This is a genomic window from Oceanobacillus alkalisoli (assembly GCF_022213125.1).
In the GTDB taxonomy this organism is placed as follows: domain Bacteria; phylum Bacillota; class Bacilli; order Bacillales; family Amphibacillaceae; genus Oceanobacillus; species Oceanobacillus alkalisoli.
In genome coordinates, this window is the sequence record NZ_JAKNRA010000006.1 from 115,344 (window position 1) to 161,682 (window position 46,339).

Consider the following 46,339-nt stretch of genomic DNA (forward strand, 5'->3'; position numbering starts at 1 on the left):
CGCAATTTGAAGCGCTTTTGGGATTGCTTTTACAGGGCCTACTCCCATAATTTCCGGCTCCACTCCAGCTACAGCATAGGAACGGAATTTTAATAAAGGAGTTAACCCTTCTGCTTGGGCTTTCTCACGCTCCATTAATAAAACGCTACCTGCCCCATCACTCATTTGCGAGGAGTTTCCAGCTGTTACAGATCCCTTTATATGAAATGCTGGTCTCAGTTTAGCAAGGACTTCTGGATTTGTGTCTGCGCGTACCCCCTCATCCATTGCAAATTGTTTTGTCTGTTCTACGACCTTATGATTCTGGCCGATAACCCGTTCAGTGATTTCCACCGAAACAATTTCGTCCGTGAATTTACCTTCCTGTATTGCCTTTGCTGCCCGCTCGTGGCTTTGTGCTGCAAAAGCATCTTGGTCCGCCCGGGATATATTGAAACGATTCGCCACTTCTTCTGCCGTATGTCCCATCCCCATATAATAGCCAACTGCATCTTCTACGAGTTTCGGGTTTGGTTTAATGACGTGTCCTCCCATCGGAATCAAGCTCATCGATTCTGCTCCTCCCGCAATAATCGTATCTACCGCGCCGATCATAATCCGTTCAGCACCATAGGCAATTGCTTGCAGTCCAGAGGAACAATAGCGATTAATCGTTATTCCCGGAACTTCTTTCGGAAGACCGGCAAGCCCTGCAATGTTTCTTGCCATATTCATTCCTTGCTCTGCTTCCGGCATTGCACAGCCGATGATGACGTCATCAATATTTCCAGTATAATCTCCGGCCCTTTTCAATGTTTCTTTGATTGTCAGTGCAGCTAAATCATCCGGCCTGGTATCTCTTAAACTACCTTTATTCGCTTTACCGACCGGAGTTCTTGCTCCGGCAACAATAACTGCTTCCTTCACATTTTCTCCCCCTAATCTTTAGTTGCGTAATGGTTTGCCTTTCATCAGCATGTGTTGCATACGAGCTTGTGTTTTCGGTTCACCGATTAGACTTAAGAATGCTTCTCGCTCGAAATCGAGCATTGTCTGCTCATCAATAAGCGAACCTTTTTTAATTCTTCCGCCGGATAAGACATAGGCTAGCTTTTCGGCAATCTTTACATCATGTTCAGATGCATAACCGCTCATCTGGAGATTTTTTGCGCCGAGCAGCATTGCCGCATAGCCTGCATTTCCAACGACCGGAATTTTTTCTTTTGCAGGTGCCCGGTAACCTGCATGAGTCAATGCCAGCACTTTTTGTTTGGCATCGTAAATTAAATGATCTGGATTCGCACTGATTGCATCTTTTTGGTCTAGAAATCCTAGCTCTTGTGCTTCTTTTGCAGAAGTCGATACTTTTGCTGTTGCTACTTTTTCAAAGACATCATTCGCGACTTTCGATAAGTCAAAATCGATCCCCTTTGGCATATTGCGAAGTTGTTTTAGATAAAGTTCTTTCGTGCCGCCCCCACCAGGTATAAGACCGACACCAACTTCGACAAGTCCCATATATGTTTCCGGTGACGCTTGAATTGCTGCTGCAGGTAGCGACACTTCTGCCCCACCTCCAAGCGCCATATTAAATGGAGCGACGACTACTGGTTTATTTGCATATTTAATGTTTGTCGTCATATTTTGAAACATACGGATGACCATATCAAGTTCATAGAAATTATCATCCTGTGCTTCCATTAACATTAATGCGAGATTAGCACCAACACAGAAGTTTTTACCCTGGTTTCCGATAACAAGCCCTTCATAGTTAGCTTCGGCTTCCTCAATTGCTGTGTTCACCATTTGCATAATATCAAGGCCAATCGCATTATTTGGTGAATGGAATTCAAGTAACAGGACACCGTCATCTAAATCTATTAAACTTGCACCAGTATTTTTTTTGATTACATTTGATTCATTTTTAAAGAGTCTTAGATTCACTTCTTTCGAATTTGTCTTAAGCTTCTCAAGTTCATTGCCATTATAATAAGTTATTTCTCCATCTGCTTGTTTATAAAAAGATTCATATCCTTTTTCAATTAACTCTAGCACCCAGCTTGGCACTGTTTCCCCTTCACGTTGCATCCGCTCGGTTGCTTGTTTTAAACCAATCGCATCCCATGTCTCAAATGGTCCGATGTCCCAACCGAATCCCCATTTCATCGCTTGGTCAATAGCCGTAATATCATCGGCAATTTCACCGACCAGTTCGGCGGAATAAATAAGGACCGGCTTTAATAAAGACCAAACGAGCTTAGCTGCCGGATCATCAGGCATTGATAGAAGCGCTTTCATTTTGGCACGAGAGCCTTTTGCCTGCTTTGCCATTTCGATTGCTGGTGTTTGTAATTTCTTTCGTTCACCAAATTCAAGTGTATCCGGATTAATTTCATAAATGACTCCAGCTTTTTTCTCGTAAAATCCCTTTCCTGCTTTAGAACCGAGCCAACCATTCTCAACCATTTTCTGCATAAATGCCGGTGGATCAAATACTTCCTTTTCTTTTCCTTCCACTTTGTCATAGACGTTTCGTGCGACATGCAAGAATGTATCAAGGCCGACTACATCCAATGTACGGAACGTGGCACTCTTCGGTCTTCCGATAAGTGGACCAGTAACCGAATCAACTTCCCCAATACTAAATCCTTGTTCAAGCATTTCCCTTAGTGTGATAAGAAGCCCATATGTTCCAATTCGGTTTGCTATAAAGTTGGGCGTGTCCTTTGCTTCCACAACCCCTTTACCAAGAACATTTTCACCGAATACTTTCATGAACTCAAGTACATCTGGATCGGTATGTGAGGTTGGAATTACTTCCAACAATTTTAAATAACGCGGTGGATTAAAGAAATGGGTTCCTAGGAAATGTTTCTTCATATCCTCACTACAATCTTCAATCATCGCTTCTACAGATATTCCTGATGTGTTGGAACTAACAATACTGCCCTTCTTCCGGTGTTTATTCACATTTGCAAATACTTGCTTCTTGATTTCGAGATTCTCCGTTACTACTTCAATAATCCAATCTGCTTCCTCTAAGCGTTCCATATCATCTTCAAAGTTCCCAATTTCAATCAAATCAAGACTTGCCCTGGATGTAATGGGTGATGGCTTTTGCTTTAATAATGCCTGTTTACTTTTCTCGGTTATCCGATTTCGTACTCTTTTGTCTTCTAGCGACAACCCTTGTTTTTCCTCTTGCACCGTTAATTCAGATGGTACAATGTCGAGCATTTGTACAGGAATGCCGTTATTTGCTAAGTGGGCGGCAATCCCAGACCCCATTACACCAGAGCCTAAAACCGCAGCTCGCTTAATTGACTGTTTCATGTTTTATCCCCCAATCTCCTCTTTTGAATGAACGCTCATTCATTATTCTTCAAAAAAATAAAAGAGCTATCTCTTAACCTATTTTTAGTATAAAATACTTTCTGATATTTCGCAACAAGGTTGTTGCATTTATTTTCCCAAATCGGAATGATTATTATTTACAAACCGGAATGGTTACGATATGATAGTAAATGAATTCAATAAAACAGTCGCTCTCAACCAGCGTAAGTGTGCCAAACTCGGAAACTTTCTACTGGACTGCTACCAGGAAAGGCCATCTTGGAATCACTGTTTAATGTACCGGAAAAGTATAATCCTTATGGTGGCGGAATAATTTATCTTTAAAATAATCATCTCTCCCAGTTCAGTTGCCCGGTGGACGGTGACTCCTGCGGGAACAGCACGAGTCTGGAGACCCCGCAGGGCGGCAGCTCGAGGAGGGTCCAGCCGTGCCCAAGGATGCGCATCCGTCCACCGGGCAACTGAACGGCGACTAGAGAGCATTTCAAGTGAACGAGCCGGATCACTTACGCTGGTTGAGAGCGTACGAGTTTAATTTTTCAAAGATTATTTGGTTGTTCAGGAAACGAATGGTGATTTTATAGATAAGAAGTATATATGAAGGAAGTCAATGGATAGGAGGATGTTGATTGAAAGTTTTAAAACGTATTTTTAGCTTTTTATTATTATTATTCATTTTAGCAAGTTGTGGCACAAAAAATGATACAGATCATTCTAACGGCACCATCTATACAACAATTTATCCTTTACAGTTTATCGTAGAAGAAATTGCTGGGGATGCGGTCGAAGTTCATTCTGTTTATCCGCCAGGTGTGGATGAGCATACGTACGAACCTACCGCTAAAGATCTGACAGAGATTGCGGAAGGAGATGCATTCTTTTATATCGGTGCTGGGCTGGAAGCATTAGCAAGTACTGCTGCCGGCGCCTTGGAAGATGAAAGGGTAAACTTATTTGAAATTGGCAAACATGAATCATTATTCTTAGCTGATGAAAAAGAAAATCATGACGACCATGAAGATCATGACCATCATCACGGAGATAAAGATCCACATATTTGGCTTGATCCGATACGAATGACTCAAATTGCTGAGATCATTTATGATGAATTAAGTGAACTATATCCAGATGAGCAAGAACGCTTTAATGAAAATTTAACAGATCTTAAAGCAGAACTAGAAAAAGTGGACAAGGAGTTCACCGAATTACTTGATACGAAGACAAATAAAAAGATACTCGTCACCCACGCTGCATTCGGTTATTGGGAAGAACGATACGGGATTGAACAAATTTCGATTCACGGCCTTTCCACTGAAAACGAACCTTCCCAGAAAGACTTAATTGCAATTGTAGATACAGCTAAAGAAAATAATATCAACCATATTATATTCGAACAAAATGTTACAACCCGCGTGTCTGAAGTGATACAAAATGAAGTTGGTGCAGAAGCATTGATGATTCATAATCTGGCGGTGCTAACAGATGAAGACATTACAGAAAATCGGAACTACTTCTCCATTATGAGGGATAATTTGGAAGTTCTCAATGAAGCAATGAACTAAAAAGGATGTGTTTCCATGAAAGAACCAATCATAACGATGCAGAATGTCAGTTTTGCCTATCAAAATAAACTAATCCTTGATGGAATTGATTTTGAATTACCAAAAGGCAAATTTATGGGGCTCGTTGGCCCGAATGGTGGCGGAAAAACAACACTTATTAAATTGATTCTCGGATTACTTAAACCCGATGAAGGCAATGTAACTTTATTTGGTGAATCGCTCGAGACTTTCCGGAAAAGAGATAAAATTGGTTTCGTCTCGCAGAAAGCGAATAGTTTCAATACAGGTTTTCCAGCCACCGTATTTGAAGTCGTTTCAACCGGTCTTACGGCAAAGCTTGGCTACTTTAAGTTTTTAAGCAAGAAAGATAAACAAACTATTTTACGGGCAATCGAGTTGGTCGATATGAGCGATTTCTCCTCTGAAAATATCGGCAACCTTTCCGGTGGTCAGCAGCAGCGAGTGTTTATCGCAAGAGCACTTGTTAGCGATCCTGAATTATTGATTCTGGATGAGCCAACAGTTGGAGTCGACCAAGAAAACGTAAAACGATTCTATGAATTACTGCACAAATTGAATAAGGAACAGCAAATAACGATTCTATTAGTTACCCACGATACCGGAATTATGACGGACTATGCGACAGATGTTGTCTGTTTAAATAAAACATTGCATTTCCACGGTAATCCAGAGGAATATTGCTCCCTTTCTGATAAAGATTTGTCATTATTTTACGGACATCCCGTCTCGACGATTGCCCATCATTCGTAATGGAGGAATATTATGCTAGCAGATTTTTTTAACTATGAATTTTTACGATATACATTTCTAACCGGACTATTAATCGGAATAATAGCCCCATTACTCGGAACCTTTATAGTCGTCCGCCGTCTTTCCTTAATTGCAGATGCTTTATCACATGTTACGCTTGCGGGGATTGCGTTTGGATTAATGATGGAAAAATTATTTCTTATCACCTTCTCTCCCCTATACAGTGGGATGTTCTTTTCTGTAGTCGGCTCCATCTTTATTGAAAAGCTGCGTACAGTCTATAAAACGTATCAAGAGTTGGCGATTCCGATTATCTTATCTGCAGGTGTCGGCTTAAGTGTGATTTTCATATCGATAGCAAATGGATTTAATACAGATTTATTCGGATATTTATTTGGTTCGGTTTCAGCTGTTAGTCAAAGTGACTTTTTACTGATTTTTATTATATTTATTATTGTTGTTGCGGTCGTCACCTTTTTCTATAAGGAACTGCTTACTCTTTCCTTTGATGAGGAACATGCAACAATATCAGGCATTCATACAAAACATATCCACTTGCTATTTATTGTATTAACTTCCCTTGTTATTGCGGCTTCCATGCGCATTGTCGGAGTATTGCTCGTATCTGCCCTCATGACGCTTCCAGTTGCTGCTGCAATGCGAATTGCGAAAGGGTTTAAACAAATGTTGTTTTTATCTATTTTGTTTGGCGAAATATCTGTTATTATTGGTATTATAAGCGGATATTATTTAAGTATCCCGCCAGGTGGAACAATTGTCATGATTGCCGTCACCATTTTATTGCTTGCAATCGGGTTTAAACGGAGTCGGAAATCACAACAAGAAATGAGGGAAGCCTAATGAATTTAAAAAAAGCAATGGAAATGCTAAGGAAAAGCGGATATAAATCAACTGGGCGCAGGAAAGATATTTTAACCTTTTTTGAAGAAGCGGATGGGTATCGGACTGCAAAAGAGCTGCATCAGTTTATGGAAGAGAAATATGGAGGTATCAGTTTTGACACTGTGTACCGGAATTTACATCTATACGACGAGATGAAAATTTTGGAAAGTACGGAGTTAAATGGAGAAAAACACTTTCGGATGAAATGTGCGACTCACCACCATCATCATTTCATCTGCAGTAATTGCGGTAGGACAAAAGAAATTAATATTTGCCCGATGGATGAAGTAGAAAATAAACTAAAAGATTACATGATTGAAGATCATAAATTCGAAATCTACGGTCTCTGCCCCGGGTGCCAAGTCGCTTAAATAACTAACTCAACAAAAGTTTTTTGCATGAACTGCTGATTACTTTCATTCAGCGTAAGTGTTTTGCTTGTTCACTAATTTAGAGCACTAATCGCCGTTCAGTTACCCGGAGGACGGGTGCGCATCCTTGGGCACGGCCTCAGCCTCGACGCAAAGGACGTGCTAATGCAGACGTTGCCATAGGACGTGGCGTTCTTAGTCTGCCTCGGAAGAAAACCGCTTCCTGCTCAGGTCTGGACACGTGGTTTTCCCGTAGGAGTCACCGTCCTCCGGGCAACTGAACTGGTATAGATGATTATTTTAAATAGAAATTATTTCGTCACGATAAAGATTATACCTCTGGAATATTAAACAGTAATCCAAATTTGGCCTTTCCGGGGAGCAGGCCAGACACCTCGAGACTCCTGCCGAGGATAGGCTTGGTGAGACCCCGCAGGACGTTAGCCCGAGGAGGCTCACCAGCCGCTCAGCAGGTGCGAGAGGTGTCTGGACTGCGGACCCTCATGAGAAAGTTGCACCTACGCTGAATGAAAGCAATCCGTCACTTCTCTCGATTACAAAAGTATATACAGCTGTTCATGCTGCGAGGAGTAAGTAATAAAAGACTTTTTCGTTTAATTCGTGTATACTACTACTAGATATTATAATTTAGGAGTTTATGAGATGAAAAGAACGAAAGCTTTTATTGCAGTTATTCTTACAATCGTTGCACTTGCCTTCATCGTTTTCGTCGGCATCATGCAACAGAAATTTACAAATCCTGACTTTGCTTCTATGCCAACTCCGCAAACAGATACTGAGAGCGTCACATCTGATGAAGAGAGCGAATCAGATGTTGAAACGGATGCAGTAGCTGGAGCTGTTGGTTCAGTTGTAACTGAAGACGAGTCCGATGAAGACAGCACAGAAGATGCCGAGGACGTGGAAGTATCGACCTCAACAAGAACCGTACAAGTCGAAACGTTAAACGCAAGAAGTGGACCTGGGATTGATTATGATTTGGTCGGTGTGCTTGTAATGGACCAACAAGTTGAAGTGGAAGACCGTGGTGATGAATGGGTCAAAGTAACGACTGATGAATTCACCGGTTATGTAAATGCAAAATACTTATCTGAAGAATAAGTTCTAAAAAATAAGAAGAGACGGGATAGATCCGCCTCTTCTTATTTTTATGCCAACACCTCATCCAGCACTTTTGTTTCTTCATGGTCAAGCATATTTTTTTGTAAAACAGCGTCGATTGGTCGATGCATGAGTTTCTCGAGATCTTTCGTACTATCCCCTTCTCCAACCATGTAAAGCCGTTCCCATTGGTTATCTTTCGCTATTTTATCTAATTTCGGAGCAATCTTTTTATACCAGCGATGCTGATTGGCTGAAAATCTTGACTCCAAACTATCTTTTTGAACATTAGGACCACCGGCCCCTGCAGTAGACGGACGTCTTGGCCCCTGCTTTATTCTCCAATCTTCTGTAGCTACATCAAGTTCGAAATGTGTCGTGTCCATAATTCGATTCGTCTCTGAATCAATCACTTTAATTTGATTCTGTTGTACAAGAATGATACCAAGCTTCGGATATCTTTCCTTCAATTTAATAAGCTGATTAATTTCCGGTGTTTCTTGCCAATAAAATTTATCCTCCAACCGCATTTGCACACACTTCGCAAACCAAATATCATCATCTGCTGTAGCATAAATAATAATACCACGCTGGAAATGTAGTTCATTTTCCTTTATAAAATCCATCGCTTTCTTTTTCACTTTTTTAAAGTTAGCTAGTTCTTCTTTATTGTCATCTTGTTGTAAGTATGTTTCAAAGTTCCTCATTCCGTTCTTCAAATGGATCTTCCATTCTCCACCTTGCTGATTCGGGTCTGATCTGTCCGTGTTCAAATACATCGTGAATACTTTATTCGATCCTTCTTTCCGCACATCCTTAAGCCAATTGATTGTTTCCGTAATCGTAAGACTCACTCAATCGCCTCCTAATAGAAAAGATAAATTCTTCTGCTAGTATTTATCCTTATCAGGAGGTAGTTAAACATATAACAGCTACAAAAGAGAACAAAAAAAGCGGGCAAAATGCCCACTTTCTATATGAACCCTTATGGTTTGATAATCTTTACTTTTTTAATCTGATAACCATCCATTTCCTCTATTACGAAACGATGGTCTTTATATTCAATAATAACACCTTCCTGTGCGTCAAGATTGGTTGTAAACATCCACCCACCGATCGTATCGACCTCATCATCATCCAGTTCGATGCCAAGAATTTGCTTCACATCTTCCAAATGAAGCTTTCCCGAAACGATGACGGTTTTATCATTTACTTCCTGCACGTCAGGTATCTCATCTTCATCAAATTCATCACGGATATCGCCGACAATCTCTTCTAAAATATCTTCAACCGTTATTAAACCTGCTGTTCCTCCATATTCATCATTCACGATAGCCATATGGATGCGTTCTTTCTGCATTTTGAGCAGGACTTGTTTGATTGGTGTTGCTTCCGATACGTGGAGAATCGGTCGGATAAACTGATTCGTTGTAACATTTTTATCCTGATGATACCCGCTAAGGATTTCTTTTAAGTTGACTAAGCCAATAATATTATCTTTGTCCTCATCTGCAACTGGGTATCTCGTATACTGTCCATCAAGGATGACATCTAAATTCGACTCTAAACTATCTTTTCTTAAGAAATATACCATTTCTGTCCGAGGTACCATGATTTCCCTTGCTACTCGCTCATCAAATTCAAAAATGTTGTTAACATACATCATTTCTGCTTGATTAATTTCACCACTTTTATAACTGTCAGCAAGAATTAAACGAAGCTCTTCTTCCGTATGTGTCTCCTCATGGCTGCTGATTGGCTTGAAGCCCATCGCGCGGATAATCAGGCGAGCTGTACCGTTTAAAAGCCAAATGAACGGGTAAAGTAAACGATAGAACCAAACGAGAGGCCTTGCAATAAATAAAGTAACCTGCTCCGCCTTTTGAATAGCAATCGTCTTTGGTGCAAGTTCTCCAATTACAACATGAAGAAAAGTTGCAATTAAAAAGGAAATCACAATTGCTATCGTTGTAACCATTCCAGTACTAATATTAAAATATGAAATGACTGGATGGAGCATTTTCTCAAATGTCGGTTCTGCCAGTCGTCCAATCCCTAATGCGGTGATTGTTATTCCAAGCTGACACGCTGATAAATATTCATCCAAGTGGGTAATTACTCTCTTCGCAGCAATTGCGGATTTTTTCCCCACTTCGATGTGTGGTTCAAGTTGTGTACTTCTTATTTTTACAATTGCAAATTCCGCCATTACAAAAAATGCGGTTAAAGCAATTAGTACAGCAACTGCAAGTAAGTTGATTATGGGCAATACGTCCAATTAGTGTTCCTATGCATAAGCAATAGGAACTTCACCTCCTAAGTACAAATAGATTTCATTTAATTTCGAGATTGTTAAGTATTATTGGCTCCATTTTATTATAATATATACAGCCATACCCGTCTATATGGATGATTTTATTTTTTAAAATTTAATAAAAACACGAAAAAATCCACCCTGTAACTAGGATGGATTTTATGAATTATTTATTATTATCTTACGCTGCGCACATGGCCGTTAAACTTGTCTGCCCAGTACCCGCTAGACATGTCTGCTACTGCAAGACCTGTAGAGTTCTGTGCACCGATAAACTTACCGCCACCAAGGTATATACCTACGTGACCGTTTGTTTTATAAGTGTTGAAGAACACGATGTCTCCTGGTTGCATGTTACTTGCAGAAACTTTCGTACCAACTCCTGCTAGTCCTCCAGTGCTTGACGGTACGGAAATCCCGCCTTGGCCGAATGCCCAAGATACGAATCCAGAACAGTCAAACCCGCCTGGTCCTTTACCTCCCCATACATATGGAGTGCCGAGGTGAGCGAATCCAGCGTTCATTGCAGTCTGAATACCACCGGATGCTGCTGGTCGAGAAGAAGATGAATTGTTTGACTTCGACTCTTCTTTTGAAACTGTTGATAAGTTATTGTTAGTTGATTTATTGCTGGTAGAATTATTATTGTTTGAGCTGCCTGCATTTGTGTCATTACTTGCAACGCGCACTTCAGGTGCAGGTTGTGTTAATTCATCAATGTTTTGTCTTACATCTCTTTCAAGAGAAGCTAGCTCACTGTCTTTTACTTCAAGATCTTCTACTTTTGCAACGAGTGCAGCTTCTTTATCTTTAATTTTTGCTTTTTTATCTTTATTTTGCGCTTGTTGAGACTTGATTGTTTTCTCCATTCCTTCAAGCTCTACACGCATTTCTTTTAATTCATCAAGCTTTGCAATTACCTCTTCTTGTTTCTCTTCGACTTGAACTTTATCCGCGTCGATTTGTTCCATTAATTCGGCATCAGAATCGGTAATTTTGTTAATTGCACTTACACGGCTGATGAAATCCATGAAGTTTTGCGAGCCGAATAACACTTCCAGATAAGAAATGTTACCACCATTCTTTTGGTAAGCTACTGCACGTTCTTTTAAAATGTCGAAGCGTTTTTCAATCGCTTCTTCAAGTTCTTTGATTTCTGCTTCGAGCTCGTCCACTCGTTCTTCTGTTTCCGTAATGGATTTTTCATTTTTCACCATTGTTGCTTTGTTTTCGTCAAGCGCTTTATTCACGCGGTCAATTTCATCGTTCAATTTATCTAGGTCTATTAATAAATCAGCAATCTCCGCTTCTGCGTCAGATAGGTTAGCTTTAATCGTTTCTCTTTCATCTTGAATTTGCGTTTGTTTGTCCTTCAAGTCATCAATTGATTCTGCTGATGCATGATCAGTAAAAAACACACTGCTTAAACCGACCACTGTTACAGTAGCCATCGTCACTAAGGTCTTCTTCAATTTCTCGCTCCCCACTTCCTCACTACTATTGCATCTTTTTATGTATGTTCGTGAAAGCCGCCTGCAAATTCGTGTCATAAATTTATATTATGTATTATTTTCAATTCCAATGGTATTGTAACACCGAAAAATTGCAGTCGTGTTATCGTTATATTACAATTATGTTTCAATTAATGACAAAATATTTCCTAAAAAGCAAAAAACACGCAATACTCCTTGGGAATACTACATGTTTAGACTTATTTTTACTAGAACAGAAATGAATGAATTTCATAATTACCAAAGTCGGCTTTTCCATCACCATATGTAGTTGGGAACGAACTAACTCAACTACATATGGTGATGGTGAAGCATTAAATACGTATTATGAAATTCATTAAAATAAGTATTATTTAAAAATTAAACAAGATTGTGCTGGAATGCATAAATCACTGCCTGAGTTCGATCTTGTACTTCCAATTTCGCCAAAATATTACTGACATGAACTTTCACGGTCTTCGTTGCAATAAATAATTCTTCAGCAATTTCTTGATTCGTTTTTCCGGCTGCAAGAAGAAGTAATACTTCTCTTTCTCGTTCTGTCAATTGCTCATGCAGTGCTTCTTCTTGTGGACTGCGCATCTTGTTCATTAATTTCCCTGTTACTTCTGGTTCCAGAATCGATTGGCCCGCGTGAGTCGAACGGATTGCGTCAGCTATTTTGTCCGCTTTTGAAGTTTTCAGCAAGTAGCTTTTTGCACCTGCTTCGAGAGCGGGGTATACTTTTTCATCATCGAGGAAGCTTGTAACGATGATAATCTTCGCTTCTGGCCACTCGGCAAGGATTTGCTTTGTTGCTTCAATTCCATCCATCCGCTTCATCACCAAGTCCATTAAAATGATATCAGGTTTCAGCTCCAGTGCTAGCTTGACAGCCGGTTCCCCGTCGTCCGCTTCTGCTACCACTTCAATATCCGGTTGCGCAGACAGGTAAGATGCTACACCAATTCGCACCATTTCGTGATCATCGGCAAATAATACTGTTATCATCGTTCTTCCTCACTTTCTTTCCTAACGGATACTCTTTCTTCTTGACTCGCCACTGCAGGCAGTGGAACTTTTACTTCAAGCTTCGTACCTTGATTTGGTAAACTGACAATTTTGAACGTACCACCAATTTCATATGCTCGTTCCCGCATATTATGGAGTCCATAAGAACCAGTATGCACCTGTTCCATATCGAAACCTATCCCATCATCTGAAATACGCAAAATTACCGTTTCATCTCGTTTAATCAGGAGTACATGAAAACTTGTAGCTCTCGCATGGCGCAGCGTATTCGACATTGCTTCTTGAATAATTCGAAAGAGCTGATCTTCAATTCCTTTATCAACGGCAAGTTCTTCTGCTGTCCATGTTATATCCATAGAAACTTTCTGCTGCATTTCGACAAGTAATTCTTCCACCCCTTGAACAAGGGTTTTCCCTTTTAATGCAACCGGGCGCAGATGTAGTAGAAGTGCCCGCATTTCAAGCTGAGATTGCTGCAGCATTTTCTCCACGAGTTGCAATTTCCTTTTCATTTCGTCGTTTTCAGGGAAGTTTTGCAAGTTTATTGCTGAGATCATCATTGACGCGGCAAAAAGCTGTTGACTGACAGAATCATGTAACTCCCGGGCAAGCCGGTTTCTTTCTTGGACAACGATCTCTTGTAAACTCTTTTCTCGTTCTTCTGCCCGCTCCGTTGCAATTTTTTGCGCATTTTCCGTCTGTTGGTCGATACGGGATTGAATGAGTTCTAAGCGTTTTTCAATTGCTTTCAATTCATGATATGGTTCTTTTTCCTCATCAAGTCGTTGGCCTTTACTTAACCGATCAAGCTTCCGTTCAATCCGATGCAGCCGTTGTCTCCAATACCAACCGGTCGATATCCCAAAAATCGTCCCTCCTACCAATACGAAACCGGCTAGCCAGATTAAAAATGAAACATTGCCAATCTCCGTTTCCCATAAAACTGTATAACTACCCAGCGAGAATACAGTGAATAAAAGCGTAATTATGGCCACTGTCAGTAAAATACTAAATAGGATTCCGGTAAGAATATGGCGGATAATCGTACTCATATGCGCTTCACCTCAATATCTCCAGAAAATAACGAGGTGACGACTTTAACTCTTGTTGTTGCGGTATCATAACCCGCTGTTTGATAAAAAATCGATTTATTAAACAGTTTTTCATGACTTTCGTGGAATATAAGAGCATTGCCGAAAACAGCACTATGATGGATGCTCACTTCCACTTCATAAGGTACATATATTTCAATATTTCCTAACCCGTGGCGAATCGAAATTATCGCCGTATCGTCAGGAATAACCGTGTTACTTAAATCGATCACCTTGTCACCAAACAGTCCGTGTATATTCACGTCCTTCCACTGATAAGCGGTTTCTTCTGTGAATTGATCATCAAATGCTGTGTGATTAAATAATGGTTCCACACGACTAAGCGGTTCCTTCAGTGCATCTGCATCCGGCAGTTTCGGATAGACCCGATCCGTTCTTTTCGTGGAATCATAGTATCTCATCGCAAAAATAACAATTGCTGCGATAATAAGGAATCTTACTGCCATCAGACTAAGTATCGAAAAGATTAAACCAATGAGACTAAGCCAAAAAACAATTTTTCCCCAGAGGGTGTCAAAGCTCTTCCAGCTGACGTAAACAAAAAAGCCGCAAATAATGGCAGGTATAATTGTCCCTCCAAAGGAAAATACAAATTCAGCCACAAGAAGGAGGATACCAATAATCAGAATCCAGTTATATGATTTTGTCGGTATTTGCTTGAACATGAAAGTCCCCCTCCTTTAATTTCAATAGTTTAAGGCGCAGAGGTCATCTACGCCTACTTAGTATATCATTTTCCTTGATCGTTATCGCATCTTATTGTGCATTTTCTTTTCCTTGTAATTCTTTTTCCAGTTTAGCAATCTTACTGTCGAATGTGCTCTTATAATAGGAACTATTCACCTTGTACTCCAAATTCTCGATGTATTGCTCGAGTTCAGCGAATTTCGCAAATGGTTTATCGGATACATCATCAATAACTTGGTTCATTTGTTGATTTGCTCTTGCAATATTTTCTCTTCCCATTAATTCCATCCGGCGCATATGCATATCTTTCAAGCGGTGTTTCATTTCTTCATATTTATTCTCAAGTGCAATAAGCTGTTCAATTGTTTCTTCCCTGCTTTGTTTTAAGCGGGCAGCTCGCTTTTCATATTCTTCATACTCTTTCACCGCAAATTCATATAAATCGGTTTCGCCGGCTTTCTCCGCAATTTCGGCTTGTTTCTTCCGTTTGTCTGCCAAGTCTTGAGCTTTTAAATATTCGCGGGAAAACTCATCCTTCAACTTATACTGACGTTCAATCATTTTTCGAACCTTTTCTTTTTCCTGCTCGCTTTGACGTAAATATTGATTTAAAGCAGCAACTGGGTTCTTTTCCTCTTTCTTATCCATTAAATGATGCAAGTCTGCAGAAATATTATCCATGATACGTGTAAAAATATTTGTTGTCATAACACATTCTCTCCTTTTATTAGATTTAGCGGTTTAAGTCTGCCCATTCACGTTCAAAATTCGTAAATGGATCGTCATCCTCCATGGTGTGGACAACCGGTTCTTCCTTCCAGCTTTTATAAATCAGATACAATACATAAACAGCTGCGACACCGATAATTGCGTAGATGTTCGACAAGCTGATGCTTAACACGAGCAATCCAACAACAATCCAGCCGATCTTAGCTGCTACCCTGTCACTTGTAACAAACTTTTTAAACACAATATACAACAACCAGAGACTCAACCCTAAAATAATCATTGGTCCAATATTGGCAAGCAACACGAAAAATGCAATTAAACCTCCAATAAAGAGTAAAAATTTCTTCATGTGACAGCCTCCTTTCTTGATCTTGATTCCATCTTACCGTGAAAACCAAAACCTGATAATCGGCCCCAGACATAAATTCAACTAAGCCCCCAGACGTATTTTGACTAAGACCAAGTGGAGCGTAGGGTCAGAGTGTTTGTCCCACTGCGTCCGAAACATGGGGTCAGTGTAAATGTCCCAGCTATACGAACCTAAAAAAGTGCATAAAAAAAGAACGGCATAGCGCCATTCCTTTTTATTTTCTTCTTTTCTTTATATATAAATATGCCACCAAGATGAGCCCAACTCCAAGAAGCAAATAAACAATTATCGAATACACGTCCATAAATACTAAAATGGATTCCCAGTTCTCACCTAGGAGGACACCAACTGATACAAGGATTGCATTCCAAATCAATGTTCCTAGCATCGTTAAGAGGAGAAATACAGAGAATTTCATATTTGACATCCCGGCCGGAATAGAGATAAGACTGCGAATGAGCGGTACCATCCGACAGAAAAACACCGTCCAATATCCAAATTTATCGAACCAAGCATCTGCTTTATGGATATCTGCTTTTTCAATCCGAAGAATATGGCCGTAGCGTTCGACAATCCTCTCCAAGCGTTCCACGTCAATCAGGAGGCCGATGCTATATAATATCATCGCACCGATAACCGAACCTAATGTCGCTGCTATCATGACCCCAATTACCGTCAAGCTCGTATATGTAGTCATGAACCCTCCAAATGGAAGAACAATCTCAGAAGGGATGGGCGGAAATAAATTTTCTAACGTCATCATGAGAAATATGCCTAGATAGCCGAATTTCTCCATTATATATGTGACCCAGCTTTGCATGCCTACCTCCTGGTTTTTAAATGGATTTAGAGTACCCCTGCTTGTCCAAGCATTCTATATACTATAGAAATATGCAAACTATCTTGAACTTAGAAGTTATAATCCAAATTCGCGTGCAATCAATTCATATGATTTTTTACGGGCGGCAAAATCATGGGTGATTGTAAGAATCATAAACTCGTCCGTCCCATATTCTTCACGTAGTGACTCAAGCGATTTCCGGATTGTATCCGGCGTTCCGATGATTTGACGGTAATCCGATTGACGTAAAGATTCGAGGTCTTCATCTGTAAATGTATATTCATTTACATCAAGGATGGAAGGTACTTTTCCATTCCCCTCTCCTTTAGCCTGCATCAATTTCCAAACTTGATTGCTTTTCGCAAGCCTTTCCGCCTCCTCTGTCGTCTCCGCACAAATAACATTCACCGTAACAATTGCTTGTGGCTCTCCTTCTTGAAAATTTTCAAAGTAACCCCGCACAATTGATGCGCCATCTGCTTCACTCATAAAATCACCAAACACATAGGGCAAACCTTTCTCGAGCGCCAACACGGCACTTTTCTTACTCGTGCCAAGTAGCCATGGAACTGGTTGCTCTTTCGGAACGGGTCGGGCGGAAACCTTGGAAAAAAGATGTTCTTCAGGAAAATCACGGTTCAAGAAATGGAGTAATTCATCCAGTTTTTCTGGATAGTTTTTCACCTGCTCAAGAAAATTATCTACAAGCGCGATTGATGCTTCCGCTGACCCACCCGGCGCACGTCCAAGTCCAAGGTCAACTCTTCCCGGATATAGCGTGGCGAGCAAATTATACCTCTCCGCAATCTGGTATGGTTTATAGTTTGGTAAAAGAACTGCGCCGGAACCGATGCGAATGCGCTGCGTTTTTGAACCGATAATACCAAGGATGATATCTGGTGCAGGGCTTGCTAATCCTGTGAAGTCATGGTGCTCGGCAATCCAATAGCGGTGAAACCCTAACTTGTCCGCCGCAACAGCGAGATCGATGGTCGCTTCCAGTGCTTCTTTTGCAGTTTTGCCATTCGGAATAGGGACTTGATCAAGAATACTTAATTTCATCTTTTATACCTACTTTCCTTATTCGAACATGAAATGGGACAATGCCTCCGTCCCCAATGTCCCACTGGGACAAATGCTCTGACCCTCGTGTCCCGGTTATATGTCCACTTGTTTGGTTTGGATATAGTGGTAGAGTAATTGTTCGGTATTTTTCAGGGAGTCTTCATGGGTGCGTTCGTATGCGTGGGAGGCGTCGATCCCCGGGCCGATGAGGCCATGGATGATATCGTGTCCGCTCCGGATTGCTGCCGATGCATCAGATCCATAATAGGGATAAATATCGAGCTTATAGCCGATATGATTTTCTTCAGCTAATGCAGTTAAATTCTTGCGCAGCCCATAATGGTACGGGCCGCTGGCATCTTTCACACAGATAGAAACCGTGTACTCATCCGTTGATTGACCGTCTCCCATTGCCCCCATATCAACTGCTAAATATTCGACCGTCTCCGGTGGAATATTGGAATTTCCTCCATAACCGATTTCTTCATTATTGGAAATCAGAAAATGAGTTGTATAAGGAAGACTAAGTTTTTCATCTTTGATTCGTTTCATTAACTGAATAAGCATCGCAACACTTGCTTTATCGTCCAAGTGACGTGACTTAATGAAACCATTCTCCGTTATTTCAACCCGAGGATCAAATGAAACAAAATCTCCTACCTCAATGCCAAGCGCCCGCACGTCTTCTGCGTTTTCTACCTTGGCATCAATCCGCACTTCCATATTTTCTTGATTACGTTTAGCGTCCCGCGCATTTTTATAGACGTGTACAGATGTCTCATGATGTAAAATCGTCCCAGTGAAGATTGTCCCAGCAGACGTTTCAATTTCACAATACTCTCCATCAATCGAGTGATACGTAAAACCGCCAATTAAATCTAAACGGAGCCGACCGTCACGCTTAATTTCTTTCACCATCGCACCTAACGTGTCAACATGGGCAGTAAGCATACGATGCTCCTTTTCATTTTCGCCCGGAATTGTCGCTATTAATCCACCTTTTTTATTTCGCTTATGTTCAATCTGTAAGTCATTCAAAACATCTTCAATAAAGGAAATTACGTTACCAGTATTCCCAGATGGACTTGGAATCGAAACAAGTTGCTTAATTAAGTTTTTCGTCTCAGAAATGTTTGGATAAGTAGCCAATGTCATTCTCCTCACTCTTTTTCCTTCATTTTATCATAAGCGATTAAGCTTAGTCCTTTTTCAATTCCTTACCTACAATCTCATCAACTAATGCTTCAGCGGATCGGCGATAATAATTGCTCATATTAACAAAGGATAGAATGAGCAACACCTTATTCAAATAGCTGTCACTAAGCTGCTCGGCATCCACGTCTTCCACTATTTCCCTGCTATCCTCATGAAAACGTTCGAGATTATTTCTCGAAAGCTTTAAAAAGGATTCATATAATGATTCGAGATTAAAAGTCTCTTCCATCATTTGTTCATTCAATGATTCAAGTGTTGTCTTAATATCCCGGATTGCAAGAATCGTCTTCATCTCATAAATCAAATCAATGAGCATAACATGTTCCGGGGAGTATTTTTTATTTTTTATCGGGAAAAATAATTTCCCCTTGGAATAATTATTAATCATTGTTTTCGTTAAAATCTTTTCATCTGTTGTCCGTTTCGTTTTTTCATACTTTTTTTCAAATAATTGGATGACCTGGTCCATATACAAATCCAGGTTAGGTATATCATGGCTGGATAGTCTTGTATCCAGCTGTAACTGTCGCAGCAAGTTTTCTAAATTGTTTTCCATATCTAAATTCCTCCACATTTTCAGCATCAGCGGTTGACTGAACACTATAAACTATGTTATAAAATTATTATAACACTAACACATAGTTTTAAAAACTACTTGTAATATCGAAAGGGGTTTTCCAGTTGAATCAGTACATTAGAGAACCGATTAACAGCCTGACACATTGGGCAGGTGCAGTTCTTGCTTTATTTGGACTAGTAGCAATGATTATAAAGGCCGTCACTGAAGGGTATTCTATAATCGGCTTGACAGCTGTCATTATCTTTGGAGTCAGCATGATTTTACTTTATTCGGCATCTGCAACGTATCACATGGTCATTGCAAAAGATAAGGTGATAGCTTGGCTGCAGCGGATTGATCATTCGATGATTTTCGTTTTAATTGCTGGAACCTACACCCCTTTATGTATCATTGCATTGAATAACACATTAGGCTGGACTCTATTTGCTGTCACCAATGGCCTGGCGATTCTTGGTGTCATCTTCAAACTGACATGGTTCACTTCACCAAGATGGCTTTCCACCATGATTTATCTTTTAATGGGCTGGCTCGTTATCTTTTTCACTGGAGAATTAGCACCGGCACTTGGTACAGGTGGAATGGTCTATCTCATCCTTGGCGGTATCGCCTATACAATCGGCGGAATCATTTATGGTTTCAAACCAGAATTTCTCCGCTTTAAAAATTGGGGCTTCCACGAGATTTTCCATATTTTCATCCTATTCGGCAGCTTGTTCCATTTCATTTGTATCTATTGGTATGTTATATAGTAAAAAATGCGTGAGGCGGGATAACTGCCTCACGCTTTATTTAATTCACTTCTTCTAAAGCATGGATAAATTTAGTAAGAGGAGCTTGTTCTGTTTGTTCCTTCCATTCCTCAAGCTTTGCTCCCTGCTCTTTAAAAAAGAATCTCAGACCTTCATGCAAAATATCGATAACCCGAGTATGCTCATTCACCGCTTTTTTTATATCAGAAATTAGAACACTCCAATCCACTACACCGACATTACCAGTCGTATATTCCATATAAGGATATTGCCTCGCTAAATCGTATACTTCATCTAAATCAGTACCAAGATAAATTTCCAGTGCCAAAAGATTTCCGATATTATGGTGGCCGCTTCCTTCCTGTAGTGCTTCCATGTGGAGATCCGCAGCTGCCTCGTATTCCCCTTGAAATAAAAGGGCATTAGCATGGATACTTTTTGTATGCGGGTCGATCGTTTCTTTTAAAGACCGCTTATACTTCTGATACCATTTCTCAAATTGCTCCCAATCGCTTTCCTCGTAATAGAAACGTAATATCTGGTCGATATAAATTGGATCTGCCGTAAGCCCTGCTAGTTGTTCATAATAAGGTTGCTGTAGTTTCTGCGTGGTACTGAAGCTCCCGTCCGCTTCAATCCCGATCAACCGCGCAACCATCCGAAGACTATGCAAGTCCTCTGGGTTGGATGTTAAAACGTTTCGGTAACCGTCAAGTGCCTGTTCCAATTCACCCGCAAGCAGCAATTCATCTTCCGCTGTTAGCTCACGTTGTTTTAAATACATGGTCGGCAGATTTCCGATTGTTTCTTCCGCTAACCGGTAGCCATTACTCTGTGTGATTAGATTTCCATTTTTATCAAAAGCTTTCACATTCCAGGAATAATGTCCCTCTGGATTTTCAAAGCCCAGCATCGTTGCCGGGTTGAAATAATCATTTTTCGTTTCCGCGATATCCAAAAGAACGTTTAAATAGATATTATAAAGACTCTCTACAGGTAATGAAAGTTGGTTTCCTTCCACTTTTCTATCCCAGCTCATTCCATAAGAAACTTCACTTTCTTCTATATGAAAATCAAGCATGTAATAAGCCGCCCCTTCAACCGCTTCCCAGCTAAAATCAATCGTTTCCTCTTCCAATATTGCTTCGTTTGCAGGAGCGTTCACTTCCAGCAGCGGGGCAAGCGTGATATCGTATTGGACATTTTCTGTACCATCAATTCGCACCCAGTCATTCATCTCAACCGGCCAAAAATAGCCATCAATCTGCTCCACTTGGAAACCGGCAAACACTTGATAATCTCCCGGTATGACTCCCGCGAATTCATAATTTCCAGCAGCATCTGTCGTTGTCTGATACCATTCATCGGGACGAATTGAGCTATTAACATCGGCTGCATCCCTAAGAAATACACCAGCTTCCTTAATCGGGGTCCCGTCCTGTCTGCTCATATTTCCTGAAACCTTCCGAACCTCTGCCACACCATGTGCAGGAATCCCACTTAGCAAGTGGTTTTCCAATTTCTTCATCTCTTCATAAACACCGGTCTGTTCTACCGGATCCTCCTGTCCTTCTCTTTCCCATGCAGCTATATATTCTTCCAAACCTTGTTGAACCGTTTCTAAAGCTTCTTCCAACTGCCCATTCCCCAATAAAAGGAGTGCTTCATATTGCTCCTTTTGCGCCTTGGCATACGCGTGATCCGGAACTTCAAAATGCTCTAATAGAGTTTTCGCTTCAGCTAGATTCCCAGCTTGCAGGTGGAGTTTTATAAACGAAAACTTTAGCTCGGGGATTATATAGGAGTGCTCCGACTTTTCCAAACGTTCGACTGCGCGATGATAGATTTCTTGAAGTCTAGCGTCATCTTCTTCCCGTACTGCTTCATAAGCAAGTTCGATCACTGCTGTTTCCAAATACCCGTTAAGAGGCCCATTTTCTAGATAGTCCTCAATATATGGTTGCTTTTCTTCCCAGCTGATGAGCGGCCAATCGCGATCCGCAGCCACGCTTGTCGTCATGGAGGGTCCGACATAGATTGCATAGTCATCCATCCATTCCCCAGTTAAGAAATGCTCTTCAATCAGATGATATTTTTGACTCGGCAGAATCTTGTCTTCCAATAGTTCGAGAATTTTATCTTTTCCAAGCCCACTTCCATTCGTATGTTTATACTTTACTAGTCCGAGTTCGAGTTGCGGCATCAGATAAATACTGGCGAGGGGAAGAAGGATAAAAACACCTGTAATAATCATAATCAAATGTTTTACTTTTAACGTTATGTTATTCCTCATTCGCAAGCCTTCTCTCTATTTCTGCCTTCCAATACGTACTACCGCCGATTTCAATCGTTTCATGCGGGTATTCTTCCTGGTTATTGAACTCGGAAATGGTGAAAAATCCATACCCGAACAAAAGGATGACGATGGCTGAACTCACCGGAAGAATTGGGATGCTGATCTCTTTATTCCATAGTAGAAGAAGCTTATCTTTCCACGTTGGCCGGTAAACTTTTTTCAACACATCTGCTTGTTTTGTAAACCGAATATTTTCAAGTTCCTCATCTAATCGATTCTTCATCTGATTTTTTTCCTCCATTATGTGCATCCTCCTCCTCTAGTAAATAGTTCCTTAACAATTTTTTTGCTCGCTTCAATCGTGACTTGATGGTATTTTCCTTTATATTGGTCAAGGCAGTAATTTCTGCAAGCTTCAATTCGTTAAAATAAAATAATGTGATAACTTCCCTATATTTATAATCCAATGAATGAATGGCAGCCGTCAGATTCTTGTTCTGCTCAATTGCCAATATATCCGTTTCCGGACTATCCGCCATATCCGCTTGTTTGATGTATTCGACTGTTTTTATATCTGGGAAAATATGCTTAAAACTCCATTTGCGCATTTGCTGGCGGCAACGATTAATCGTTATTGTTGTCAGCCAGCTCTTCAGATACTCTTCCTTTTCCAGCTGATTTATTTTTTCAAATGCAGAAATAAAGGCATCCTGCACTGCCTCCTCTGCACGCTGATAATCGTTGATTAATAGATAAGCCATTCGGAGCAAATAGTCCCCATATTGATTCATGATTTCGAGTAAAGCAGCTTCCTCTTTTCTTTTTAACCTGTCGACTAGGTTCAACTTGCTCCCTCCCCCTTATTACTAAGATGCAGGCAGATGATGAAAAGTTGCATGTATTAAAAATTCTTTCAGATTGATTGTATAAAACAAATCAAAAAAGTGCTATCCCTCGGTTGTTCGAGAAATAGCACTTCATTTAAATTGAATATGTTTAGTTAATCATCTTTTGCATTTCCTGCAAGTTGAATTCTCTTACCGAACGTGGTAAGAAACTACGGATTTCGTCCCCGTTATATCCGACCTGGAGACGTTTATCATCAAACATGATTGGGCGTTTTAAGATTCCTGGATTTTCTTCAATTAATGTCAATAAATCCTGTAATGTTAATTTTTCCAAATCAGGTTTTAATTGTTGGAAAGCTTTTGAACGGGTAGAAATAATTTCCTCCGTACCATTATCCGTCAAGCGTAAAATTTCTTTGATTTCATCCCTTGTTACCGGGTCAGACATAATATTTCTTTCAATAAAAGGAATATTATTCTCCTGAAACCATTTTCTTGCTTTTCTACAGGAAGTACAGCTAGGTGTGACGTAAAGTGTGACCATTCATTTACCCCCATATATTATTTAATTAATCATCTATTTCAACAAATTCAAATATGTTTAATTAAATATATTATAACCTAAAAACCCGGTTACGTCAAGCTGTAACAGGAAGGTAAATGAAGTCGGAACAGCAGGGTCAGAGGAAATGTCCCACTGGGACGGTTCCTCTGACCCTGCTGTCCCGCTCTCCAATCAACTTGTAAATTGTTCTGCTTCTGTTGATCCTGCAAGTGCGGTTGTTGAAGAATCTCCTCTTGAAATGACTTGTGCTACTTCATCAAAGTATCCTGTTCCGACTTCACGCTGGTGTCTTGTTGCGCTGTATCCATTTACCTCGCTTGCGAACTCCGCTTGCTGCAATTCAGAATAAGCCGCCATACCTTCATCTTTGTATTTTCTTGCCAGTTCAAACATGCTGTGATTCAATGCATGGAAACCTGCTAGTGTCACAAACTGGAACTTATAACCCATCTTCCCAAGTTCCCGCTGGAAATTGGCAATTTCCTCATCTGACAATTTCCGTTTCCAGTTAAATGACGGTGAACAATTATAAGCTAGCAGTTTATCCGGATATTGTTCATGGATTGCTTCAGCGAAACGACGTGCTTCTTCCATATCCGGCTCTGACGTTTCACACCAGATTAGGTCTGCATAAGGTGCGTAAGCCAAGCCCCGTGCAATTGCTTGATCCAGTCCCGCTTTTGTCCGGAAAAATCCTTCCGATGTCCTTTCACCTGTAATAAATGGTGCGTCTGTTGGATCAACATCACTCGTAATCATATCAGCGGCATTCGCATCGGTACGAGCAATAATGAGCGTTGGTGTTCCCATAACATCTGCAGCAAATCGGGCAGCAATCAAGTTTTTAACTGCCGTTTGTGTAGGAAGTAACACTTTCCCGCCCAAGTGTCCACACTTTTTCTCGGAAGATAATTGATCCTCAAAGTGCACTCCTGAAGCACCTGACTCAATCATTCCTTTCATCAACTCAAACACGTTTAACTGCCCGCCGAATCCGGCCTCAGCATCCGCCACAATCGGGGCAAACCAATCTATCTCAGAGTCCCCTTCCGAGTAATGGATTTGGTCGGCACGCTGTAATGCCTGGTTAATTCGCTTCACAACATGCGGCACACTATTTGCTGGGTACAAGCTCTGATCCGGATACATTTCACCTGACAGGTTCGCATCTGCTGCTACTTGCCAACCACTTAAATATATTGCCTTCAGACCTGCTTTTACTTGCTGCACCGCTTGGTTTCCAGTTAATGCGCCTAATGCATTAATATAATCTTCCTCGTTGATTAAGTTCCATAATTTTTCTGCCCCACGAGTCGCCAAGGTATGCTCCATATCGATGGAACCTCTCAACCTGATGACATCCTCGGCTGAATATTCCCTTCTAATCCCTAACCACCGTTCCTTATTTTCCCATTCCCTTTGTAATTGCTCTGCCCGCTCTTGGTACATTATTGATTCCCCCTCGTTAATTGTTTGTATGCTGGTAGTGTTAAGAATTCTGCAAATTTATCTTCTTTCACTAACGAATCAAAAATCTCTGCAGCTTCTGTAAAATGCCCTTGTTCGTAAACCGTTTCCCCTACCTGTTTCTTAATCTTCTCCAGTTCTTCCTGAAGAATCTCGTCAACCAACTCAAATGTCACCTTTTTACCATCGGAAAGTACCCCTTTTGGATACCGAATCCATTGCCAAATTTGAGCTCTCGATATTTCTGCGGTTGCTGCGTCTTCCATTAAATGATTAATTGGTACAGCACCTCTTCCCGATAGCCATGCAGCCGTATACTGAATTCCAACATTGACATTCGTCCGAAGCCCTTCTTCCGTAATCTCTCCATCAGGCAACTGGACAAGATCTTCTGCTGTTACTTCAACATCTTCCCGCTTACGGTGCAACTGGTTCGGAGTCGGCATAATCTCATCGAAGACTTCTCTTACAAGTTCAACCATTCCCGGATGAGCAACCCATGTTCCATCATGCCCGTCACGTGCTTCCCGCTCTTTATCCTTACGCACCTTGTCAAAAGCAATTTTATTTTTCGCTTCATTATTTCTCACCGGGATATGGGCAGCCATGCCACCGATCGCCATCGCATTTCGTTTATGACAAGTTTTGATGGCAAGCTGGGAATACGAACGCATGAATGGAACTTCCATTGTTACAGTCGCCCGGTCCGGAAGAATCCGGTCTTGATCTTGATGAAACTTTTTAATATAGCTAAAAATGTAATCCCAACGGCCACAGTTTAGTCCTGCAGCATGCTCGCGTAATTCGTATAAAATCTCATCCATTTCAAATGCAGCTGTAATTGTCTCAATCAGGACCGTTGCCTTAATCGTACCTTGTGGAATACCAAGTTCATTTTGCGCAAAAACAAAAACCTCATTCCAAAGCCGCGCTTCCAGGTGATTCTCGACTTTCGGTAAATAAAAGTACGGACCTGTTCCTCTTGCTATCAGTTCTGCTGCATTGTGATACAAATACAGTCCAAAATCTACTAAACTGGCAGACATTAATTTTCCGTTGCACTGTAAATGCTTTTCTTCTAAATGCCATCCCCGCGGTCTGACGATTAAGACAGCAGTTTCTTCATCCAGTTCATACCGCTTGCCATTTGCTGCTTCAAAATCAATCGACCTGCGTATAGCATCTTTTAAGTTTATTTGCCCGTTCATCATGTTATCCCAAGTTGGAGATGTTGCATCTTCAAAATCTGCCATGAATGCCTTTGCTCCTGAGTTGAGTGCATTGATGATCATCTTCCTATCAACCGGACCTGTAATTTCAACCCGGCGATCTTGTAAATCTTTCGGCAAACGTCCGACTGTCCAGTCACCTTCACGGATATGCTTCGTTTCTTTCAAGAACTGCAGTTGTCTTCCTTCATTCAGTTTTTCTTGAATTTGTTGTCTGATTTCGAGTAAGTTCCTTCGCCGTTCATCGAAGTGCTCATGCAGTTTCCCTAAAAACGCTAAGGCTTGAGGTGTTAGGATTTCTGGAAAGGAGTGGTCGTGTTCAATTTGTACAGAAACAGAACTTTGATTCGTAAGCATGAATTCACTCTCCCAATAAACTGTTATAATATAGTTTTAAATAATTATATTGTTATACAACAATATAGCTAAAAAAATTTAATCTTCCTTTTTTGACAAACAATAATCACATTCCATCGTATAGCTTCTTGAATCAACTTCCTGCCCGCATTCTGGACACGATACTTGTTCATGTCTATTCATTTTCGCCCCTCCTTTTATATAACAATTTTATTTATTAACCTTTTGTTATAATACAGTCTATTCGATTTTAAATTATAATGCAACACCTTTTTTAAAAAAGATTGAAAATAGTTTATTGAAGAATCTGTTCTTCGTCAACAAAGCCTTATGTACAAAGCTTTAAAGCTCTTAATATATTTTGTTTTTTCTAAAACTTATTTTGTATACCGATTCGCGTAAGAACTTGCCACAAATGCCTCCGGTTTAATCTTTGCTTCAATTCCAAGTGCTTCCATACGTGCAAGCATTTCATTTACAAAGATTCTTGTCTTATTTTTATTACCTGAGCCAATATCAATATGCCCTTCAATCGTTAATGAAGCACCTCGATAAATGTTCGGCAAAATAAGCTCAATTAGCTCATCCTTCCGTTCCTCTGTAAACATCCCGACAATTTCTTCCGTCAATGTTGTCTCATAAGAAATCCGTTCATGAAGATGATCCATTCTTCTTGGAACAATCACTTTTCGAATACAAGCCCATGCTCCTTTCGTTTCACACTGTATGACAATCCCTGTAATAAAACGCGTATAAGTTGGATGGACCTGGGAATCTGTTCCAAACATCAATTTATAATTGCCATATCGATCCTTCTCCATGAAACTTTTAATATACCGAAACACTTCTTGAAATGACATATTTTTCCTGCTTAAGTTCTCAAAGGTAAAGTTGTACAAGTGAAAATTTTCCAAAACGGTAACCTCCTCTTGTTTCTAAAATATGTTTATTTACATCCGTTGATTCAATTATAGTCACATTGCGATTTAATTATTATTAAATTCAGGTAAATTTTCGCCTATCCTCACTTAATATAAGCAAGTGCAAGAAATGATATTCAGCCGGATTTATCGTATAATGAAAGCAGTACAAAAAGAATGGAGCGTATAGATGTATAAACTAATTGCAATTGATATGGATGGTACGTTATTAAACGATCATCACCAGGTTTCTAAAGAAACAAAAGATACCTTAATGAAGGCAAAAGAACATGGAGCAAAAATTGTGCTATGTTCCGGCAGACCAATTGTCGGGATGCGTCAGTATATTGCCGATTTAAATTTGAATGAAGCGGATGATTATGCGATTGCATATAACGGTGCTTATATCGAAAATACAAACACCGGAGAAGTTGTTTCCGAATTCTCTCTGGAATATAAGCATCTTGTAGAACTTCATGATTTAAGTGTTGAGTTGAACGTACCAATGCACTATTTCGATCATGAAGAACTTTATACCCCTAATAAAGCAATCAGCAAATACACGGTACTCGAATCCTTTCTGAATGATATCTCGTTAAATTACTGCCCGGTTGATGAATTTCCGAAAGAGCAATCGATACCAAATATCATGTTTATCGATGAACCAGTGAAACTGAGTGAGGCTCTTAAACAGTTACCAAAAGAACTCGCGGATACGTATGCAATGGTAAAAAGCGCACCGCATTTCGCAGAATTCACCCATCTAAAAGCAACAAAAGGAAATGCTGTAAAACGATTGGCTGAAAGGCTCGGCATTAAGCAAGAGGAAATCATGGCAATCGGGGATAACGGCAATGACAGATCCATGATTGAATATGCCGGATGCGGGGTCGCAATGGAAAACGCCATCCCAGAATTAAAAGAAGTAGCCGATTACCAAACCTTAACAAACAACGAAGACGGAGTAGCCCACGCCATCGAAAAACTCCTCCTCGCAAAAGCATAAACGGGACACGGGGTCAGAGCAATTGTCCCAGTTCTGTACATCTCTACCCTAACCATGTAAAAAGCGAACCAGACTTCTGGTCCGCTTTTTTATTTCCCTCCGTTACCTGATAAACCTTCGTCCTTTCACAATATGGATATGGGTCATTTATTCACCTATATTTTTAGAAATTACAGAGATTAAGTTTAGCCGGAAGCCTGAATGGATAGTATCAATAATAGGACTAATGTTTATTTTTTTCATATTTAGGAGTGGTTTATATGACTCATGAAATGCCTCGCGACACAGGAATGGATAACACCTTTAAGATACTGAAAGACGGATACATGTATATCATGAATCAGCAGGAACGTTTTAATTCTGATGTGTTTGAAACCCGTCTGCTTGGTCAGCGGACTATCTGTTTAACAGGCGAGGAAGCAGCGGAAATTTTCTATGATGAGAATAAATTTCAACGAGAAGGAGCTGCTCCAAACCGGATCAAAGAAACATTGTTCGGTAAGGGCGGTGTGCAAGGGCTTGATGGAGAAGCACACAAACATCGGAAAGCCATGTTTATGTCAATCATGTCCCGCGAAAACCTGCAACACTTCAATCAGCTGTTTAAACAGCAATTACGTCTTGCGCTAAATAAATGGGAGCGGAAGGACGAGATAATCTTCTATAAAGAAATCCGAGAGGTATTAACACGCGCGTCCTGTCTCTGGGCTGGAGTACTTGTTGAAGAAGATATGGATAAATTGACAGATGAAGTCGCGACGTTGTTTGAATCAGCTGCAAGTGTCGGTCCCCCACATTGGGCTGGGAGAATGAACCGAAATAAATTGGAAAGACGGATAAAAGGATTAGTGGAAGATGTGCGTAACGGTAAGATCGATCCACCTGAACCTAGCGCTTTATACAATTTTTCTTGGCATCAAGATCTCGACGGAAACTATCTAGAACCTGAAATAGTGGCAGTCGAAGTGCTTAATATTATCCGCCCAATTGTTGCAAATGCCGTCTATATTAATTTTCTTGTCCTAGCTTTGCACAAACATCCGGACGAGTTGAAAAAAATCAAAACTGCTGATGACGAATATACCAAAATGTTTATTCAAGAAGTCAGGAGAGTCTATCCTTTCTTCCCGTTCCTCGTAGCGGTTGTAAAAGATGATTTCATTTGGCGAGATTTTACATTTAAAGAAGGTACGTTAACATTATTGGATCTCTACGGCACGAACCATCATCCGAAAAGCTGGGATAATCCCGACACATTCAATCCCGAACGATTTAGAGATTGGAGCGGCAGTCCTTTCTCCTTCATCCCTCAGGGTGGTGGCGATCATTATCTCGGTCATCGCTGTGCAGGTGAATGGGTGACATTGGAGATTATGAAGACAAGTCTGGATTTTTTAGTTAACCAGATGGATTACAACATTCCGGAGCAAGATTTAAATTTAAGCATGAATGAAATTCCAAATGCACCTGAAATTGAGCTTATTCAGATTAGAAAAAAATAATTTCCTTGCTATATGGATGGCATTCACTTATTAGATATTTAGATTCGCTTTTGTCTGATAGAACCTTTCTATGAGACAAGGTTTCTTGACTAAGAGCCAACCTTGTCTATTAGAACCCTTCTATCAGACAGTTTTCATAACTAAGAGCCAATCTTGTCTATTAGAACCTTTCTATGAGGCAATTTCACAGATTCAGAGACTGATTGTGTCCCATAGAGCACCATTACCACTACCAAGTCATAATTGCGAGGACAAACTTTGAATAGTATTTCATTCAGTATACCTTTTACCCATAAGTAATACTCTGGTTCCCTCTCTTCTTCCAGCAAAATTCTGTCCTAAATGCCCCTATTCCAATAACTTCTCTTTATCTTATATTGTGAAATATAAACATACAACCTGCTATTAGTAATTGGAATAAACTCTGCTACACTAGGGAATGAGATCCACTACATAAATAATGCAATATATACTTTAATGAATTTCATAATACGTATTTAATGCTTCACCATCACCATATGTAGTTGAGTTGGTTCGTTCCCAACTACATATGGTGATGGCAAAGCCGACTTTGGTAATTATGAAATTCATTCACTTAAGAAAACAAAACAGAAAAAAGAGGAGAAAAGCAATGAAAGAACAATTCTCACACTATAAAAAGCTATTCCTGCATTACTATATTGCAACTGCGATTGCAGCACTGCTCTTCCGCTTAGCAGCAAGACACGAACAGGAATTGTATTATCTTCCGAGTTCCCGCATATTCACCTGGAATTTTCTGGAGGGAGGTTTCGGTACAACATCACCTTTCGTTAAATTTACTCTTTCCGTTTGGATTTTCGGGAATGTTTCCCTCCATAATTACTTCATCACCGTGACGGATTCTCTAAATAAAGCCGCTCGTTCCTCACGCTCTACTTTAAATGCTGGAAATTCAATAGGACAGTCTCCAGTAGCGATGCCAAATAAGAATCGTTGATGTGATAATTCATCTAGGGAAGCGGCTAATTTTGCAACGTGAAGCGGATGTCTTAATGCTGTAACCGTACTCGCCGTTCCAAGCGCGATGTCTTTCGTATGTGCAGCAATATAAGATAAGTAAACATGAGGCTCATAGAGACCACCGACATCACCAAAATCCGGATCATATAATGGAGAATCTCGCACAAATAATGCAGCAAAACCTAGATTCTCCACCATTTTCACGAGCTCCATCTGACCGGCTAAATCCATTTCAGGTAAGCTTCCCGTATAAGATTCTAAAGGAAGTATTAATCCTATTGTTAATTTATTTTCACTGAATGCTCGTGCAAAACCACGATGCGATTGAAACTTATTCATATATATTCTCCTTTAAATCGTTAGACAACTACCTCTTCCTTTCATCGTACTTTTAATTCTAATATAGAATTAATTAACTTTATACCAAAAATACTTGAAGTATTTATATTTTTATTATGCCATGCTAATGCTAAAATAATGACACCCAATCAAATTTTATGAGATAATAAACCATACCATTTTAATGATTGGAGATTTTTCTATGAGATGCAAAATTAATCGGAATGCAGCGAAAGAATTACATAAAATTCTTGCGCAAGACGATGCTGAAGGTAAAATGATTCGTGTATACATTACAGAGATGCACGGCAATCATGCCCATTATGGCATCAGCCTTGATACACCAAAAGAACATGATGAAATCGTGAAGACCGACAAAGATATTGATATTTTACTGGATACCCGTGAAGATTTGCTTGACGGTGTTTTCATTCAATACTTCTATGTCGGTGATCACCCAGGATTTACGATTACAAATCCGAAAAAAGGTGGACATGTCCATCATTAAGAGTATAGGCGCATTAATGATTCATGCGCCTATGACTTTTCCTTTTATACATTGCCCCAGTAGGGTATGAATATCTATTTTAAAAAAATAAACTTAGGATTACCCAATCTTTTTCAACATATTCATAATTTCATCCTTGTTATTTTCAAACCCAATAAAACATTTGACTAGCTTTCTTTTACCAAATAATCCTTTCTTATAAAAAGCAAGCATCGGAACGATTCGGGTGCCAGATATTCCCTTTAAATCTTCTTCTAAGCTAATATCTTCGCTAACATCTTTATTAGCATAATGCATGTTGTTAGAAGATAAATATTTCTTTGCTTCCTGGCAATCGGAACAGGTTGTCTATCAATCATCCAGAAGCTTAAAGGAACTAAAATCTAAAATTAATCATTACATGGTTTACTATAACAATTACCGTTATTAAAAAAGAAGACCCCTATTCAATATAGAGATCATCTCTTAGTTGCATAACTCTCTTTTTAAAGTGTCCTTGACATGGGTACCAGTTTACTTACTCACCCTTCCAATTTCATTTTATATTTTATTGTTTAATCGTTTCAAGGATTCTCTCTGGATCAAAGCCAAGAATCCATTTACCATTGATTTCTGTTTGAGGAACCCCCATTTGTCCCGTTTGTTCCACAACCTTTTGCATCATAGCGGGATCGTTCTCAACGTTTACTTCCTTGAATGGAATATCTTTTTCATTTAAGAAATCCTTCACCATTTTGCAATAGGGACACTGCGTTGTTGTATATACTGTAATATTATTTTCCATTTTAAAACCTCCATTTGGTTAATTTTTTTGTCCATTTTCTTCTCTTTACTTTCACTACTTGCTCTTATCCATACAAGCGATTAATCTATTCTCAATATCAGCGGCAATTTCCTTTAAAGTGTCATCCTCAACCATTTGGATTAAAGCGCTTGGCTTTGGCATACCTATTTTCGTCATTCCTTGATTATCTTCGTAAACAACGATCTTGCAAGGTAGAAAATATCCAACGAGTTGATTTGCTGATAAAATATTTTGCGCTTCTTTAGGATTGCACACCTCTAAGACTGTAAATGGTTTTTCTAAGTTATAACCTTTATTTTCTAATGTTTCTTTCACATTAAACTGCCACTGTACACCAAACTTTTCATCCTGCAAATTGGCTTCAAGTGTTTGGATAGCTTCTTCGATTGATTTTACCGTTTCTACAGTATAATGAAACACGCTAACCATCTCCTTGTTATAACTTCAGTTTATGCAACTGATATTTTACTCCTTTTCACCGCGCCAGTTATTCATACCGCCTATCATGTCCAAGGTCTTATAGCCTAATGCCTCTAAAATTCCGCAAGCTGCTTTACTGCGATTGCCGGATTGACATGTAACGATATAGGTTTTATCCTTATCTAACTCATTTGTACGTAAAGCAAGGTGACCTAACGGAATATGCTTCGCGCCAGGAATTTTACCAGTTGCTACTTCACTCCCCTGACGCACATCAATAACGAATATTTCTTCACCGTACTGAAGGCGTCTAGCTACCTCTTCAGGAGTTACTTGTTTCGCCACAATACTCTTCCTTTCTTATACCCAGGCACCCATTCCGCCCTTAACATTGGATATTTTTTGAAAACCTTGTTTCTTAAGGATTTTTGCGGCTTTTGCACTTCTCATTCCGCTTTGACAGATGACGACTACCTCTTTTTCCTTATCTAGCGACCCTGCTTTACTAGCTAGATTAGAAAGCGGAATATTTTTAAATGGTTTTCGGTGATTCGCTTTATATTCACCAGGTGTACGAACATCAATAAATTGCACATTGTTATCCTTGAATTTATTCTTAGCTTCCTGAACACTTATATTCATAATACCTTTTACCGGCATGAAACGATTGACGATAAACAAAACAATGATAATTATTAGAACCCATTGAATCATACTCATTTTATTATTCTGTTTCTCCTTTCCAATCAAGCATGCCGCCTGCCATATTTGTTACATTGTAGCCGTTTTGGATAAGGAAATCACATGCGCTCCCGCTTCTGCCGCCGGACCTGCATACCATATAGTAATGTTCATTTTTATTCAATTCATCTAGACGCTCTGGAATTTGGCCGAGTGGAATATGTTTTGCTCCTGGGATAATGCCCATTGCTACTTCTTCATCTTCCCGAACATCGATAATATTTAACTTTTCTTCTGCTATTCGCTTTGTTTCTAATTCTTTTGCTGTAATTTCTTTCATTTAAAATTTCCTCCTACACTTTTTAACACGTGGCCCATACGGCCATGTTTATTATTGAATAATAAAAGCTCACCAATTCTTCTTTGTTCATAGTTACTGAACTTATCTGCTCTTTACCAGTAAATCTACAGCTTCTTTCACTACTCGTTCTGTGCCTTCACCATTTGCTATATTTTCTCGTACACATTGTTCTAAATTCATACTTGCAATTAAACCAATTGTACGGTCTACTGCGCTTCGTGAAGCAGATAACTGAGTAATGACATCTTTACAGTCTTTGTTTTCTTCGATCATGTTTAAAACGCCTTTAACCTGTCCTTCAATACGTTTTAGCCGATTCACAACTGCTTTGTCATATTCCATTTATTATCACTCCCTATTTCAGCACAGAAAATTACCTATTCTATTTTAAAACCTAAGTCCTTTTTTCTGTTTATTGAATGAATTTCATAATTACCAAAGTCGGCTTTTCCATCACTATATGTAGTGTAGTTGGAAACGAACCAATTCAACTACATACGGTGATAGTGAAGCATTAAATACGTAGAATGAAATTCATTATTTAGATTAAAATATCAAACCAAATCTTTATAGCAGTCCCGGCGATCATAACCGCTAATATAACTTGTAAAATTCGCGTATTCATTTTTTTACCGGCTTTTGCTCCGAGTGGAGCGGCGAGCAGACTTGCGACAATCATAATTAATGCTGGCCAATAATCTACTTGACCGGTAACGAGTTTACCTGCACTTCCTCCTATAGAAGATATGAAGGTGACAGCTAAACTTGTTGCTATTGTCATTCGTGTCGGAATGTGTAACACGGTCAGCAATATAGGTACGAGCAAGAATCCACCTGCAGCACCAACGATGCCCGAAGCTACTCCAACTATTAAAGCCCATATTGCTGCCAGTGGTTTATTGAAAGTCACCTCATCAAGCGGCATATCGTCTACTTGCTTTTTCGGTATAAACATCATCACAGCAGCAATGACTGCCAAAACACCGTAGACGATATTTACTGCTTGCCCTGATAAAAAGACAGAACCATAACTACCGATGAGACTACCGATTAAGATGGCTCCCCCCATATAGATAATGAGCTGCTTGTTCAGGTAACCTCCTTTACGGTATGCCCATACCCCTGCGATTGATGCGAACAGTACTTGTACAGCACTTATCCCCGAAACCTCATGCGCGGTAAGAGCAACTAAACCAAATAATGGCGGTATATATAATAGCATCGGATATTTAATGATGGAACCGCCGACACCTAACATGCCGGATAAAAATGACCCAATAAATCCAATCGCGAATACAACGATGATAAATGTTAAATCCATCAATTAACCTTCTTTCTAAAAGATCAAAGGCGTAAGCGCCCGTTTAGCAACGTACAAACTGTGCCTCCCAGGATGGGAGGTAGTTCGATGTTGCTCCAGGAAGGGGCGAACTTAATCGAACCTCCTTTTACCGGAAGGGAGATAAAGGAAACTCAGGCGGCGATAGTGAGTCGATGTTGACTTTCACCACAAGGGTATAAGTGCGACTAAGCCTCTGGCTGAAGCCAATCGGCAAGTCTTCTTTATCGATTAGAGGAGTGTGAAGTTTGATAGTTGCTGGGCGCTGGAGCCGGACGTGGCTATTGATAAAAATTCTAGTTAACCACGACATTTTCAATTAGTATTTTTTAGAAAACTAGAAAAGCGAGTAGGGGTTCTACTCGCTATTTGATTTTCTTTATACTTTTTGGATATAGAAATAGAGAATATCATCTTCTGTTTTCTGTTCTAATAAAGTATGCCCTCCAGATTTTGCCCAAGCTGTAATATCGCTTAGCGCACCTTTATCTGTTACAAGTACTTCAAGTATTTCACCGGAATTAATCGTATCTATCGCTTTTTTCGTCCGCACAACAGGCATTGGACATGCAAGACCTTTCGCATCTAATGTTTTTGTAATGTTCATTTTATCTTTCTCCTTTATTATTTAGTTTCGAGCTAATATCTCCGTGATGCTTATCTGACCGCACAACGGTTTGGACCAATCTCCATTTCAGTTTGTTCATCATGGTCGGGGGCGACTTTCCCCATATTCACTTGACGAATCCGTTCGTGTGAATTCGGATGTGGTGGCAAGTTATCTGTTACAGTGCGACGGAATTCTTCTTCGTCTTTAATATTTAAACCATGGTTTTCTTTAAATAGATCTCCTAAGCGTCTTGCTACGGTACCATCTTCATTTAATTCATCGATAATCATGAAGTGTGCAGGTAAGACTACTAGGTCTTCTGCTAACTTACGGTAACGGGAATATAATGTTTCGCGCAAGTCACCTACCCAGTCTTCCGCGACTCCTGCTAAGTCTGGACGGCCAATAGAGTCAATGAATAAGATATCACCTGTTAATAAGAATTTATCATCAATCACAAATGATGTGGAACCGATCGTGTGACCTGGTGAGTATAGTGCAGTTACATCAATTTGGGATGCCCCGATTTTCACATTTAGATCATCTGTAAGAGCTGTGTATTCAAATACTACTTCTGTAGCGTCTTCTGGTGGCAGATAATAAGTTGCCCCTGTAGCAGCTGCAATATGACGGCCACCTGAGATATGGTCCGCGTGCAAGTGTGTATCAAACACATGCTTGATTTCTACACCTTTTTCTTTGGCAAAGTCGATGAATACATCCGTAAAACGAACTGCATCGATAATTGCTGCTTCTCCTTCAGAGATTACCATATAGGATAAGCAACCTTTACCAAGACGGACAAACTGATATAGTTCACCGCCGTTATTTAAATCAGCAACTTTTACTGGCTCTAAATAACTGCTCCAAGATTTCATTCCACCTTTAAGATAGGCTGCTTCACGGCCCGCTTCCGCTAACATTTCGGCAACCATGACCGAAGATCCTTCCTTCGCACAAACAACGAGGACTTCTTTGTCAGTTGGAAGTTGTGGGAGAATCTCTTCCACACCATCTAATAGTTCAAAGTATGGAACATTTAAATAATCGAATTTATGTCCCTCAATTTTCCAATCTTGGAACGCATCTTCATTGCGTACATCCAAAATAAAAAGCTCTTCATTATCAATAACTTTTCTAGCAACTTTTGCTGCTGACCATTTTTGTACTGTCACCTTTACAGTTACCCCCCTAGGTATATTTACATTTATTTTTTTGCAGTGGGGCAATCCCCACTGCGTGAAATTTATTCATCCAATTAGAACGTTAATGTTGGTGCAGCTTCTTTAGCGAATTCGATGAATGTTACAGCTCCACCAACTTCGATTCCATCTACGAAATCTTCTTTTGTAAGTCCCATTACGTCCATTGTCATTTGACAAGCAATAAATTTAACCCCTAACTCCTGAGCCATTTCCACTAGTTCTGGGATTGTCGGAGTGTTTGCTTTTTTAAATCCTTCAGCAAAATGCTCCTTGCCAGCTGGCATTTCTAACTGATGCATTCCTTGCTTGTGAATTAAGTTTAATCCTTCAAAAGTGAAAAAGATTTGTACCTCTTTTTCTGAAGCTGCTGCTGCTGTTGCGATATTGAATACTTTGTATGCATCAAACAATCCACCGTTTGCTGCAATAATAGCTACTTTTTCTGACATTATATATTCCTCCTAAAAATCTTTTGTTATTTTCCCGTTCCACTCATTCATACCCGAAAGAACGTTATACACGTTTGTAAAACCATTATCAGCTAAAAGCTGTGCCGCTAAGTCAGAGCGGTTTCCGGTACGGCAAATCACATAAATTTCTTCATCTTTATCCAATTCTTGCATACGGGATTCTAGTTCTCCCATCGGGATAGATTTAGCACCTTCTATATGACCAAAGGCATATTCCGCTGCTTCACGCACATCTAAAATCAACCCGTCACGAGATTCTAATTCCTCAAGTGAAATATTCTGTCCGAATGCTTTTTCCACTTTTGGCTCATTCGAACCTTTGCGGATGTAATGATAAAGTACATCAGCTTCTTCCACTGTTCCTAAATATTGATGCCCAACTGAACTTGCCCAAGCAGTTAAATCTGCTTTTGATCCTTTGTCCGTTGCTTGAACTTCTAAAACTAGTCCTTCTTCCAGATCTTTAATTGCGTTTTTAGTTTTTACAACCGGCATTGGACAAGCAAGCCCTCTTGCATCTAGATGATGATTTGCTTTAATCACATCATTACCCCCCTTGGTATTATTTATTTTAAAAAAATATTAGACACCTATTATACCTGCACGGGTATAATTATTGGAATTAAAATAGTCGTTCTTTATGACGACATTTATAAGGTATCCTTCATTCATTTCCCACTAGAGGAAAATCAGTACATAACCTATGTTATACCCCCTCGGGTAAAATGTCAACCGTTGAACTTACATTTTTTTTGCTTCACTGTTTGATCCCTAGTTTATGCGTTTATCTTGCTGAGCATTCTTTTTAAATCACAGCATTAATAAAATTATTGTAACAATCCCGATTACTACACTGAACGTTAAGGCAACATTCATTGCGGAATCATAATTACCGCCAAAACGACTCGCTCCAATTTGGAATAATAGGATACCGACTGCGGTACCTGTAACTTGTCCAAAGTTCCGCATCGTTGCAATGAGGCTTCTAACAATTCCAGATAGACTGACAATCCCTATCGTAAACTGAGAATTTTTGAAAAAGCTTAGATTGACCATTGGATCCTGCGCTTTTCGTTCTGCAGTGAAAAAAGCAATCCATGAAATTGCTGAAATGACGATTAGCAGAATACCGGTTAAACTGGTTTCGATGGCATGACTTGATATGGGACGAATCGTCGCAACCTAAATATCCATACAATCGCCGTGCTAAAACAATATCTTGCAAAAAAAGGGACGGTTTCTCCTCGGCTTCGCGCTACAGTGAAATTGATTTAATTTGTAAATTGCCGCTAAAACTCAATTAGCATTCAAGTAAAAAAGACACAGGGACTTTGCTTTTAATCCCCGTGTCTTACTTTTTACTTATTTTTTTCATCTTTTACTCTGTTCATATATTCCCTCATTCGTTTTTTGTCAGGGGTAATACTTAACCCAAGGTACTTCCTCTCTTTATTCGCATCTTTATATAGGGAGATCGCCATCAATATAACGACGACACTAAATGGCAATGCAGAGATGATTGCTGCAGATTGTAATGCATTCAATCCCGTTTCTCCACCTGCTAATAACAGGATAAAGGAGATTGCCGACAACGCAAGTCCCCATATAACTTTTATCATCCCTGTAGGATTTAACCTGCCAAAGGCTGTCTGCACACTTATAACAAATATTGCAGAGTCAGCAGAAGTTATAAAGAACGATGCAACAAGTATAACCGTAAGAATTGATAATATAAGGCTGAAAGGCAATTCATTTAAAATACCAAACAGCTGGGTTTCCGGTGGCATGTTAAAGATTTGCGGAGCACTTTGCGCTACCTCCATACCCGTTAGGCCGAACCCACTGAACCAAAAGATACTTACCAAAGTCGGGACGAGCAGCACTGCAAAGATAAATTCCCGGATTGATCTGCCGCGGGAAATCCTTGCAATGAATAAACCTACAAATGGACTCCAGCTCAACCACCAGCCCCAGTAATAGATGGTCCATGAGTGCATCCATTCCCGTTTTTGCTCGTTTAACGGGGCGACATCCAAACTATTGAACAACAATGAGTCCAGATAAGCGCCAGTCGTACTGGTCATCATATTTAGTATAAATAACGTCGGCCCGAGTATTAAGACAGCAAGGAACAAGAGACCAGCCAGAACCATGTTTAAATTACTTAAGTATTGGATCCCTTTACTTAATCCGCTCCATGCACTATAAATGAACAATACAGTAACGATTGCAATGATGATGCCTTGGACTAGCTGATTGTACGGTATCCCGAAAAGATAGTTCAATCCCCCATTGATTTGCATCGCCCCTATTCCTAGGGAAACAGCTACACCAATAACCGTTGCAAATACGGACAATACATCAACAACCGTCCCGATTGGACCATCTACCCGATCCCCTAAAATAGGCCGCAATGTTTTCGATATTAAACCAACCTCGCCTTTTCTGAATTGTGAATAAGCTAAGGCAAGTGCAACAATGCCATAAATCGCCCAAGGGTGGAATCCATAATGCAGAACAGTCGACCTCATTGCCTCAGCTAACGCTTCTGTTGTTTCAGGGTCTGCTGTAGGTGGGGAGAGAAAATGGGATAATGGCTCAGATGATCCGTAAAAAACGAGTCCAATCCCCATCCCTGCGCTAAACAGCATGGTAATCCATGATACCGTATGAAATTCAGGTTTATCCTGTGGCCGACCGAGCTTAAGTTTACCAATCGGGCTTATACCTAAAAATATACAAAAGAATAAGATCAATGTAAATACAGTCATATAATACCAGCCAAAAGTGTCCGAAATCCACGCACCGATAGCACCGGAGGTATTACCAAATTGCTCAGAGAATACAGCACCCAACAGTACTAATATCCCGATTACAATCGAAGCATAAGTAAACACACTCGAAAATTGTCTTTGTTTCCCGCTCATATAAACATTTCATCCTCTTCGCAAGCTAAGGACAAGGGGTCAGAGCACTTGTCCCACTTTTTTTAACTACAGATATTTTCCCTGCTTATTGTTCATAATGCCCTTAATAAAAGAGCCATAAACATTCTTTCGTAAATGGCTCGTTTAAATGGATTCGTACGATAATCTAAAGCAAATATTTTTGACATTAGACAGACTATATCGTGCCCATATTCAAAGCTAACATAAATATAAATCCTTTACAATAATCATTATTTTAGTTACATTAAAGAGAACATAGGTTTCTATCACATTTATCAAGGGGTTAATTAAATGGAGAAATGGGAAGCTGCTTATCTAGCGGGAATAATCGATAGTGAAGGTAGTATAACTCTTACAAGATTACATAACAATGAAAATCGAAAACCCTGTATTTCCGTATCCTCTACTGATAAAGAGCTCCTAGTTTATCTACAAAAAGTGATTGATGGAGGTGCAATTAATAATAAGAAAAATTACAAACCGGACAAACATAAAAATTCATATACGCTATACTTCAAAAAAAGACAGACGTCTATTTAATACTAAAAGAGACATATCCATTTCTAAGAGTAGAACAAAAGAAAAATAGAGCATACTTGATTCTTAGTAAATATGATTCCGTGACACCGAGAAATAGCAAATACAATCACGAACTTCTTAAAAAAAAATTATTATTTAAACAAGACTTTTTTAGTCTATAGAATCAGACAACTTATTTTAAACATGTGACGTAAAACATATGACTTCATAAAATAAACCATAAAGCTTCCAAACTAAGAGCCACAAGGATTTGACACCTTTTTAAGGATTTATCTTATTTTATAAAAACATATCTAAAAGAAAATTGAGAATAAACCCTAGTTATTTTATACTTTAGGAAACTTTATGGTTAATGTTTATACTTTAGGAAGTTTTATGGTTTTTCTAATTCCGTCATTTTATAAAGTTGATTTTACTGTTCATCAATTCACTTCTTCATCACCAGAGAGCAAAATAACAATATAACTTGCTTTAATAACCTCAACTAAGATTAGATGTTACTTCCAAGAAACATTACATTATAATTTATATCCCAAAGATTTTAATATTTGTTTTCTATATGATTCAAAATGACTTTCTAAAAAAATATTAGGTTTAGAAATTACTTTTTTAATCTTATATATACTTGGATAGATATCTTTACGATGCAAATCTAGAATAATTCCTTTTATTTCATCTTCATAACCTTTGATTCTTTTAATCTTTTCTTCTGCTATATACAGTTTGTACCTTTTAATAATCATTTGGCATAACTTAGGATTATATTTTTGTGCCGTTCTGACAGAAATCCCATAGTCGTCTAAATTTTTCTTTAAACTCTTAGGGATTTCTTGGTCTAGAATTTCTTTTAAAGTATTTTCAATATCCTTTTTTCTTTGTGTAAAGGAATTTTTCCTATATAAGGCTGAATTATCCATAATTAATTGGGTTAAATATGGATAATTTTGTTGAGCTACCGTTCTACTAAATCCTCCTTCCTTACATACTTTCTTTAAACTTTTAGGAACTGAATTTGTATAAGCAGCCTCCCTTAAATAATTCTCAATTTCTTTTACACTCTTTCTACTAACCTGTCTTTCTCTAACAAAATCATCGACTTCCACTTTCAAATATAAATCTTCATTTGAAATTATTTCATAAATTGTGCATCCTAGTTTCTGTGCTAAATGCAATAATTTTTCTGGATCAGGGCTTCTTTCCTTATTTAGCCAATAGTACAATCCTGAGTAATTTACTCCTAAGAAAATTGAAAATTGCCGAATACTATCAAATTCTAATTGCTCTCTTAGTTTATTTAAAAAATCACCTATATAATCTCTATTTGGAAACGAATATAATGCTGGTGCAACTTCTAATAACTCTTTATAATTTTCCAAAATGAAGTTTTGACCCTTTAAAGATATTTTGTTATCATAAGAACCACTTTCTCCCAGCCACTGAAAGCAATGCTGACAATATCCAACCACTAAATTGCTATGAATATAAGCCAACTTCTCTCCACAGGAAGGACAATATTCCTTTAATGTTATCTGATGTATATCGCATATTTTAATGTCCGAAATGCTCCAAATTAGTGGCTCATATACAATCCCTAAATCTTTTTGAAAACTTTCCAAACATAAAGGACACCATCTTCTTTTATGATAAACTACATTCTTATTAAATATACCACTCCAATTAATCATTGTTGTATATTGAATATCCTCCCTACCTGTTAATAGTTCGATATTCTGAATAAGCTCTAGGCTCAATACAGAAAAGCCATTCATCAGATATTCTCTGTAAGTATTGCCTCGTTTGGACATCTTATTTTTTATATCTACATTTTCCATAACAGGTGAAAAAACTCCCCTAAGCAACACTGTTTCTTGGACATTATGTTTTTCTGCCAATCTAGCAATATAGCTTGATAAACTTTAAACATATGGTGTACCAATTCCTATTGGATTCAAATTGTATAAGACACTTCTTGTAGTTAGAAATTTATTATGCTCTGTCCTGTTATTTTGTAAACTTTGAATACTACTCTCCATTTTTTATACCCCCAAAAAAATAAAAATTGAGTATGAAATTCCTCTCAATTTTTACAGTTCTATTGAATATGTCGCATTGGTAATTCTGTGCCAACACTATCTCTCTCAGGTTTTCTTTTACCTGGAGTTTTATTAATCTTTCTTTCTCTCACTACTTGTTCCTCATTTTTATTTATTCCTAATAGTTCTTTAAGTTTTTCTTTATCTTTATCGCTATCTTTAAATGCTAATTCTCCTTCAATTGCCTCTTTCCCTAATGTTAATAGTTTTCTTGTCTGCAATGCATTTCTTTTTAAATTATCATAAGTTATTGTTTTCTCATCATGTTTAATTGCATCTGAAAGGCATCTTTGCAACCAGTTCTTTAATATACCTGCGCAACCGATAGATCCCTCATATAGATACTCTGAATGTTTATATAAGTTTGGTTCTACTTCGACTGGTAATAGCTTTTGAAATGTAAACAAAAGGGATTTAAACGTTTTTCTATCTTCTTCCTTAGCATAATCGTATCTTGGAAAGTGAATTTCTTTAACTCGCCTAGACAACTGTCCATCTAAATTAAAAACAGCATTTAAATCATAAGTTCCAAATAGAACAATTTTTGTATTACTCATATTAGCAAGTGACTTAATTGAATTAAATTGCCTCTGATTTTTTTCACTGTTCCCTCTACTTTCGGAGTCAATCTTAAAAAAATGTTGGGCTTCATCAATTAAGAGTGCTTTTGTTTTTCTGTAATAAAAGGCATTTTCAATAGATCTACGCAACTCGGCTGCAGTCCCAACATTTCCTGGTCTACTATTTTTTTGATTATTTTTATATTTGTACACATCGATCTTATTATCAATTAAAGGTTCATTTAATGATGAAAGCGCCCTATAATAAAAATCTTTCCAGTTAAACTTTCCCAGATCTGGATTTGGAAGCTCTATGCCAGAAATCGGAATAATGCTTTTATCTTCTTCAAGTTCTTTCTTCATTTCTTTAAACACAGATAACATCGTTGCTATAAAGAGTCTAGATTTCCCTACTCCAGATGGCCCAACTACCATAATAATATTTTGTGACCCGTTATATATCTCATTCTTTAATTCATCTAAAACTTGTTGCATTTTAGGATGACTTACTGTGAAATCATTAAAGTAATCTTCACGTTCCTTTTTAGATTTGGATAATAAATTTTCATCAAATAATCTTTGTTTTTTTGTCATTTATATCAACTCCCCAAAAACCTCAAGCTCATCATCATCTTTATAAATATCCTCTGCATCATTTAAATTCTCATCATCCACATTTTCTGTAATCGGATGAGTACGCTTGTCAACTACCTTCAAATTTGCTTTTGTTGAGGACAATTCTTTTTCGTTAATAAGTTCCTTTTCAATTTCCTCCGATTCAAGTATATAGCTAGCTATCATTCTATCTGTTATTGTATTGTTCTTAGAATATATTTTATTGTTTTGTCTAATCCCTTCCGCAATAAGTTTGATTTGATTTTCCGTCTTACCATCTAGATATTTATATTGTGCCGATTTACACTTAATCCATTGACCCTCAATATGCGCATAAGCTATTGCAATATTGAATGGATCATATTTAACTTGAATATTTGTACTTTCTACTTTGGGATCACGAAACTGTTCACACCAATAATAAGAATAATTTAGTTTTATGCCTTGACCCGGAAAAACTTTCCTTGTATTCACTTTAGGAGAAGGTAATGTCGTTAAAATGAATGTTTCATTATAAGGTATATAGGTATGAAGGCGACTTCCAGAAATTGCGATGGATTCCTCAAATGCTTCCCTAGGCGTTTGATGTAGTGACGGATTTTCAATATGATCATATACAGAGCTAAACCAGTTATCGAGTCGCTCAGTTAATGTTTCCAGTGTCCAAACTGCATGATTTTTTGGATTAACTGATTTAGTTACCTGTCTAACATTCTTCATAATTTGCGTATTACCTTTTAAGTTATGGACAAACAATTTATTAGTTATACCAAATAATCTTTCGACTACGTTACCAAATCTAGCTTTGGCCGGTGGTCTTTCTTTTTTATGAACACCGTAAAGAGCAAGTAATGATTCAAAATAAACACTATTAAATTCTTTTCCTCCATCTACAACTATATAATTTGGTAATCGATTATAATTCTTTACACATTCTCTAATAACCATCATAGCTGATCGGTAGGAGGGGGCTTCAAAAGTTAAATAAAATGCAAGAATTCTCCTTGAATAAGCGTCGATCATTAAAGAAAGCCAAGGTCGGATCGAACCATTACCAATATCCAGTTCAATATCTAACTCCGTATGATCAATATGTGCATATTCAAAAACTCGTTCCCCATGTTTAGGTGTTGTAAATTCTAATTCAGTATAAAATTCTTCGTATTTATAAGAAGCTCTTCTACCTTTTCTTGCCCTTTCAACTTCATATTTCGAACGGTGTTTAATCGCTTTACAAAATGTTGCATATGATGGTGCATAAAGATTTAATTCTTCACACTTGTAACTGCTAAACTAGACTCAACAGTTTTCCACAAATAAGAGTAAACAGTTTTCACCAATTAAGACTAAACGGTTTACTAATTCCATATCCCTTTCGGTATACTTAAATCGGAGTATGTCGAAGGG

47 protein-coding genes and 2 pseudogenes (1 of these 49 running past the window's edge) are annotated in these 46,339 nt (G+C 38.9%); 10 read left to right on the forward strand and 39 right to left on the reverse strand.

Annotated elements, in window-relative coordinates:
• Positions 1 to 906 carry the 5' portion of an acetyl-CoA C-acetyltransferase gene (locus tag L3V42_RS09900; protein ID WP_235762352.1) on the reverse strand. 270 nt of this gene lie to the left of the window's left edge, so only the first 906 of its 1,176 coding nucleotides appear in the window; the start codon lies at positions 904 to 906; its stop codon lies beyond the left edge, outside the window.
• An 18-nt stretch (positions 907 to 924) separates the two neighbouring features.
• Positions 925 to 3,312 carry a 3-hydroxyacyl-CoA dehydrogenase/enoyl-CoA hydratase family protein gene (locus L3V42_RS09905; RefSeq protein WP_238471896.1) on the reverse strand — a complete coding sequence of 796 codons (2,388 nt, stop codon included), beginning with the start codon at positions 3,310 to 3,312 and terminating at the stop codon, positions 925 to 927.
• Positions 3,313 to 3,962: 650 nt separating this feature from the next.
• On the opposite strand from L3V42_RS09905, the gene L3V42_RS09910 reads away from it, so the two are divergent.
• The 5 genes from L3V42_RS09910 (at position 3,963) to L3V42_RS09930 (ending at position 8,062) form a co-directional block, all read left to right on the forward strand.
• The gene (locus L3V42_RS09910) at positions 3,963 to 4,895 is read left to right on the forward strand and encodes a metal ABC transporter solute-binding protein, Zn/Mn family (RefSeq protein WP_238471897.1); all 933 of its coding nucleotides are present in this window, start codon (positions 3,963 to 3,965) and stop codon (positions 4,893 to 4,895) included.
• Between the two features lie 15 nt (positions 4,896 to 4,910).
• Positions 4,911 to 5,666 carry a metal ABC transporter ATP-binding protein gene (locus L3V42_RS09915; RefSeq protein WP_235762349.1) on the forward strand — a complete coding sequence of 252 codons (756 nt, stop codon included), beginning with the start codon at positions 4,911 to 4,913 and terminating at the stop codon, positions 5,664 to 5,666.
• A 12-nt stretch (positions 5,667 to 5,678) separates the two neighbouring features.
• Positions 5,679 to 6,527, forward strand: a complete 849-nt coding sequence (locus L3V42_RS09920; RefSeq protein ID WP_235762348.1) for a metal ABC transporter permease — start codon at positions 5,679 to 5,681, stop codon at positions 6,525 to 6,527.
• Positions 6,527 to 6,940, forward strand: a complete 414-nt coding sequence (locus L3V42_RS09925; protein ID WP_235762347.1) for a Fur family transcriptional regulator — start codon at positions 6,527 to 6,529, stop codon at positions 6,938 to 6,940. The genes L3V42_RS09920 and L3V42_RS09925 overlap by 1 nt, the downstream gene beginning before the upstream one ends.
• A gap of 663 nt (positions 6,941 to 7,603) precedes the next feature.
• Positions 7,604 to 8,062, forward strand: coding sequence for an SH3 domain-containing protein (locus tag L3V42_RS09930; protein ID WP_238471898.1), 459 nt, complete (start codon positions 7,604 to 7,606; stop codon positions 8,060 to 8,062).
• Positions 8,063 to 8,109: 47 nt separating this feature from the next.
• Here the strand turns inward: L3V42_RS09930 and L3V42_RS09935 are convergent, their stop codons facing one another.
• The 12 genes from L3V42_RS09935 to L3V42_RS09990 all read right to left on the reverse strand — a co-directional run bounded on the left by L3V42_RS09935 (position 8,110) and on the right by L3V42_RS09990 (position 19,473).
• Complete coding sequence (locus L3V42_RS09935; RefSeq protein WP_238471899.1) at positions 8,110 to 8,916, reverse strand: VLRF1 family aeRF1-type release factor; 807 nt, start codon at positions 8,914 to 8,916, stop codon at positions 8,110 to 8,112.
• Between the two features lie 131 nt (positions 8,917 to 9,047).
• Positions 9,048 to 10,340 (reverse strand): hemolysin family protein, encoded by a 1,293-nt coding sequence (locus L3V42_RS09940; RefSeq protein ID WP_235762344.1) that lies wholly within the window; start codon positions 10,338 to 10,340, stop codon positions 9,048 to 9,050.
• Between the two features lie 212 nt (positions 10,341 to 10,552).
• Positions 10,553 to 11,848 (reverse strand): C40 family peptidase, encoded by a 1,296-nt coding sequence (locus tag L3V42_RS09945; protein WP_238471900.1) that lies wholly within the window; start codon positions 11,846 to 11,848, stop codon positions 10,553 to 10,555.
• 399 nt (positions 11,849 to 12,247) lie between these two features.
• Positions 12,248 to 12,877: a response regulator gene (locus tag L3V42_RS09950; protein ID WP_235762342.1), complete on the reverse strand. Its 630-nt coding sequence runs from the start codon at positions 12,875 to 12,877 to the stop codon at positions 12,248 to 12,250.
• On the reverse strand, positions 12,874 to 13,950 hold the full coding sequence (locus L3V42_RS09955) for a sensor histidine kinase (RefSeq protein ID WP_235762341.1): 1,077 nt from the start codon (positions 13,948 to 13,950) through the stop codon (positions 12,874 to 12,876). The genes L3V42_RS09950 and L3V42_RS09955 overlap by 4 nt, the downstream gene beginning before the upstream one ends.
• The gene (gene liaF, locus L3V42_RS09960; protein WP_235762340.1) at positions 13,947 to 14,675 is read right to left on the reverse strand and encodes a cell wall-active antibiotics response protein LiaF; all 729 of its coding nucleotides are present in this window, start codon (positions 14,673 to 14,675) and stop codon (positions 13,947 to 13,949) included. The genes L3V42_RS09955 and liaF overlap by 4 nt, the downstream gene beginning before the upstream one ends.
• A gap of 91 nt (positions 14,676 to 14,766) precedes the next feature.
• Positions 14,767 to 15,405 (reverse strand): PspA/IM30 family protein, encoded by a 639-nt coding sequence (locus tag L3V42_RS09965; RefSeq protein WP_235762339.1) that lies wholly within the window; start codon positions 15,403 to 15,405, stop codon positions 14,767 to 14,769.
• Between the two features lie 25 nt (positions 15,406 to 15,430).
• Complete coding sequence (locus L3V42_RS09970) at positions 15,431 to 15,775, reverse strand: lmo0954 family membrane protein (protein WP_235762338.1); 345 nt, start codon at positions 15,773 to 15,775, stop codon at positions 15,431 to 15,433.
• A gap of 235 nt (positions 15,776 to 16,010) precedes the next feature.
• Complete coding sequence (locus L3V42_RS09975; protein WP_235762337.1) at positions 16,011 to 16,616, reverse strand: DedA family protein; 606 nt, start codon at positions 16,614 to 16,616, stop codon at positions 16,011 to 16,013.
• Positions 16,617 to 16,712: 96 nt separating this feature from the next.
• A complete protein-coding gene (locus L3V42_RS09980; protein WP_238471901.1) occupies positions 16,713 to 17,699 on the reverse strand; it encodes an LLM class flavin-dependent oxidoreductase in 987 nt (328 codons plus the stop codon).
• Between the two features lie 96 nt (positions 17,700 to 17,795).
• The gene (locus L3V42_RS09985; RefSeq protein ID WP_238471902.1) at positions 17,796 to 18,851 is read right to left on the reverse strand and encodes a M42 family metallopeptidase; all 1,056 of its coding nucleotides are present in this window, start codon (positions 18,849 to 18,851) and stop codon (positions 17,796 to 17,798) included.
• Positions 18,852 to 18,900: 49 nt separating this feature from the next.
• Entirely contained in the window at positions 18,901 to 19,473 is a 573-nt protein-coding gene (locus tag L3V42_RS09990) for a DUF1836 domain-containing protein (RefSeq protein WP_235762334.1), read from the reverse strand.
• A gap of 125 nt (positions 19,474 to 19,598) precedes the next feature.
• Between L3V42_RS09990 and trhA the strand changes: the two genes are divergently transcribed.
• The gene (trhA, locus tag L3V42_RS09995; protein ID WP_238471903.1) at positions 19,599 to 20,246 is read left to right on the forward strand and encodes a PAQR family membrane homeostasis protein TrhA; all 648 of its coding nucleotides are present in this window, start codon (positions 19,599 to 19,601) and stop codon (positions 20,244 to 20,246) included.
• A gap of 40 nt (positions 20,247 to 20,286) precedes the next feature.
• Here trhA and L3V42_RS10000 read toward each other — a convergent pair whose 3' ends face one another.
• The 7 genes from L3V42_RS10000 to L3V42_RS10030 form a co-directional block, all read right to left on the reverse strand.
• On the reverse strand, positions 20,287 to 22,539 hold the full coding sequence (locus L3V42_RS10000; protein ID WP_238471904.1) for a carboxypeptidase-like regulatory domain-containing protein: 2,253 nt from the start codon (positions 22,537 to 22,539) through the stop codon (positions 20,287 to 20,289).
• Positions 22,529 to 22,843 (reverse strand): hypothetical protein, encoded by a 315-nt coding sequence (locus L3V42_RS10005; RefSeq protein ID WP_235762331.1) that lies wholly within the window; start codon positions 22,841 to 22,843, stop codon positions 22,529 to 22,531. Before L3V42_RS10005 ends, L3V42_RS10000 begins: the two co-directional genes overlap by 11 nt.
• Positions 22,806 to 23,387, reverse strand: coding sequence for an RNA polymerase sigma factor (locus tag L3V42_RS10010; RefSeq protein WP_238471905.1), 582 nt, complete (start codon positions 23,385 to 23,387; stop codon positions 22,806 to 22,808). The genes L3V42_RS10005 and L3V42_RS10010 overlap by 38 nt, the downstream gene beginning before the upstream one ends.
• A 151-nt stretch (positions 23,388 to 23,538) precedes the next feature.
• Entirely contained in the window at positions 23,539 to 23,934 is a 396-nt protein-coding gene (gene spxA, locus L3V42_RS10015; protein WP_235762329.1) for a transcriptional regulator SpxA, read from the reverse strand.
• 192 nt (positions 23,935 to 24,126) lie between these two features.
• Positions 24,127 to 25,404, reverse strand: a complete 1,278-nt coding sequence (gene aceA, locus L3V42_RS10020) for an isocitrate lyase (protein ID WP_238471906.1) — start codon at positions 25,402 to 25,404, stop codon at positions 24,127 to 24,129.
• Positions 25,404 to 27,008 carry a malate synthase A gene (gene aceB / locus L3V42_RS10025; protein ID WP_238471907.1) on the reverse strand — a complete coding sequence of 535 codons (1,605 nt, stop codon included), beginning with the start codon at positions 27,006 to 27,008 and terminating at the stop codon, positions 25,404 to 25,406. Before aceB ends, aceA begins: the two co-directional genes overlap by 1 nt.
• A 377-nt stretch (positions 27,009 to 27,385) precedes the next feature.
• Positions 27,386 to 27,922, reverse strand: coding sequence for a ribonuclease H-like YkuK family protein (locus tag L3V42_RS10030; RefSeq protein WP_235762326.1), 537 nt, complete (start codon positions 27,920 to 27,922; stop codon positions 27,386 to 27,388).
• 196 nt (positions 27,923 to 28,118) lie between these two features.
• Between L3V42_RS10030 and yidA the strand changes: the two genes are divergently transcribed.
• A complete protein-coding gene (gene yidA, locus L3V42_RS10035) occupies positions 28,119 to 28,934 on the forward strand; it encodes a sugar-phosphatase (protein WP_235762325.1) in 816 nt (271 codons plus the stop codon).
• Positions 28,935 to 29,194: 260 nt separating this feature from the next.
• Positions 29,195 to 30,436 carry a CYP152 family fatty-acid peroxygenase CypC gene (gene cypC, locus L3V42_RS10040; protein WP_235762324.1) on the forward strand — a complete coding sequence of 414 codons (1,242 nt, stop codon included), beginning with the start codon at positions 29,195 to 29,197 and terminating at the stop codon, positions 30,434 to 30,436.
• 786 nt (positions 30,437 to 31,222) lie between these two features.
• Here the strand turns inward: cypC and L3V42_RS10045 are convergent.
• Positions 31,223 to 31,777, reverse strand: a pseudogene (locus L3V42_RS10045) (LLM class flavin-dependent oxidoreductase); the annotation flags it as partial.
• A gap of 202 nt (positions 31,778 to 31,979) precedes the next feature.
• On the opposite strand from L3V42_RS10045, the gene L3V42_RS10050 reads away from it, so the two are divergent.
• Positions 31,980 to 32,285, forward strand: coding sequence for an iron-sulfur cluster assembly accessory protein (locus tag L3V42_RS10050; protein ID WP_238471908.1), 306 nt, complete (start codon positions 31,980 to 31,982; stop codon positions 32,283 to 32,285).
• Between the two features lie 99 nt (positions 32,286 to 32,384).
• On the opposite strand, the gene L3V42_RS10055 is transcribed toward L3V42_RS10050, so the two are convergent.
• The 14 genes from L3V42_RS10055 to L3V42_RS10120 all read right to left on the reverse strand — a co-directional run bounded on the left by L3V42_RS10055 (position 32,385) and on the right by L3V42_RS10120 (position 41,103).
• Positions 32,385 to 32,582 (reverse strand): hypothetical protein, encoded by a 198-nt coding sequence (locus tag L3V42_RS10055; RefSeq protein WP_238471909.1) that lies wholly within the window; start codon positions 32,580 to 32,582, stop codon positions 32,385 to 32,387.
• Between the two features lie 250 nt (positions 32,583 to 32,832).
• Positions 32,833 to 33,069, reverse strand: a complete 237-nt coding sequence (locus L3V42_RS10060; RefSeq protein ID WP_238471910.1) for a glutaredoxin family protein — start codon at positions 33,067 to 33,069, stop codon at positions 32,833 to 32,835.
• 54 nt (positions 33,070 to 33,123) lie between these two features.
• Positions 33,124 to 33,510, reverse strand: coding sequence for a DUF302 domain-containing protein (locus tag L3V42_RS10065; protein WP_238471911.1), 387 nt, complete (start codon positions 33,508 to 33,510; stop codon positions 33,124 to 33,126).
• A gap of 45 nt (positions 33,511 to 33,555) precedes the next feature.
• Positions 33,556 to 33,855: a rhodanese-like domain-containing protein gene (locus L3V42_RS10070; protein WP_238471912.1), complete on the reverse strand. Its 300-nt coding sequence runs from the start codon at positions 33,853 to 33,855 to the stop codon at positions 33,556 to 33,558.
• Positions 33,856 to 33,870: 15 nt separating this feature from the next.
• Positions 33,871 to 34,230, reverse strand: a complete 360-nt coding sequence (locus tag L3V42_RS10075) for a rhodanese-like domain-containing protein (protein ID WP_238471913.1) — start codon at positions 34,228 to 34,230, stop codon at positions 33,871 to 33,873.
• A gap of 4 nt (positions 34,231 to 34,234) precedes the next feature.
• On the reverse strand, positions 34,235 to 34,531 hold the full coding sequence (locus L3V42_RS10080) for a rhodanese-like domain-containing protein (RefSeq protein WP_238471914.1): 297 nt from the start codon (positions 34,529 to 34,531) through the stop codon (positions 34,235 to 34,237).
• A gap of 102 nt (positions 34,532 to 34,633) precedes the next feature.
• Entirely contained in the window at positions 34,634 to 34,894 is a 261-nt protein-coding gene (locus L3V42_RS10085) for a metal-sensitive transcriptional regulator (protein ID WP_238471915.1), read from the reverse strand.
• A gap of 199 nt (positions 34,895 to 35,093) precedes the next feature.
• On the reverse strand, positions 35,094 to 35,873 hold the full coding sequence (locus L3V42_RS10090) for a sulfite exporter TauE/SafE family protein (RefSeq protein ID WP_238471916.1): 780 nt from the start codon (positions 35,871 to 35,873) through the stop codon (positions 35,094 to 35,096).
• Positions 35,874 to 36,270: 397 nt separating this feature from the next.
• The gene (locus L3V42_RS10095; RefSeq protein ID WP_235762313.1) at positions 36,271 to 36,498 is read right to left on the reverse strand and encodes a sulfurtransferase TusA family protein; all 228 of its coding nucleotides are present in this window, start codon (positions 36,496 to 36,498) and stop codon (positions 36,271 to 36,273) included.
• A 50-nt stretch (positions 36,499 to 36,548) separates the two neighbouring features.
• The gene (locus L3V42_RS10100) at positions 36,549 to 37,676 is read right to left on the reverse strand and encodes an MBL fold metallo-hydrolase (protein WP_238471917.1); all 1,128 of its coding nucleotides are present in this window, start codon (positions 37,674 to 37,676) and stop codon (positions 36,549 to 36,551) included.
• An 83-nt stretch (positions 37,677 to 37,759) separates the two neighbouring features.
• Positions 37,760 to 38,155 (reverse strand): DsrE/DsrF/DrsH-like family protein, encoded by a 396-nt coding sequence (locus tag L3V42_RS10105; protein WP_235762311.1) that lies wholly within the window; start codon positions 38,153 to 38,155, stop codon positions 37,760 to 37,762.
• A 12-nt stretch (positions 38,156 to 38,167) separates the two neighbouring features.
• The gene (locus L3V42_RS10110) at positions 38,168 to 38,719 is read right to left on the reverse strand and encodes a sulfurtransferase TusA family protein (protein WP_238471918.1); all 552 of its coding nucleotides are present in this window, start codon (positions 38,717 to 38,719) and stop codon (positions 38,168 to 38,170) included.
• A gap of 267 nt (positions 38,720 to 38,986) precedes the next feature.
• Complete coding sequence (locus L3V42_RS10115; RefSeq protein WP_235762309.1) at positions 38,987 to 39,232, reverse strand: hypothetical protein; 246 nt, start codon at positions 39,230 to 39,232, stop codon at positions 38,987 to 38,989.
• Positions 39,233 to 39,534: 302 nt separating this feature from the next.
• On the reverse strand, positions 39,535 to 41,103 hold the full coding sequence (locus tag L3V42_RS10120) for a BCCT family transporter (protein WP_238471919.1): 1,569 nt from the start codon (positions 41,101 to 41,103) through the stop codon (positions 39,535 to 39,537).
• 312 nt (positions 41,104 to 41,415) lie between these two features.
• Between L3V42_RS10120 and L3V42_RS10125 the strand changes: the two genes are divergently transcribed.
• Positions 41,416 to 41,664, forward strand: a complete 249-nt coding sequence (locus L3V42_RS10125) for an LAGLIDADG family homing endonuclease (RefSeq protein WP_238471920.1) — start codon at positions 41,416 to 41,418, stop codon at positions 41,662 to 41,664.
• Positions 41,665 to 42,182: 518 nt separating this feature from the next.
• On the opposite strand, the pseudogene L3V42_RS10130 reads toward L3V42_RS10125, so the two are convergent.
• From L3V42_RS10130 to L3V42_RS10140, 3 genes and pseudogenes are all read right to left on the reverse strand, one after another.
• A pseudogene (locus L3V42_RS10130) lies at positions 42,183 to 43,568 on the reverse strand (TniQ family protein); the annotation flags it as partial.
• Between the two features lie 188 nt (positions 43,569 to 43,756).
• The gene (locus L3V42_RS10135) at positions 43,757 to 44,911 is read right to left on the reverse strand and encodes a TniB family NTP-binding protein (RefSeq protein ID WP_235761428.1); all 1,155 of its coding nucleotides are present in this window, start codon (positions 44,909 to 44,911) and stop codon (positions 43,757 to 43,759) included.
• Entirely contained in the window at positions 44,912 to 46,159 is a 1,248-nt protein-coding gene (locus tag L3V42_RS10140; protein WP_369412882.1) for an integrase catalytic domain-containing protein, read from the reverse strand.
• Positions 46,160 to 46,339 lie beyond the last annotated feature (180 nt).

Excerpts from the sequence above, each read along its gene's own strand:
- spxA (WP_235762329.1), bottom strand. The coding sequence starts at position 23,934 with ATGGTCACACTTTACGTCACACCTAGCTGTACTTCCTGTAGAAAAGCA.
- L3V42_RS09920 (WP_235762348.1), top strand. The coding sequence starts at position 5,679 with ATGCTAGCAGATTTTTTTAACTATGAATTTTTACGATATACATTTCTA.
- L3V42_RS10125 (WP_238471920.1), top strand. The coding sequence starts at position 41,416 with ATGGAGAAATGGGAAGCTGCTTATCTAGCGGGAATAATCGATAGTGAA.
- L3V42_RS09915 (WP_235762349.1), top strand. The coding sequence starts at position 4,911 with ATGAAAGAACCAATCATAACGATGCAGAATGTCAGTTTTGCCTATCAA.
- L3V42_RS10075 (WP_238471913.1), bottom strand. The coding sequence starts at position 34,230 with ATGAGTATGATTCAATGGGTTCTAATAATTATCATTGTTTTGTTTATC.
- L3V42_RS09990 (WP_235762334.1), bottom strand. The coding sequence starts at position 19,473 with ATGGAAAACAATTTAGAAAACTTGCTGCGACAGTTACAGCTGGATACA.
- L3V42_RS10055 (WP_238471909.1), bottom strand. The coding sequence starts at position 32,582 with ATGCATTATGCTAATAAAGATGTTAGCGAAGATATTAGCTTAGAAGAA.
- L3V42_RS10060 (WP_238471910.1), bottom strand. The coding sequence starts at position 33,069 with ATGGAAAATAATATTACAGTATATACAACAACGCAGTGTCCCTATTGC.
- L3V42_RS09980 (WP_238471901.1), bottom strand. The coding sequence starts at position 17,699 with ATGAAATTAAGTATTCTTGATCAAGTCCCTATTCCGAATGGCAAAACT.
- L3V42_RS10005 (WP_235762331.1), bottom strand. The coding sequence starts at position 22,843 with ATGGAGGAAAAAAATCAGATGAAGAATCGATTAGATGAGGAACTTGAA.
- L3V42_RS10080 (WP_238471914.1), bottom strand. The coding sequence starts at position 34,531 with ATGAAAGAAATTACAGCAAAAGAATTAGAAACAAAGCGAATAGCAGAA.
- L3V42_RS10105 (WP_235762311.1), bottom strand. The coding sequence starts at position 38,155 with ATGTCAGAAAAAGTAGCTATTATTGCAGCAAACGGTGGATTGTTTGAT.
- L3V42_RS09930 (WP_238471898.1), top strand. The coding sequence starts at position 7,604 with ATGAAAAGAACGAAAGCTTTTATTGCAGTTATTCTTACAATCGTTGCA.
- L3V42_RS10050 (WP_238471908.1), top strand. The coding sequence starts at position 31,980 with ATGAGATGCAAAATTAATCGGAATGCAGCGAAAGAATTACATAAAATT.
- L3V42_RS09925 (WP_235762347.1), top strand. The coding sequence starts at position 6,527 with ATGAATTTAAAAAAAGCAATGGAAATGCTAAGGAAAAGCGGATATAAA.
- L3V42_RS09965 (WP_235762339.1), bottom strand. The coding sequence starts at position 15,405 with ATGACAACAAATATTTTTACACGTATCATGGATAATATTTCTGCAGAC.
- L3V42_RS10095 (WP_235762313.1), bottom strand. The coding sequence starts at position 36,498 with ATGAACATTACAAAAACATTAGATGCGAAAGGTCTTGCATGTCCAATG.
- L3V42_RS09950 (WP_235762342.1), bottom strand. The coding sequence starts at position 12,877 with ATGATAACAGTATTATTTGCCGATGATCACGAAATGGTGCGAATTGGT.
- L3V42_RS09955 (WP_235762341.1), bottom strand. The coding sequence starts at position 13,950 with ATGAGTACGATTATCCGCCATATTCTTACCGGAATCCTATTTAGTATT.
- L3V42_RS10000 (WP_238471904.1), bottom strand. The coding sequence starts at position 22,539 with ATGAGGAATAACATAACGTTAAAAGTAAAACATTTGATTATGATTATT.
- L3V42_RS09905 (WP_238471896.1), bottom strand. The coding sequence starts at position 3,312 with ATGAAACAGTCAATTAAGCGAGCTGCGGTTTTAGGCTCTGGTGTAATG.
- L3V42_RS10135 (WP_235761428.1), bottom strand. The coding sequence starts at position 44,911 with ATGACAAAAAAACAAAGATTATTTGATGAAAATTTATTATCCAAATCT.
- L3V42_RS10085 (WP_238471915.1), bottom strand. The coding sequence starts at position 34,894 with ATGGAATATGACAAAGCAGTTGTGAATCGGCTAAAACGTATTGAAGGA.
- aceB (WP_238471907.1), bottom strand. The coding sequence starts at position 27,008 with ATGCTTACGAATCAAAGTTCTGTTTCTGTACAAATTGAACACGACCAC.
- aceA (WP_238471906.1), bottom strand. The coding sequence starts at position 25,404 with ATGTACCAAGAGCGGGCAGAGCAATTACAAAGGGAATGGGAAAATAAG.
- L3V42_RS10120 (WP_238471919.1), bottom strand. The coding sequence starts at position 41,103 with ATGAGCGGGAAACAAAGACAATTTTCGAGTGTGTTTACTTATGCTTCG.
- yidA (WP_235762325.1), top strand. The coding sequence starts at position 28,119 with ATGTATAAACTAATTGCAATTGATATGGATGGTACGTTATTAAACGAT.
- L3V42_RS09975 (WP_235762337.1), bottom strand. The coding sequence starts at position 16,616 with ATGCAAAGCTGGGTCACATATATAATGGAGAAATTCGGCTATCTAGGC.
- L3V42_RS10115 (WP_235762309.1), bottom strand. The coding sequence starts at position 39,232 with ATGGTCAATCTAAGCTTTTTCAAAAATTCTCAGTTTACGATAGGGATT.
- liaF (WP_235762340.1), bottom strand. The coding sequence starts at position 14,675 with ATGTTCAAGCAAATACCGACAAAATCATATAACTGGATTCTGATTATT.
- L3V42_RS09970 (WP_235762338.1), bottom strand. The coding sequence starts at position 15,775 with ATGAAGAAATTTTTACTCTTTATTGGAGGTTTAATTGCATTTTTCGTG.
- L3V42_RS10090 (WP_238471916.1), bottom strand. The coding sequence starts at position 35,873 with ATGGATTTAACATTTATCATCGTTGTATTCGCGATTGGATTTATTGGG.
- cypC (WP_235762324.1), top strand. The coding sequence starts at position 29,195 with ATGACTCATGAAATGCCTCGCGACACAGGAATGGATAACACCTTTAAG.